The 56456-nt window shown below is 71.4% G+C and carries 54 protein-coding genes and 1 pseudogene (2 of these 55 cut by a window edge); 23 read left to right on the top strand and 32 right to left on the bottom strand.

Annotation, left to right across the window (positions count from 1 at the left end):
- From DV20_RS06075 to DV20_RS06065, 3 genes are all read right to left on the bottom strand, one after another.
- Positions 1-1435, bottom strand: partial view of an HEXXH motif domain-containing protein gene (locus DV20_RS06075; RefSeq protein ID WP_043777038.1) — the 5' portion only. 407 nt of this gene lie to the left of the window's left edge; the window shows 1435 of its 1842 coding nt (coding positions 1-1435); it begins with the start codon at positions 1433-1435; the stop codon falls past the left edge of the window.
- A gap of 12 nt (positions 1436-1447) precedes the next feature.
- Positions 1448-1636 carry a hypothetical protein gene (locus DV20_RS06070; protein WP_043777036.1) on the bottom strand — a complete coding sequence of 63 codons (189 nt, stop codon included), beginning with the start codon at positions 1634-1636 and terminating at the stop codon, positions 1448-1450.
- A gap of 160 nt (positions 1637-1796) precedes the next feature.
- The gene (locus tag DV20_RS06065) at positions 1797-2972 is read right to left on the bottom strand and encodes a TetR/AcrR family transcriptional regulator (RefSeq protein WP_043777242.1); all 1176 of its coding nucleotides are present in this window, start codon (positions 2970-2972) and stop codon (positions 1797-1799) included.
- Between the two features lie 148 nt (positions 2973-3120).
- Here DV20_RS06065 and DV20_RS06060 point away from each other — a divergent pair, with 148 nt between their 5' ends.
- Both DV20_RS06060 and DV20_RS06055 read left to right on the top strand, forming a co-directional pair.
- Positions 3121-4332, top strand: coding sequence for an acetyl-CoA C-acetyltransferase (locus DV20_RS06060; protein WP_043777035.1), 1212 nt, complete (start codon positions 3121-3123; stop codon positions 4330-4332).
- Between the two features lie 8 nt (positions 4333-4340).
- Positions 4341-6512 carry a 3-hydroxyacyl-CoA dehydrogenase NAD-binding domain-containing protein gene (locus DV20_RS06055; RefSeq protein WP_043777033.1) on the top strand — a complete coding sequence of 724 codons (2172 nt, stop codon included), beginning with the start codon at positions 4341-4343 and terminating at the stop codon, positions 6510-6512.
- 48 nt (positions 6513-6560) lie between these two features.
- Here DV20_RS06055 and DV20_RS06050 read toward each other — a convergent pair whose 3' ends face one another.
- Positions 6561-6866 carry an antibiotic biosynthesis monooxygenase family protein gene (locus tag DV20_RS06050; RefSeq protein ID WP_043777032.1) on the bottom strand — a complete coding sequence of 102 codons (306 nt, stop codon included), beginning with the start codon at positions 6864-6866 and terminating at the stop codon, positions 6561-6563.
- Positions 6867-6962: 96 nt separating this feature from the next.
- On the opposite strand from DV20_RS06050, the gene DV20_RS06045 reads away from it, so the two are divergent.
- Entirely contained in the window at positions 6963-9299 is a 2337-nt protein-coding gene (locus DV20_RS06045) for a GH92 family glycosyl hydrolase (protein WP_043777030.1), read from the top strand.
- On the opposite strand, the gene DV20_RS06040 is transcribed toward DV20_RS06045, so the two are convergent.
- From DV20_RS06040 to DV20_RS06030, 3 genes are all read right to left on the bottom strand, one after another.
- Positions 9296-11341: an MMPL family transporter gene (locus tag DV20_RS06040; protein WP_043777028.1), complete on the bottom strand. Its 2046-nt coding sequence runs from the start codon at positions 11339-11341 to the stop codon at positions 9296-9298. The genes DV20_RS06045 and DV20_RS06040 overlap by 4 nt on opposite strands.
- Before the next feature lie 114 nt (positions 11342-11455).
- Positions 11456-12121 carry a response regulator gene (locus DV20_RS06035; protein WP_043777026.1) on the bottom strand — a complete coding sequence of 222 codons (666 nt, stop codon included), beginning with the start codon at positions 12119-12121 and terminating at the stop codon, positions 11456-11458.
- Between the two features lie 7 nt (positions 12122-12128).
- The gene (locus DV20_RS06030; RefSeq protein ID WP_043777024.1) at positions 12129-13196 is read right to left on the bottom strand and encodes a sensor histidine kinase; all 1068 of its coding nucleotides are present in this window, start codon (positions 13194-13196) and stop codon (positions 12129-12131) included.
- A gap of 86 nt (positions 13197-13282) precedes the next feature.
- On the opposite strand from DV20_RS06030, the gene DV20_RS06025 reads away from it, so the two are divergent.
- Together DV20_RS06025 and DV20_RS06020 are read left to right on the top strand one after the other, a co-directional pair.
- A complete protein-coding gene (locus DV20_RS06025) occupies positions 13283-13738 on the top strand; it encodes a DUF3761 domain-containing protein (protein ID WP_043777023.1) in 456 nt (151 codons plus the stop codon).
- Positions 13739-13824: 86 nt separating this feature from the next.
- Positions 13825-15231, top strand: a complete 1407-nt coding sequence (locus DV20_RS06020; protein WP_043777021.1) for an MFS transporter — start codon at positions 13825-13827, stop codon at positions 15229-15231.
- A 3-nt stretch (positions 15232-15234) separates the two neighbouring features.
- Here DV20_RS06020 and DV20_RS06015 read toward each other — a convergent pair whose 3' ends face one another.
- The 5 genes and pseudogenes from DV20_RS06015 to DV20_RS05995 form a co-directional block, all read right to left on the bottom strand.
- Complete coding sequence (locus DV20_RS06015) at positions 15235-15462, bottom strand: hypothetical protein (RefSeq protein ID WP_043777019.1); 228 nt, start codon at positions 15460-15462, stop codon at positions 15235-15237.
- 127 nt (positions 15463-15589) lie between these two features.
- Complete coding sequence (locus DV20_RS06010) at positions 15590-16396, bottom strand: SAM-dependent methyltransferase (RefSeq protein WP_043777017.1); 807 nt, start codon at positions 16394-16396, stop codon at positions 15590-15592.
- Between the two features lie 110 nt (positions 16397-16506).
- Positions 16507-17310 (bottom strand): annotated as a pseudogene (locus DV20_RS06005) (SAM-dependent methyltransferase).
- Between the two features lie 35 nt (positions 17311-17345).
- Positions 17346-18899, bottom strand: a complete 1554-nt coding sequence (locus tag DV20_RS06000) for an acetolactate synthase large subunit (RefSeq protein ID WP_200876359.1) — start codon at positions 18897-18899, stop codon at positions 17346-17348.
- 5 nt (positions 18900-18904) lie between these two features.
- Positions 18905-20290 (bottom strand): FAD-binding oxidoreductase, encoded by a 1386-nt coding sequence (locus DV20_RS05995; RefSeq protein ID WP_043777014.1) that lies wholly within the window; start codon positions 20288-20290, stop codon positions 18905-18907.
- 389 nt (positions 20291-20679) lie between these two features.
- On the opposite strand from DV20_RS05995, the gene DV20_RS05990 reads away from it, so the two are divergent.
- Complete coding sequence (locus DV20_RS05990; RefSeq protein WP_043777241.1) at positions 20680-21501, top strand: aldo/keto reductase; 822 nt, start codon at positions 20680-20682, stop codon at positions 21499-21501.
- A 538-nt stretch (positions 21502-22039) separates the two neighbouring features.
- On the opposite strand, the gene DV20_RS05985 is transcribed toward DV20_RS05990, so the two are convergent.
- A complete protein-coding gene (locus DV20_RS05985; RefSeq protein ID WP_003079597.1) occupies positions 22040-22537 on the bottom strand; it encodes a DUF3830 family protein in 498 nt (165 codons plus the stop codon).
- A gap of 2 nt (positions 22538-22539) precedes the next feature.
- Positions 22540-23796 carry an aspartate aminotransferase family protein gene (locus tag DV20_RS05980; RefSeq protein WP_043777010.1) on the bottom strand — a complete coding sequence of 419 codons (1257 nt, stop codon included), beginning with the start codon at positions 23794-23796 and terminating at the stop codon, positions 22540-22542.
- A 91-nt stretch (positions 23797-23887) separates the two neighbouring features.
- On the opposite strand from DV20_RS05980, the gene DV20_RS05975 reads away from it, so the two are divergent.
- The 3 genes from DV20_RS05975 (at position 23888) to DV20_RS05965 (ending at position 26932) form a co-directional block, all read left to right on the top strand.
- A complete protein-coding gene (locus DV20_RS05975) occupies positions 23888-25351 on the top strand; it encodes an NAD-dependent succinate-semialdehyde dehydrogenase (protein WP_043777008.1) in 1464 nt (487 codons plus the stop codon).
- On the top strand, positions 25348-26406 hold the full coding sequence (locus DV20_RS05970; RefSeq protein WP_043777006.1) for a tartrate dehydrogenase: 1059 nt from the start codon (positions 25348-25350) through the stop codon (positions 26404-26406). The genes DV20_RS05975 and DV20_RS05970 overlap by 4 nt, the downstream gene beginning before the upstream one ends.
- Before the next feature lie 61 nt (positions 26407-26467).
- A complete protein-coding gene (locus DV20_RS05965) occupies positions 26468-26932 on the top strand; it encodes a DUF4262 domain-containing protein (protein WP_043777005.1) in 465 nt (154 codons plus the stop codon).
- A gap of 283 nt (positions 26933-27215) precedes the next feature.
- On the opposite strand, the gene DV20_RS05960 is transcribed toward DV20_RS05965, so the two are convergent.
- The 3 genes from DV20_RS05960 to DV20_RS05950 form a co-directional block, all read right to left on the bottom strand.
- Entirely contained in the window at positions 27216-27935 is a 720-nt protein-coding gene (locus DV20_RS05960; protein WP_043777004.1) for a GntR family transcriptional regulator, read from the bottom strand.
- Between the two features lies 1 nt (position 27936).
- Positions 27937-28683: a maleate cis-trans isomerase family protein gene (locus tag DV20_RS05955; RefSeq protein WP_043777002.1), complete on the bottom strand. Its 747-nt coding sequence runs from the start codon at positions 28681-28683 to the stop codon at positions 27937-27939.
- 61 nt (positions 28684-28744) lie between these two features.
- Entirely contained in the window at positions 28745-29485 is a 741-nt protein-coding gene (locus tag DV20_RS05950; RefSeq protein ID WP_043777001.1) for a maleate cis-trans isomerase family protein, read from the bottom strand.
- Between the two features lie 100 nt (positions 29486-29585).
- Between DV20_RS05950 and DV20_RS05945 the strand changes: the two genes are divergently transcribed.
- Together DV20_RS05945 and DV20_RS05940 are read left to right on the top strand one after the other, a co-directional pair.
- Entirely contained in the window at positions 29586-30584 is a 999-nt protein-coding gene (locus DV20_RS05945) for a D-2-hydroxyacid dehydrogenase (RefSeq protein ID WP_043776999.1), read from the top strand.
- Positions 30581-31963 (top strand): amidase, encoded by a 1383-nt coding sequence (locus DV20_RS05940; RefSeq protein WP_043776997.1) that lies wholly within the window; start codon positions 30581-30583, stop codon positions 31961-31963. Before DV20_RS05945 ends, DV20_RS05940 begins: the two co-directional genes overlap by 4 nt.
- 10 nt (positions 31964-31973) lie before the next feature.
- Here the strand turns inward: DV20_RS05940 and DV20_RS05935 are convergent, their stop codons facing one another.
- The 7 genes from DV20_RS05935 to DV20_RS05905 all read right to left on the bottom strand — a co-directional run bounded on the left by DV20_RS05935 (position 31974) and on the right by DV20_RS05905 (position 37724).
- On the bottom strand, positions 31974-33197 hold the full coding sequence (locus tag DV20_RS05935; protein WP_043776994.1) for an MFS transporter: 1224 nt from the start codon (positions 33195-33197) through the stop codon (positions 31974-31976).
- A 115-nt stretch (positions 33198-33312) separates the two neighbouring features.
- The gene (gene pqqB / locus DV20_RS05930; protein WP_043776993.1) at positions 33313-34140 is read right to left on the bottom strand and encodes a pyrroloquinoline quinone biosynthesis protein PqqB; all 828 of its coding nucleotides are present in this window, start codon (positions 34138-34140) and stop codon (positions 33313-33315) included.
- Entirely contained in the window at positions 34137-35201 is a 1065-nt protein-coding gene (gene pqqE / locus DV20_RS05925; RefSeq protein ID WP_043776991.1) for a pyrroloquinoline quinone biosynthesis protein PqqE, read from the bottom strand. Before pqqE ends, pqqB begins: the two co-directional genes overlap by 4 nt.
- Positions 35192-35458 carry a pyrroloquinoline quinone biosynthesis peptide chaperone PqqD gene (pqqD, locus tag DV20_RS05920; RefSeq protein WP_043776990.1) on the bottom strand — a complete coding sequence of 89 codons (267 nt, stop codon included), beginning with the start codon at positions 35456-35458 and terminating at the stop codon, positions 35192-35194. The genes pqqE and pqqD overlap by 10 nt, the downstream gene beginning before the upstream one ends.
- Entirely contained in the window at positions 35455-36144 is a 690-nt protein-coding gene (gene pqqC / locus DV20_RS05915; protein ID WP_043776989.1) for a pyrroloquinoline-quinone synthase PqqC, read from the bottom strand. Before pqqC ends, pqqD begins: the two co-directional genes overlap by 4 nt.
- A 3-nt stretch (positions 36145-36147) precedes the next feature.
- Positions 36148-36300, bottom strand: coding sequence for a pyrroloquinoline quinone precursor peptide PqqA (gene pqqA, locus DV20_RS47270; RefSeq protein WP_084093336.1), 153 nt, complete (start codon positions 36298-36300; stop codon positions 36148-36150).
- A 59-nt stretch (positions 36301-36359) separates the two neighbouring features.
- The gene (locus DV20_RS05905) at positions 36360-37724 is read right to left on the bottom strand and encodes a WS/DGAT/MGAT family O-acyltransferase (RefSeq protein ID WP_043776985.1); all 1365 of its coding nucleotides are present in this window, start codon (positions 37722-37724) and stop codon (positions 36360-36362) included.
- An 80-nt stretch (positions 37725-37804) separates the two neighbouring features.
- Between DV20_RS05905 and DV20_RS05900 the strand changes: the two genes are divergently transcribed.
- Genes DV20_RS05900 through DV20_RS05875 form a run of 6 tightly spaced genes read left to right on the top strand, consistent with a single transcriptional unit; the run spans position 37805 to position 45871 of the window.
- The gene (locus tag DV20_RS05900; RefSeq protein WP_051735804.1) at positions 37805-38983 is read left to right on the top strand and encodes an NAD(P)/FAD-dependent oxidoreductase; all 1179 of its coding nucleotides are present in this window, start codon (positions 37805-37807) and stop codon (positions 38981-38983) included.
- Positions 38984-39027: 44 nt separating this feature from the next.
- Complete coding sequence (locus tag DV20_RS05895; protein WP_268747399.1) at positions 39028-40650, top strand: thiamine pyrophosphate-binding protein; 1623 nt, start codon at positions 39028-39030, stop codon at positions 40648-40650.
- Positions 40647-42665 carry a hydantoinase/oxoprolinase family protein gene (locus DV20_RS05890; RefSeq protein ID WP_043776981.1) on the top strand — a complete coding sequence of 673 codons (2019 nt, stop codon included), beginning with the start codon at positions 40647-40649 and terminating at the stop codon, positions 42663-42665. Before DV20_RS05895 ends, DV20_RS05890 begins: the two co-directional genes overlap by 4 nt.
- Complete coding sequence (locus tag DV20_RS05885; RefSeq protein WP_043776980.1) at positions 42662-44365, top strand: hydantoinase B/oxoprolinase family protein; 1704 nt, start codon at positions 42662-42664, stop codon at positions 44363-44365. Before DV20_RS05890 ends, DV20_RS05885 begins: the two co-directional genes overlap by 4 nt.
- 2 nt (positions 44366-44367) lie before the next feature.
- On the top strand, positions 44368-45153 hold the full coding sequence (locus DV20_RS05880; protein WP_043776978.1) for an SDR family NAD(P)-dependent oxidoreductase: 786 nt from the start codon (positions 44368-44370) through the stop codon (positions 45151-45153).
- Positions 45154-45157: 4 nt separating this feature from the next.
- Positions 45158-45871: a GntR family transcriptional regulator gene (locus tag DV20_RS05875; protein ID WP_043776977.1), complete on the top strand. Its 714-nt coding sequence runs from the start codon at positions 45158-45160 to the stop codon at positions 45869-45871.
- On the opposite strand, the gene DV20_RS05870 is transcribed toward DV20_RS05875, so the two are convergent.
- Positions 45825-46040, bottom strand: coding sequence for a hypothetical protein (locus DV20_RS05870; RefSeq protein ID WP_043776975.1), 216 nt, complete (start codon positions 46038-46040; stop codon positions 45825-45827). The genes DV20_RS05875 and DV20_RS05870 overlap by 47 nt on opposite strands.
- 118 nt (positions 46041-46158) lie before the next feature.
- Here DV20_RS05870 and DV20_RS05865 point away from each other — a divergent pair, with 118 nt between their 5' ends.
- The 3 genes from DV20_RS05865 to DV20_RS05855 are packed head-to-tail and all read left to right on the top strand — an operon-like array spanning position 46159 to position 49651.
- Positions 46159-47136 carry a helix-turn-helix domain-containing protein gene (locus tag DV20_RS05865; RefSeq protein ID WP_043776974.1) on the top strand — a complete coding sequence of 326 codons (978 nt, stop codon included), beginning with the start codon at positions 46159-46161 and terminating at the stop codon, positions 47134-47136.
- Between the two features lie 32 nt (positions 47137-47168).
- Positions 47169-48350 (top strand): CaiB/BaiF CoA transferase family protein, encoded by a 1182-nt coding sequence (locus tag DV20_RS05860; protein ID WP_043776973.1) that lies wholly within the window; start codon positions 47169-47171, stop codon positions 48348-48350.
- A 32-nt stretch (positions 48351-48382) separates the two neighbouring features.
- Positions 48383-49651, top strand: coding sequence for an aminotransferase family protein (locus tag DV20_RS05855; protein ID WP_043776972.1), 1269 nt, complete (start codon positions 48383-48385; stop codon positions 49649-49651).
- A 57-nt stretch (positions 49652-49708) separates the two neighbouring features.
- Here DV20_RS05855 and DV20_RS05850 read toward each other — a convergent pair whose 3' ends face one another.
- From DV20_RS05850 to DV20_RS05825, 6 genes are all read right to left on the bottom strand, one after another.
- Entirely contained in the window at positions 49709-50125 is a 417-nt protein-coding gene (locus DV20_RS05850; RefSeq protein WP_043776970.1) for a VOC family protein, read from the bottom strand.
- Complete coding sequence (locus tag DV20_RS05845) at positions 50125-50322, bottom strand: hypothetical protein (protein ID WP_004561810.1); 198 nt, start codon at positions 50320-50322, stop codon at positions 50125-50127. Before DV20_RS05845 ends, DV20_RS05850 begins: the two co-directional genes overlap by 1 nt.
- Before the next feature lie 133 nt (positions 50323-50455).
- Positions 50456-50959, bottom strand: coding sequence for a GNAT family N-acetyltransferase (locus DV20_RS05840; RefSeq protein ID WP_043776968.1), 504 nt, complete (start codon positions 50957-50959; stop codon positions 50456-50458).
- 31 nt (positions 50960-50990) lie between these two features.
- Positions 50991-51776 carry an IclR family transcriptional regulator gene (locus DV20_RS05835; protein WP_043776966.1) on the bottom strand — a complete coding sequence of 262 codons (786 nt, stop codon included), beginning with the start codon at positions 51774-51776 and terminating at the stop codon, positions 50991-50993.
- Between the two features lie 301 nt (positions 51777-52077).
- On the bottom strand, positions 52078-53538 hold the full coding sequence (locus DV20_RS05830; protein ID WP_235190720.1) for a PH domain-containing protein: 1461 nt from the start codon (positions 53536-53538) through the stop codon (positions 52078-52080).
- 71 nt (positions 53539-53609) lie between these two features.
- Positions 53610-54119: a PH domain-containing protein gene (locus DV20_RS05825; RefSeq protein ID WP_043776964.1), complete on the bottom strand. Its 510-nt coding sequence runs from the start codon at positions 54117-54119 to the stop codon at positions 53610-53612.
- A gap of 173 nt (positions 54120-54292) precedes the next feature.
- On the opposite strand from DV20_RS05825, the gene DV20_RS05820 reads away from it, so the two are divergent.
- Both DV20_RS05820 and DV20_RS05815 read left to right on the top strand, forming a co-directional pair.
- Complete coding sequence (locus tag DV20_RS05820; protein ID WP_043776962.1) at positions 54293-55210, top strand: proteasome assembly chaperone family protein; 918 nt, start codon at positions 54293-54295, stop codon at positions 55208-55210.
- On the top strand, positions 55210-55941 hold the full coding sequence (locus DV20_RS05815) for a class I SAM-dependent methyltransferase (protein ID WP_043776961.1): 732 nt from the start codon (positions 55210-55212) through the stop codon (positions 55939-55941). The genes DV20_RS05820 and DV20_RS05815 overlap by 1 nt, the downstream gene beginning before the upstream one ends.
- Positions 55942-55945: 4 nt before the next feature.
- Here DV20_RS05815 and DV20_RS05810 read toward each other — a convergent pair whose 3' ends face one another.
- A complete protein-coding gene (locus DV20_RS05810; RefSeq protein ID WP_043776960.1) occupies positions 55946-56368 on the bottom strand; it encodes a MarR family winged helix-turn-helix transcriptional regulator in 423 nt (140 codons plus the stop codon).
- A gap of 64 nt (positions 56369-56432) precedes the next feature.
- On the opposite strand from DV20_RS05810, the gene DV20_RS05805 reads away from it, so the two are divergent.
- Positions 56433-56456, top strand: the start of a protein-coding gene (locus DV20_RS05805) for a PaaI family thioesterase (RefSeq protein ID WP_043776959.1). 384 nt of this gene lie beyond the right edge of the window; only the first 24 of its 408 coding nucleotides appear in the window; it begins with the start codon at positions 56433-56435; its stop codon lies off the right edge, out of view.

Raw genomic sequence — 56456 nt, 5'->3', positions numbered from 1 at the left:
GACCGAGCGGCGGCCGGGTCTTTCCCGAGCACCAGGCGTCCGCGAGCGCGACGACCGCCGCAGGGTCCGGGCGCAGATGGCGTAGCCGCCAGCCGGCGTAGTGGTCGGTGGCGGCGGCCGCGGCAGCCGCCGCGACGACCGCGGACACCTCTTCCTGCTGCCAAGACCCGACCAGGTCGGCGACGCCGCCGAGGAAGAGCCGCCCATCGTCGGTCAGCTCAGGATCGTTCTGAAGGACGCGAAGGACGCGCCAGGTCGCCGCGCGCCAGTAGGCGAATTCGAACTCCGCGAGCAGACGGAGCTGGTAGCCGTCATCTCTCGTGAGCGCTCGCCAAAAGGCGGCCACCCCGAAAAATGCGTAGACGCCTTGGAATACCCCGCCGAGTGGCCGCGGGTCGTCGCGCCACGGGGTGTAGAACCGTTCGGCGGGATCGTCGGTGTGCAGACAGACGAGGTGCAACAGCCCGCTCAGCCGGTTGTGGTGAAACTCGTGGATCAGCATCGCGGCCAGCGTGGCGGGATCGGTGGGTCTCGCGACGATCGCGCTTCCGAACGCCTCGCCACTCGAGGCACTGGACGTCCGGAACGGCATCAGCGCCCGCGGAACGACGGAGTCGAAACCCGCTTGCAGTGCTTCGGCTTCCTGGGGCAGGCAGCGAGTGATCAACTGCCATGCTTCGTCGAGCAGCACGGCCCACTCCCGCACCTCGGCGGCGGGGAGCCGCTGCGGGAGAATCGGATCGTACGAACCGCGGTAAGGGTCGACGTCGTCGAGGCGAAGCGTCAACGTCTTCGCGGCGGCCCGCAGGGTCACCTGCCGGACGCCCCACCAACCGGGTGCATCACTCGACAGGTCGGTGGGGAGTTCGACGGCCGACGTTTCGCCACGGATTTCCCGTCGGCTGCGGTCGCACCGCACCTTCGCAACCGAGTGGAGCTCATCGCCGCCGAGCTTGGCGACGCCCAGACCGGGAAGCGCGGCATTCCCGGACCAGACCGGGATCTCGGTGCTGAAAGACAGTTTCGCCCGAATCGCGGCGGCCGCCGCGATCGCGTGGATGTGGCCGACGTGCACCCACAGCGGGCATACGCCGGCGATCTGCCGGTGGAGCAGCCGGGACGTGTAGCCCAGCCAGCTGCCGGTGTAAGGATGAGCGAGGACGAGGTCGAGAGCGTCCGGCGCTACGCCCTGCACACGGGACAGCAACTCCCAGGCTTGCTCGGGATCGGGCAGCGGCCCCGGCAAGTCGCTCTTCTTGGCGGCGATGTCGGTCACGGCGCGGAGGAGCAGCAGCCGGCGACTGCGCTCGGTTTTCCGCAGCCGGTGCACCACTGGCGCGCCGCCGGTGCCGTGGGCCAATTCGGTGAAGTCCACCATGCTGAGCCGGTGAACCGTGAATTCTTCGGGACCTGTTCCGGGTTCGTACGGTGTCACGGTGCTAGGGCGTCAGCGGGACCAGCCGTTTTCCAGCTTTTGGTCGCAGACTCGGACATATCCCGCGTCCTCGACTACGTGCCGGACCGCGCGGTGCAGCACGGGAGTGTCCAATGTGCGAAGCATCGCCAGCGGGACGTTCCCCAGGTCCATGACCTCGGATTCGAGGTTGGGAGCCAAGCTTTCGAGCAGCGCGGTCATTCTGCGTCCCTCCCGATCGGCGAATGGGCCGACCGACGGCCACGGTGCCCCATGATGCCAGCTTCCGGGGTCACCGTGCACGTGCAATTTCGAGTGAATGCGTCCGTCCGGACGCTACTGGGACAATAGTGACATCGATGGCAGGCCGAGCGGTGAACGATTACCCGGCGACGCCCAGGACCATATGGAGTAACGTCGTCAGCTCTGCCTCGAAGTGCGGCCTCGAAGCCACCCGGCGGGTCCGGGCCAGGTCGTTCGCGATGGTCAGCGCCGCATGGACCGTGATCTTCGCTTCCCTCGCCGGCAGCGAAGGGCGGACGGTGGACAGCAGCGTCACCCACTGGGCCACGTAGTCCCGCTGCACCCGCAGCAGGTCTGCCTTGTCCCGGTCCGGCATCGTCACCCGGTCCGCCGAGAACGACACCAGCAACTCCGGCGTGTGCAAGATCGTGTGCACGTACGACGCCGCCAGGCGACGCAGGGCCGAGCGCTCGTCCGACGTCTGTAGGGCTCGCTCGGCCGCCACGGCCAGGCGGTCGGCTGCTCGGTGGCCGATGGCCACCATCAGCGCTGCCTTGCTGGGGAAGTGGCGGTAGACGCTGGGCCCGGCTATGCCCGCCGCCGATCCGATGTCCTCCATGCTCACGGCGTGGTAGCCCCTCTGGGCGAACAATGCCGTTGCCTCCGCCAGGACCTGCTCGCGGCGGGAGGGTGTGCCCAAGCTTGCGATGGACACCGAAGGCGGTGTGGCAGGCGAAGGCAGTGTGGCGTTCAGCACATTCAGGGCCAGTTCGATCAGCAACTGAGCGAAGCGCCGACGGGCCACCGACGTGTGGTGGACCGACACGCTGCCGAACACCGACAGCGCCGCCCAGCAGAGGAGCTCCGCGTCCTCGGCGGGCAGCTCCGGGCGGCGGGCCTGCAGCGCCTTCGACCACGCTGCCAGTACCAATGCCGACCTGCGGGCGATCTCGCGCTGGTCCTCCTTCGGCAGATGCCGGCCCTCCCAGCGCCACAGCGCCGCGATCTCACGGCGCTCCACGGCCTGGGTGGCGAGCCGGCTCAGGAGGGATTCCAGCTGGTCAGCGGGCGGCACCGAGTCCGAAAGCGCCGAAGCCGTCGCCGCCTCCATCTCCTCGAAGCCGGTCAGGACCACGTACGCCAGGATTGCCTGCTTGTCCGCGAAGTGCCTGTACAACGCCGGGCCTGTTACGCCCGCCGCGTCCGCTATGTCCTTGATTCCCACTCCGGGGAAGCCGCGGGCTCGGAACAGCTCCGCCGCCACCGCGGCCAGCTGGGCCCTGCGGTCTCGGGGACGGGAGCTGTGTTCGGTCATGGTGAGTGAACGATAGCGGCTCATGGCACACCCGCAACCCATTGACACCATGGGGTTATCCGGCGATATGTTAATGGCCATTAGCCCTACTGGCCGGTATCATCGGCCACGGCACGACGACGTCCGACAGCTCGCGAGGAGTAGTTCAGTGAGTAGCGAGGCCTACATCTACGAGGCGATCCGCACGCCTCGCGGCAAGAACAAGGGCGGTGCCCTGCACGGCACCAAGCCGGTCGACCTGGTGGTCGGCCTGATCAACGAACTGAAGGTCCGCCACCCGAACCTCGACCCCGCCGCGATCGACGACATCGTGCTCGGCGTCGTCTCGCCCGTCGGGGAGCAGGGGGCCGTCATCGCGCGCACCGCCGCGCTGAACGCCGGGCTGCCCGAGACCGTCGCCGGTGTGCAGCTCAACCGGTTCTGCGCCTCCGGCCTGGAGGCCACCAACACCGCCGCGCAGAAGGTCCGCTCCGGCTGGGACAACCTGATCATCGCCGGTGGCGTCGAGTCGATGTCGCGGGTGCCGATGGGCTCCGACGGCGGCGCGCTGTTCATGGACCCGGCCACCGCCTACGACAACTACATCGTCCCGCAGGGCACCGGCGCCGACCTGATCGCGACCATCGAGGGCTTCTCCCGCGAGGACGTCGACCGCTGGGCCGTCCGCTCGCAGGACCGCGCCGAGGCGGCCTGGTCCGGCGGCTACTTCGCCAAGTCCGTCGTCCCGGTCAAGGACATCAACGGCGTCACGGTCCTGGACCACGACGAGCACCGCCGTCCCGGCTCCACCGTCGAGAGCCTCGGCAAGCTGAAGCCCGCCTTCGCCGGCATCGGCGAGCTGGGCGGCTTCGACGCCGTCGCGCTGCAGAAGTACCACTCGGTCGAGAAGATCAACCACGTCCACACCGGCGGCAACTCCTCCGGCATCGTCGACGGCGCCGCGCTGGTCCTCGTCGGCTCCGAGCAGGTCGGCAAGACCTTCGGGCTGACCCCGCGGGCGCGGATCGTGGCCACCGCGTCGATCGGCTCCGAGCCGACGATCATGCTCACCGGCCCCACGCCGGCCACCGAGAAGGTCCTCAAGGCCGCGGGCCTCACGCCCGAGGACATCGACCTGTGGGAGCTCAACGAGGCGTTCGCCTCCGTCGTGCTCAAGTGGATCAAGGACCTGCACCTCGACGAGGAGAAGGTCAACGTCAACGGCGGCGCGATCGCCATGGGCCACCCGCTCGGCGCCACCGGCGCGATGCTGGTCGGCACCGTGGTCGACGAGCTGGAACGCCGCCAGGCGCGCCGCGCCCTGGTGACCCTGTGCATCGGCGGCGGCATGGGCGTCGCGACCATCATCGAGCGGGTGTGAGGACTGAAATGCCGGAAAGCAAGACCATCCGCTGGGACCAGGACGAAGACGGCATCGTCACCCTGACCCTCGACGACCCGAACCAGTCGGCGAACACGATGAACGCCGACTTCCGCGAGTCGCTCGGTGTCACGGTCGACCGCCTGGAGGCCGAGAAGGACTCCATCACCGGCGTCGTCATCACGTCCGCCAAGAAGACGTTCTTCGCCGGCGGCGACCTGAACGACCTCATCCAGGCCAAGCCCGAGCACGCGGTCGAGCTGACCGAGGGCAGCACCCTGATGAAGGGGCAGATGCGCCGCATCGAGCAGCTCGGCAAGCCGGTCGTCGCGGCGATCAACGGCGCCGCGCTCGGCGGTGGCCTGGAGATCGCGCTGGCGACGCACCACCGCATCGCCGCCGACGTCAAGGGCAGCCAGATCGGCCTGCCCGAGGTGACGCTGGGCCTGCTGCCCGGCGGCGGTGGCGTGGTCCGCACCGTGCGCCTGCTGGGCATCCAGAGCGCGCTGCTGAACGTCCTGCTGCAGGGCCAGCGGCACCGCCCGGCCAAGGCGCTGGAGCTCGGCCTGGTGCACGAGCTCGTCGGCTCGGTCGAGGAGCTCGTCCCCGCCGCGAAGGCGTGGATCAAGGCGAACCCCGACGGCGGCGTGCAGCCGTGGGACGTCAAGGGCTACAAGATCCCCGGCGGCACCCCGTCGAACCCGAGCTTCGCGGCCAACCTGCCGGCGTTCCCGGCGAACCTGCGCAAGCAGATCAAGGGTGCGAACATGCCGGCGCCGCGGGCGATCCTGGCCGCCGCGATCGAGGGCGCGCAGGTCGACTTCGACACCGCGCAGCTGATCGAGACGCGCTACTTCATCCACCTCGCCACCGGCCAGGTCTCGAAGAACATGACGAAGGCGTTCTTCTTCGACCTGCAGACCATCAACTCCGGCGGTTCGCGGCCGGACGGCTTCGAGAAGTACACGGCCAAGAAGGTCGGCGTGCTCGGCGCCGGGATGATGGGCGCGGCGATCGCGTACGTCTCGGCGAAGGCGGGCATCGACGTCGTGCTCAAGGACGTCTCGCTCGAGGCGGCCGAGAAGGGCAAGGGCTACGCCGAGAAGATCGAGCAGAAGGCCCTTTCGCGCGGCAAGACCACGCAGGAGAAGTCGGACGCGCTGCTGGCCAAGATCAAGCCGACCGCCGACCCGGCCGACTTCGCGGGCGTCGACTTCGTCATCGAGGCCGTCTTCGAGAGCGTCGAGCTGAAGCACAAGGTGTTCGGCGAGATCGAAGGCATCGTCAACGCCGACGCCGTGCTGGGCTCCAACACCTCGACCCTGCCGATCACCACGCTCGCCGAGGGCGTGCAGCGGCAGGAGGACTTCATCGGGATCCACTTCTTCTCGCCGGTGGACAAGATGCCGCTGGTCGAGATCATCTGCGGTGAGAAGACGTCGCCGGCCACGCTGGCCAAGGTCTTCGACTACACGCTGCAGATCAAGAAGACCCCGATCGTCGTCAACGACAGCCGCGGCTTCTTCACCTCGCGCGTGATCGGCACGTTCATCAACGAGGCAGTCGCCGCGCTGGGCGAGGGCGTCGAGCCGGCGTCGATCGAGCAGGCCGGCGCGCAGGCCGGCTACCCGGCGCCGCCGCTGCAGCTGATGGACGAGCTGACGCTGACCCTGCCGCGCAAGATCCGCCAGGAGTCCAAGGAAGCCGTCGAGGCCGCGGGTGGCACCTGGAAGTCGCACGCGTCGGAGGCCGTCATCGACCGGATGGTCGAGGAGTTCGACCGCAAGGGCCGCTCGACGGGCGCGGGCTTCTACGAGTACGACTCCGAAGGCAAGCGCGCCGGCCTGTGGCCGGGCCTGCGCGACGCGTTCAAGTCCGGCTCGGCGCAGGTGCCGTTCGAGGACCTCAAAGAGCGGATGCTCTTCGCCGAGGCCCTCGAGACGGTCAAGTGCTTCGACGAGGGCGTGCTGACGTCGGTGGCCGACGCCAACATCGGCTCGATCTTCGGCATCGGCTTCCCGGCGTGGACCGGTGGTGTCATCCAGTACATCAACCAGTACGAGGGTGGCCTGCAGGGCTTCGTCGACCGGGCGCGTGAGCTGGCCGCCCGCTACGGCGACCACTTCGAGCCCCCGGCTTCGCTGGTGGAGAAGGCCGCCAAGGGCGAGATCTACGAATAAGCCGCGTTGATCGAACGGGCCGTTCCCTTCCCGGGAACGGCCCGTTCGTCACAACGCGACGGCGACCTCGGCGTGGCTCACGCGGTCGTCCCAGCGGCTCAGCGCCCGCCGCGCGCCCTCCTCGAGAACGGCCTCTTCGTAGCTCTCGCCCGCGAAGCCACGTACGGCGTCGAGATCGGTGAAGAACGTGATCGAGGTGAACTCGACCTCGTCGCCGACCCGGCGCCGCAGCAATCGGGCGCCCTGGAAGCCGGGCACGTCGCGCAGGTGCTCCGCCACGTCGGTTTCGTAGTGCCGTTGGTAGTCGTCGGCCGTCGCGGCGGGCGCCCAGCCGCGCCAGGTGCGTGCGATCATCCTCGGTTCCCCAATCCGTCGTGCGGGCGGAATAGTCCGGCAGTTTGTCCGCTTCTGTTTGCCCGCAGGCCACCGGGGGCGGGTTAGTCTCCGCCCATGCGCCGTTCCCTCACGGTGGCTCTCGCCGCCACCTTGCTCTCCTCGACGCTGACAACGATGTCAACCGCCGCCGGGCTGAGCCCCGCCGACTTCGTCGATCCGCTCATCGGCTCGGCGGGGGACGGCAACACCTACCCCGGGGCCACCGCGCCCTTCGGCATGCTGGCCTGGAGCCCGACCAGCACCCGTGGCGACCAGACGAGCACCGGCGCCGCCAACGGCTACCAGTACGACACCACCCGGATCCGCGGCTTCAGCCTCACCCACGTCAACGGCGCCGGCTGCAACCCCGGCGCCGCCGGTGACGTGCCGATCATGCCCTTCGCCGGCGACGTCACCTCGTCGCCGACCGCGGACACCACCGACGCCGTCTACGCGAGCAACTTCAGCCACGCCGACGAAGCCGCGACGCCCGGCCGCTACCGGCTCGGCCTCGCCAACGGCGTCACGACGGACGCGGCCGCGACCGAACGCACCGCGATCGCCTCGCTGCGGTACCCGGCGGACAAGCCCGCGAGCCTGCTCTTCCGCACGTCGAACTCGCTCAACGGCAGCGAAGACGCCGAGACCCACCTCGACCCGGCGAACCGCACGGTCACCGGGTCCGTGCTCACCGGCGCCTTCTGCGGCCGCCGCGCGAACGGCGGGGTCAACAACCGCAAGTCCTACTACCGCCTGTACTTCACCGCCCGGTTCGACCAGCCCTTCACCGGCACCGGGACGTGGCAGGACGCCACGCTCCAGCCCGGCGGCCTCGACCAGACCGGCGGCGAAGGCTACGCCACCGGCAAGGACCGCGCCGGACGCGGCTCCGGCGGCTACGTCACCTTCGCGCCCGGCAGCACGGTGACGATGCGGATCGCGATCTCCTACGTCTCCCTCGAAGGCGCCGAACGCAACCTGCGGGCCGAGCAGCCGCCGAGGTCCACAGTGGACAGCATCGCCGAGAAGACGAAGCGGGCCTGGAACACCGAACTGAGCCGCGTGGACGTCGGCGGCGGCACGGCCGGCCAGCGGATCGTCTTCACCACCGCGCTCTACCACAGCTTCCAGCAGCCCAACCTGGTCAGCGACGTCGACGGCCGGTACCTGGGCATGGACCGGAAACCCCACCGCGTCGAACCCGGGCAGGACGCGCAGTACTCGAACTTCTCCGGCTGGGACCAGTACCGCGCCCACGTGCAGCTGCTGGCCCTGCTGCAACCGCGCGTGGCCGGCGACTTCGCCCAGTCGCTCTACAACTACGCGCGGCAGAACGACGGCGTCTGGGACCGCTGGGTGCACGTCAACGGCGCCACCCACGTCATGACCGGCGACCCGTCGGCGGCGACGCTCGCGACCTTCTACGCCATGGGGGTCCGCAACTTCGACTACCGCGGCGCCTTCGATTCGCTGTACCGGCAGGCGACCATCCCGCGGCCGGAGGGCCTGCAGGACGGCGGCTGCCCCGGCCAGTGCGTCGGCCAGCGGCCGAACCTCGCGCAGTACCTGACGTCCCACTACGCGCCCCAAGACGTCTGCCACTGCTGGGGCGGTGCCGCCGAAACGCTCGAAGACTCCGTCGCGGACTTCGCGCTCGGGCAGTGGGCCCGCCGGCTCGGCCGCACGAAGGAAGCCGCGGAACTCGACGCCCGCGGTGGCTACTGGCGCAACGTCTTCAACCCCGCCACCGGGTACGCGCAGGCGCGCAACGCCGACGGCAGCTGGGTGACGCCGTTCGACCCGGCGAGCGACCGCGGTTTCGCGCAGGGCAGCGCGGCGGCCTACACCTGGATGGTCCCGCAGGAGGTCACCGGCCTCGCCGACGCCATGGGCGGCAAGGCCACCGCGATCAGCCGCCTCGACGGCTTCTTCCACGACGCGAGCGGGAACTGGCAGCTCAAGGGCGGCGGCCCGCTGAAGTACGACCCGACGAACGAGCCGGACATCCACGCGCCGTGGCTGTACAACGAGCTGGGTCAGCCGTGGAAGACGCAGGAAACCGTGCGGCAGCTGGTGAACTCCGTCTACACGACCGGGCCGTCGGGCCTGCCCGGCAACGACGACCTCGGCACGATGTCCGCTTGGTACGTCTTCTCGGCGCTCGGCCTCTACCCGCGGACGCCGGGCTCGGCGGAACTGCTGCTGTCGAGCCCGCTGCACCCGAGCGCCGTGCTCCGGCCGGCGGGCGGCGCGCCGATCCGGATCACGACGTCGGGGAGCGGGAAGTACGTCCAGGACGTCCGCCGGAACGGCCGTCCCCAGCGGGACTGGAAGCTCGACGCGGGCTTCCTCCGCACCGGCGGCAGCCTGGACTTCCGGCTGTCGGAGACGCCGTCGAGCTGGGGGAGTTAGGGCTCGAGCGCGAAGTGCGGCAGCCGGCGGTCCAGCCACCGCGGCAGCCACCAGGCCCGGGCCCCGAGCAGCCGCATGATCGCCGGGACGAGAAGGCAGCGGATCACCAGGGCGTCCAGCAGCACCGCGACCGCCAGGCCGAGGCCGAACTGGGCGAGCATCCGCGAGGGGTCGAGCAGGAACGCGCCGAACACGAGCACCATGATCGCGCCCGCCGCGGTGATCACGGCGCCCGTCGAGGCGAGCCCTTCGCGCACCGCCAGCCGGGCGTCGCCGGTCCGCCGCCACTCCTCGTGCATCCGGGACACCAGGAACACCTCGTAGTCCATCGACAGCCCGAAGACGATCGCGAAGATCATCACCGGCACGAACGCCTCGATCGGGCCGGGCTGCGCGCCGAACCAGCCGTCGCCGAACACCAGCGTCATCACGCCGAGGGAGGCGCCGATGCTCAGCAGGTTCAGCAACGCCGCCTTGAGCGGGATCAGGATCGACCGGAACACGACCATCAGCAGCAACGCCGACAGCCCGACCACCACCAGCACGAACAGCGGCAGCCGGTCCGCGACGGCGCCGGCGAAGTCGGTCGCGGCCGCGACGGAACCGCCGACGAGGTAGTGGCCCGGCAGCGCCGGCAGCACCTCGGTGCGCAGCCGCGTCACCAGCTCGGCGGTCGCCTCATCCTGCGGTGACGTCGTCGGGAAGGCCAGGACGGTCCGGCCCATCGGCGGCAGGACACGGGCGATCCCCGGGGTGACTGCGAGCTGTTGCCGCAACGCGACCGTGTCGCCGTCTTCGGTGACGATCGCGAGCGGGCCGGTGAAGCCCGGGCCGAAGCCCTCGGCCAGCAGGTCGTAGGCCTCCCGTGTGGTGGAGCCGGCCGGGTCGGTGCTCGCGTCGGCGAACCCGAGCCGCAGGCCCGCGGCCGGAAGGGACAGTCCGATGAGGACGATCAGGCCGATGGCGAGCGGAGCCAGCGGACGCCGTTGGACGCCGTCGGCGAGCCGTCGCCAGGCCTTGCCGTGCTCCCGTCGAGCGGCGTGCCGCCGGATGCCGCGTTCGAGCCGCTTGCCGAACAGCGACAGCAGCGCGGGCAGGAGCGTGACGGACGCGAGCATCGTCATCAGGACGGTGAGCGCGACGGACAGCGCGACCCCGCGCAGCCCGCCGAGCCCGAGCGCGAGGAGGCCGAGCAGCGCGATGATGACGGTCGTCCCGGCGAACAGCACCGAGCGGCCGGCCGTGTCGAGCGCCCGGCGGGCGGCGGCGTCACGGTCGTGGCCCGCGAGGAGTTCGGTGCGGTAGCGGGAAAAGATCAGCAGCGCGTAGTCGACGCCGACGCCGAACCCGACCAGCATCATCAGCGGCGAGGTGTAGCTGGCGATGTCGACGACGTGCGAGACGACGGTGATCACGCCCAGCGTGCTGCCGACCGCGAACACCGCGGTGATGACCGGCAGCCCGGCCGCGAGCAGCGAGCGGAACAGGAACACGAGGATGACCAGCGCGGCGAGCAGGCCGACGCCCTCCGCGGGGCCGCCGCTCCCGGAGATCCGCTCGATCGGGTCGCCGGCCAGCGCGACTTCGACCGGCCCGGCCCGCTTCGCGGTGTCGGCGAACTTCACGATGTCGTCGTAGGGGAGGTCGGTCGAGGCCGCGTCGAAGGTGACGGTGGCGTAGCCGATCCGCCCGTCGGCCGAGAACGTCGTTTCGGACACCGACCGCACGTGCGGCAGGGCGCGGACTTCGCCGAGCATGGTGTCGATCGGCGCGCGGTTCGCGGCGAGCCCGCCGTCGGCCTTCAGCACGATCTGCGCGCTCGCGCCGGACTGCGGGGAGCTCTTGAGCAGGTCGACGACCTGCTGGGATTCGGTGCCGGGCAACGAGTTGTCGTCGTGGAACGCGCTGCCGGCCAGCTGCGAGGTGACCGTGACGCCGATGAGGACCAGCGCCCAGAGCGCGACGGCGAGCCACCGGTGGTGCTGCGCCCAGCCGGCCAGCCGCGCCAGGCCGCCCCCGGAGGTACGAGTGATGGTGTCCATGGTGGACAAGGATTCGCGAGGAGGGCCCTACCGCGCGTCGCGCAGCGGAGGACACCTCGCGTGCTCCCAGCGGTGTCCCCTAAGGCCGTTCCCGTACTCCTGGCGGAGTACGGGTCAGGGCGTCAGCCACCGGGGCGTCACCGCGCCGGACTCGTAGGCGAGGACGACGAGCTGGGCCCGGTCGCGCGTGCCGGTCTTGGTCATGATGCGGCTGACGTGCGTTTTCGCCGTCGCCGGGCTGAGGGTGAGCTCGCGCGCGATCTCGTCGTTCGACAGCCCGGCCGCGACCAGGGACAGCACTTCGCGTTCGCGGTCGGTGAGGCGGTCGAGTGCCGGGGACGGCGCCGGCCGGGTGCCGCGCGCGGCGAACTCCGCGATGAGGCGCCGGGTGATCGACGGGGCCAGCAGCGCGTCGCCGCGGGCGACCACGCGCACGGCGTGGATCAGCTCCTCGGGCTCGGTGTCCTTGACCAGGAACCCGCTCGCGCCCGCCCGCAGCGCGCCGTAGACGTCCTCGTCGAGGTCGAACGTCGTGAGGATGACGACCCTGGTGTGCACGCCCGGGTCGGCCAGGAGGTGCCGGGTGGCGGCGAGGCCGTCGAGCACCGGCATCCGGATGTCCATCAGCACGACGTCGGGGTGGTGGTCGTGCGCGGCCTGCAGCGCCTCGCGCCCGTCCGCGGCCTCGGCCACCACGGAAATGTCGTCCTCGCCGTCCAAAATGGACCGGAAGCCGGCGCGGACGAGCCGCTGGTCGTCGACGAGCAGGACCCGGATCATCGGCCCATCATCGCACCGGGAGCCGGGCCCGCACCCGGTAGCCGCCGCCTTCGCGCGGCGCCGCGGTCAGCTCGCCGCCGAGGGCCCGCGCGCGTTCGGCCATCCCGCGGATGCCGTTGCCCGCCGGGGCCGCGCCACCGCGACCGTCGTCGTCGACCGCCACGGTCAGCTCGTCGGCGCCGTAGCCGAGCCGGACGACGACGGTCTTCGCGCCGGCGTGCCGGGCGACGTTGGTCAGCGCCTCCTGGACCACCCGGAACGCGGCGTGCTCGACGTCCGGCGGCAGGTCACGGGCGACGCCGTCGATCTCGGTCCGCACGGTCAGCCCGGAGGCGCCGACCGATTCGGCCAGCTCCGCGACCCGCTGGAGGCCCGGCCCGCCGGTTTGCCGGAGCATGCCGAGCGTCGCGCGCAACTCCTGGAGCGCGGTCTTGCTGGCGTCCTTGATCGCCCCGAGCGCCTCCTCGGCCTGGCCAGGGTCACGGCGGTGCAGCGCGGCGCCGGCCTGGACGTTGATCAGCGCGAGGTGGTGGCCGAGGACGTCGTGCAGCTCGCGGGCGATGCGCAGGCGTTCGTCGGTGGCCCGCGCCCGGGCCTCGGCTTCCTTCGTGCGCTCGGCCTCGGCGCGGTAGTGCGCGACGGCGCCGCCGGCGACCAGGGCGACGAACCAGCCGGTCATCAGGAAGAACGCGAAGTTGTCGACGTGCCGCCCGGTCCGCGAGCTGATTTCGCCGGCCGTGACGCCGGCCATCGCGGCGACGACGAGCAGCGCGGCACCACGGATCCGCCCGGCCGCGGCGGCGTTGTAGAGCGCGTAGGCGAAGGCGAGCAGGACGAGGCCGTCGGGGTCGGTCAGGGGGTAGTAGAGCGCGCAGCAGACGAGCGCGAACCCGGCGACGCTCAGCGGGTACCGGCGCCGGAGGAAGAGGGCGGCGCAGCAGAGGAGGGTGAGCCCCCAGCCGATCGCGGCGTGGCGGGCGGGCTCGGCACCGTCGTTGAGGACGGCGAAGAGCGAGCCGGCGACCACGGTCAAGGTGACCGTGAGCTCGGCCGCGTACCGCCGTAGCCAGGACATACGCCGAGTCTAGGCGGCGGCGGTTGTAACAAGAGCCTCCGATGCGCCGACTACGCGGCATTGCTTCGTGGCGCTAAGGAGTCTCGGTGAACAAGAAACTCGGGTGGATCCTCGCCGCGGGCCTGCTGGTCGCGGGCTGTGGCGCCGGCGCGGTGCCGCCGAAGAACACCGGGAACGTCGGTGTCCTCGACACCCCGGCCGCGACGTATTCGACGCCCGCGTATTCCGTTCCGGTCACGACCGAAGCGCCGCCCACGACGTCCGAAGCGCCCGTCGTCACCTCCGCGCCGCCCACCCCGCAGGCGGCCGTCCCGAAGGTGACCACGCCGAAGCCCAAGGCGCCGGGCACCACCGCGCAGGCCGCGCCCAAGCCGGCCGAGTGCGGTGCCGACTACTACCGGAACTCGGACGGCAACTGCGTCCACCGGCCCAGCGACAACCCCGCCGGCGCCACCGCCCTCTGCAAGGACGGCAGTTACAGCTACAGCCAGCACCGGTCCGGCACCTGTTCCGGCCACGGAGGCGTCCGCACCTGGCTGTGACCAAAACACCACTCGTACGGAAACCCGTCACCCCGTGGGTACAGTGCATGAAGTTGCATGATGCGTACTAAGTACACACTGGGGGTGTGGTGGTATCCCGTTCCGGCCGCGCGGTCGTCGTCGTGCTCGCTTCGTGCGGGCTCGTCGCGTCGTTCATGCAGACGCTGGTCGTGCCCCTGATCCCGGTCTTCCCGCGGCTGCTGAACGTCCCGGCGGCCGACGCGTCGTGGGTGGTCACCGTGACGCTGCTGGCCGCGTCCGTCATCACGCCGGTCAGCGGGCGTCTGGGCGACCTCTACGGCAAACGGCGGATGATCCTCGTCAGCCTCGGGCTGCTCATCGCCGGTTCGGTCGTGTCCGCGACGACCAGCGCGCTCCCGTGGCAGATCCTCGGCCGCGGGCTGCAGGGCTGCGCGATGGGCGTGATCCCGCTCGGCATCAGCATCATGCGCGACGAACTGCCGCCCGAACGCGTCGGCGGCGCGATCTCGCTGATGAGCGCGACGCTCGGGGTCGGCGGCGCCATCGGGCTGCCGGTCGCGGCCGTGGTGGCCGAGAACGCCGACTGGCACGTGCTCTTCTGGACCGCCGCCGGGCTCGGCCTGGCCTGCGCGCTGCTGATCCTCACCGTGGTGCCCGAGTCGCCGCTGCGCACGCCCGCGCCGTTCGACTACTTCGGCGCGTTCGGGCTGGCCGCCGGGCTGCTCTGCCTGCTGCTGCCGGTGGTCAAGGGCGGCACCTGGGGCTGGACCAGCCCGCCGACGCTCGGGCTGGCCGCGGCCGCCGTCGTCGTCCTGCTCGCCTGGGGCGCCTACCAGCTGCGCCGCCGCGATCCGCTGGTCGACCTGCGGGTGTCCGCGCGCCGGCCGGTGCTGTTCACGAACCTCGCGTCGATCATGGTCGGCTTCGCGCTGTACGCCATGGCGCTGTCGTTCCCGCAGCTGCTGCAGGCCCCGGCGTCGACCGGCTACGGGCTGGGTCAGACGATGGTCGAGTCCGGCCTCACCCTGGCCCCGAACGGCCTGGTGATGATGCTGCTTTCGCCGGTTTCCGCGCGGCTCATCACCCGGTTCGGCCCGCGGCCGACGCTGATCAGCGGCGCGCTGGTGATCGCCGCCGGGTACGCGTTCGCGATCGTGCTGATGGACAACGCGGCCGAGCTGATCACGGCGTCGGTGATCATCGGCGCCGGCGTCGGCATCGCGTACGCGGCGATGCCCGCGCTGATCATGGGGTCGGTGCCGGTCACCGAGACGGCGTCGGCGAACGGGCTCAATTCCCTGATGCGCTCGGTCGGCACGGCGATCTCCAGCGCGGTGATGGCGGCGATGCTGGCCCAGCTGACGATCACCGTCGGCGGGCTGCCGGTGCCGTCCCTGTCCGGCTTCCGCGCGACGTTCGCGGTGGCCGCGTTCGCCGCGCTGGCGGGTGCCCTGCTGGCGTCGCTGGTCCCGAGGAAGCAGGCGGCGCCGACCCTGGTCGGCGCCGCCTAGCAGTCACGGCCGCTGGACCCACAGCTCCCAGAGGTCCCCGAACGGCTGGCAGCTGTAGCCCAGTGCGCCGTTCTGGTTGACTTCGGCCTTACCGCGGTCCTGACACCAGGACAGCCGTGAGAACCAGTCGACGTACACCCATTCGGACATGACTTTCGCGCCGGCGGAAGAAGCGGCTTCCGCCGCCCCGGCACTGGGCCCGCCGATGAGCATGGCGGCTCCTGCGACCATTCCGCCGATCAGAACCCTCGCGCCAAGCTTCTTCATCACCCTCTACCCCCGGTTTCTCGTTGGGCCTCTGCCCGGTGAAAGCCTAACGTGCCGGAGGCCACCTTAGGTGAAGACGTGTCACGGCGGGCTAGTTCTTGCGCGCCACCAGAGCCAGGCCGCCGCACTCCGCCGGGTCGGGCGGCATTTCCGCGGGGTCGTCCGGCCGCCACTCGGGGATGAACACGATGCCCGGGTCGACGATCTCGAAGCCGTCGACCAGGGCCCGGAGCTCGTCGGCCGAGCGCGGTGTCACCGGGTTCGCGCTCTTCTGGTACATCGCGACGGCGCGGGCCGTGCCGTCGCTCTGCTGCTCGTAGGTGGCGGACGACAGGGCGAGGTAGCTGCCGGGCGCGAGCGCGTCGCGGTAGGCGGCGATCAGCCGGGCGGGGTCGCGCTCGTCCGGGATGAAGTGCACGAATAGCGCCATCACCACCATCACCGGCTGGTCCAGGTCCAGCATCATCTCGGTGGTGTCGTGCTCGAGGACGTCGTCGGGGAACTCGGCGTCGGCGTGCACCATCGCCGCGTTGTCGTTGTCTTCGAGGACGATCTCGCTGTGCGCGACGGCGATCGGCTCGTTGTCGACGTAGACGACCCGGGCGGCCGGGTCGATCGCGTGCGCCACCTCGTGCACGTGCCCGACGGTCGGCATGCCGGAGCCGATGTCGAGGAACTGCCGGATGCCCTGATCCATTCCGAACCGGATGGCCCGCCGCAGCCACTGCCGGTTGAGCCGCGCCCGCTCGCGCGCGTTCGGCTGCGCGGCCAGCACCTGCTCGGCGAACATCCGGTCGACGGCGTAGTTGAGCTGGCCCCCGAGGATGTAGTCGTACACGCGCGCGGCGTTGGGCTTGTCGAGGTCGATGCCCCGCCGCGCGTACTCGTCTTCGCTCATCCGCCGCTCCTGGAGTCAGGTGTGCCGCGAGAATAGTGGAAGCCGGCGCACCGGTTCCTGCGGACCACCAGTTCACCACGGGACCGCGCGGGCCGCGTGTTGGCCGGTCATCACCGTTGTTTGCGGGCCACCAAGGCGAGCCCGCCCGACTGTTCCGGCGGGTCTTCGAGCGGGTCGTCCGGGCGCCACTCCGGCGTGAACACGATCCCGGGCGGCAGGATCTCGAACCCGTGCACCAGCGCCCGCAGTTCGTCGGCGGAGCGCAGCGTCAACGGCGTCCCGCTCTTCTCGTAGAGCGCGACCGACCGCTTCGTCTCCTCGCCCTGCCCCTCCCACGTCCCCGACGACAGCGCGAGCAGGCTGCCGGGCGTCAGCACCTCGCGGTAGCGCGCGATCAGGCCCGCCGGATCCCGGGAGTCGGGGACGAAGTGCACGAACGCCGCCATGATGACCATCACCGGCCGGCTGAAGTCCAGCAGCGCGGTCGTGGTCGGGTGCTCCAGCACCTCGCCGGGGTACTCGGCGTCGGCCTGGATCATCGCCGCGTTGTCGTTGTCTTCGAGGACGATCTCGCTGTGCGCGACGGCGATCGGCTCGTTGTCGACGTAGACGACCCGGGCGGCCGGGTCGATCGCGTGCGCCACCTCGTGCACGTGCCCGACGGTCGGCATGCCGGAGCCGATGTCGAGGAACTGCCGGATGCCCTGCTCCGCGCCGAACCGGACCGCGCGGCGCAGTCACGCCCGGTTGACCAGCGCCATGTGCCGGGCGTTCGGCAGCACCCCGAGGATCTGGTCGGCGAACATCCGGTCGACGGCGTAGTTGAGCCTGCCGCCGATCATGTAGTCGTACACGCGGGCGGCGTTCGGCCGGTCGAGGTCGATGCCCCGCTTCGCGTGTTCGTCTTCGCTCATCCGACGCTCTCGGGCTCGGGGGTGGTCGTCCGTTTCTACAGCAGCGGGGGCACCGCCGCGTCGATGAGGTGCGGGCCGGGCTCGGCGAAGGCCCGCTGGAGCTGCTCGGCGAGTTCTTCGGCGGTGGTCGCGCGCGTGGCGGGCACGCCCATGCCCTCGGCGATCTTCACGAAGTCCATGTCCGGCCGCGAAAGGTCGAGCAGTTCGTTCGCCTTCGGGCCGCCCGAAACCGCGCCGACGCGCTGCAGCTCCATCCGGAGGATCGCGTACGCGCGGTTGTTGAGCAGCACGGTCGTGACGTTCAGGTTCTCCCGCGCCTGCGTCCACAGCGCCGAGATCGTGTACAGCGCACTGCCGTCGGACTGCAGGTTCAGCACCGGCCGGTCCGGTGCCGCGACGGCCGCCCCGGTGGCCACCGGCATGCCGTAGCCGATCGCGCCGCCGGTCAGCGTCAGGACGTCGTGGCGCGGCGCGCCGGCCGTCGCCATCGGCAGCAGCAGGCCGGACGTGTTGGCCTCGTCGGCGATGATCGCGTTGTCCGGCAGCAGCGCCCCGATCACCTCGACCCAGTTCTGCGGGGTCAGCGGCCCGCTGGGCAGCGCGGGCCGCGCCTCGGGAGCCAGCACGGGCTCGGTGTCCGCGGCGACCAGATCGGCGACCTCGGTCAGCGCGCGCGTGACGTCCTGTCCGACCGCCGCAAGCGTGTGCACTTGGGCGCCTTCGGGCACCAGATCGCTCGCCTTGCCGGGGTAGGCGAAGAACGACACGGGCGCCTTCGTGCCCGCGACGACGACGTGCTTGATCCCGTCGAGCTGGTAGGCGACCTGCTCGGCGAGGTAGCCGAGCCGCTCGATCGACGGCAGCCCGGCGCCGCGCTCCAGCCGCGCCGGGAACGTCTCGACGAACGCCTTCGCGCCGGTCGCGGCCGCGATCCGGCTCGCGGCCCGCAGGCCGTCCTCGCGGCACGCGCTGCCGCCGATGAGCAGCGCGACCGGCTCGCCGGTGCCGAACACCGCGGCGATGTCCTTGACGGTGGTGGCGTCGACGGCCTGCGGCACGCGCGGCGGGATCGGCGCGCAGGTCTCGCCGCCCTCGCCCCAGGAAGCGTCCGCGGGCAGGATCAGCGTGGCGACGCGGCCCGGCGCGTCCTGGGCGGCGGCGACCGCGGCGGCGGCGTCCGCCCCGACGTCCTTCGTGTGCTCCGAGCGGCGCACCCAGCCTTCCAGCGAGCCCGCGACGGCCTCGATGTCCGACTCCAGCGGCGCGTCGTACTGCTTGTGGTAGGTCGCGTGGTCGCCGACGACGTTGACGATCGGCGTGTGCGCGCGCCGTGCGTTGTGCAGGTTCGCCAGGCCGTTGCCCAGGCCGGGACCGAGGTGCAGCAGCGTCGCGGCGGGCTTGTCCGCGATCCGCGCGTACCCGTCGGCCGCCCCGGTGACGACGCCTTCGAAGAGGGCGAGCACGCCCCGCATCTCCGGGACCGTGTCGAGCGCGGCGACGAAGTGCATCTCCGAGGTGCCGGGGTTGGCGAAGCACACCTCGACGCCGGCGTCGACCAGCGTGCGGATCAGGGACTGGGCGCCGTTCATTTCACTCATGCGGTTCCTTCGGGAAAGAGAACGCCGGGGTTCAGGATCCCGGCGGGGTCGAAGCTCTGCTTGATCCGGCGCATCAGCTCGATCTTCGCCGGGTCTTCCAGTTCGGAGTGGTAGTGCGCCTTGGTGCGGCCGAGGCCGTGCTCGCCGGAGATCGCGCCGCCGAGTTCCATGGCGTAGGCGAAGATGTCGGTGAGCAGCTGCTTCCGCTTGGCGTCGTCCTTGCAGAAGATGCCGAGGTGGACGTTGCCGTCGCCGGCGTGCCCGCAGCCGAGCGCGCCGCCGCCGGCGGCCATCGCGAGCTCCCGCGCCTTGGCGATGAACTGCGGCATCGCGGTCCGCGGCACGACGACGTCGATCACGTCGTCGGCGCCGGCCGCCTTCGCCGTCCAGAAAGCCTTTTCGCGGGCCTCGATGAGCTTGCGGGCGGCGTTGCCTTCCAGGACGTAGACGTCGGTGGCGCCCAGTTCGCCGAGCAGCTCGCCGACGGTCTCGACGTCCTCCTCGAGCCGGCCGGTCTCGCGGTTTTCCAGTGCCACCACGAGGTAGGCCTCGCTGGTCTCGCGGATCTTGTCCGGGACACCCAGCTCGAGCTTCTCGTTGTAGACGATCGCCGCCATCGTGAGGTTGTCGATGTACTCGAGGATGTGCGGCGCGAGCCCGCTGGAGAGGATGGCGGGCACGGCGGCCATCACCTGGCCGAAGTCGCCGAAGGGCGCGAGCACCGTGGCGCCGTGGGCCAGCCGCGGGTGCAGCTTGACGGTGATTTCGGTGGCCAGCGCGAGGGTGCCTTCGGAGCCGATGATCAGCTGCGTGAGGTCGTAGCCGGTGGAGATCTTCGACGTCTTGCCGCCGGTCCGGATGATCTCGCCGGTCGGCAGCACAGCCTGCAGGCCGAGCACGTTGTTGCGGGTGACGCCGTACTTGACCGCGCGCATCCCGCCGGCGTTGGTCCCGACGTTCCCGCCGACGCTCGCGCTCAGCTCGCCGGGGTAGACGGTGTAACCGAGCCCGGCTTCGGCGGTCTTGGCGTCGAGCTCGGCGAGGGTGACGCCGGGCTGCACGACGGCGACGTGGTTGCCGGTATCGACTTCGAGGACGGCGTTCATCCGCTCGAAGGAGATCAGCAGCCCGTCCGCCTGCGGCCGGGCCGCCCCGGACAGCCCGCTGCCGGAGCCGCGGGCGGTCACGGGCACGTTGTACTCCGAAGCGGCCTTCAGCAGCTCCGCGACTTCTTCGGCCGTTGCCGGCTTCGCGACGTACGCCGGCTTCTGCGGCTCCGCCGTCAGCGCTTCGTCGTGCGCGTAGTCCTCCGAGATCGCCTCGCCGGTCAGCAGGTTCCCGCCCCCGACGATCTCGGTCAGGCGTGCTGCCACGTCGCTCATCGGCAGTTCTCTCCTCCGCGCCGTCGCTGTGGTTACCGCAGCGTAGTACGTACCGGCGGTACGCCGCCATGAAGGTTTTTCATGTTCTAGGGCGGAGGTGCTCGCAAGGTCGGTTTCCGCGTTCGGCGCGTCCTGGCACCCGGCAGGATCGGGTCCTGGACGGCGAAGACGCGGCGTGCCCGAGGGAGCTCTAGAAAATCGCTTCCTTGGCTTCGTCGACGCCGGCCTACCCGACGAACCTCGTGGCGAGCCCGACGGCGGCCCAGCCGGTAGCCGTCGCGTGGTTTGCCGAGTCTGTTCGCGCTACCGGGGCGCGGAGGCGGGCGCCGATGGATTTAGCTCAGACTAAATCTCTGGTGGGTGACAGCGACGGCGGCGAAGCTTCCGCCATGACCACGACGTACACCTTCGAAGACGGTCTTTCCGTGCACCGCCTGGGTTTTGGGGCCATGCGGCTCACCGAATGGGAGCACGTGAAGGACGGCGCCCACGCCGTCGCCCGCCGTGCCGCCGAACTCGGCGTGACGTTCTTCGACACCGCCGACGCCTACGACCTGGGCCTGAACGAAGAGCTGCTCGCCGACGCGCTCAACCCGTACCCCGGGCTGCTCATCGCGACGAAGTGCGGGCACGCGCGCCCCAGCCGCGGCGAGTGGGTCCCGCTCGGCCGGCCTGAATACCTGCGGCAGCAGGCGGAACTTTCGTTGCGGCGCCTGCGCGTCGAGCGGCTTGACCTGCTGCAGTTGCACCGGGTCGACCCGCAGGTGCCGCTCGCCGACCAGGTCGGCGCCCTCGCCCGGCTGCGGGACGAGGGCAAGGTCGCCCGGATCGGGTTGTCCGAAGTCACCGTCGCCCAATTGGCCGAGGCGCGGGCGATCGCGCCGATCGCGAGTGTCCAGAACCGCTACAACCTGACCGACCGCGCGTCCGACGACGTGCTCGCCTACTGCGAGCGCGAGGGAGTGGCGTTCGTCCCGTGGCTCCCGATCGCCTCCGGTCGCCACGCGACCGCGGGCGGTGTCCTCGGCAAGGTCGCGGCCGACGTCGGGGCGACGCCCGCTCAGGTGTCCCTCGCCTGGCTGGTGCACCGTTCGCCGGTGGTGATCCCGATCCCGGGGATGTCGTCGATCGCGCACCTGGAAGAGAATTGCGCTGCCGCGGAAATCGAGCTTTCCGACGCCGATTTCGAGCGGTTGAGCGCACTGGGATGAAAAGCGGCCCGGCCGCGGGTTTTCCGCGGCCGGGCCCGGCAGTTCCGGCTCAGACGAGCCAGCCGAGGACGTGGGCGAGGTGCGCCAGCGCGCCGGTCAGGATGTCGTGGGCGTGGTGGGCGTGCTGCGCGAACATCTGCATGGAATGGCTCCTGTTCGAATGAAAAGTGATTCCCTGGAGTGCACCTCGCGAGGTACGGAATCAGGTTTTCACCGTGCTGGCACCCTGTCAAAAAGTCATTCCCGGCCGAACTCGAGGCCGCGGAATCTTCCCATGCTAAACACGTAATCCCTTCGTGTTTTCGCCCGGGGTGCCCTGATCGGTCGTCCACCACTTTGGGTAGCAGGCCGGGGAATTATCACTGTCGGTGATGCGAGCCTTGATCCGCCACCCTGGGCAAGGGCGTAACTCGATCCGGTGATCACCAGCCACAAAAGGTGAAGTTGTCGATGATCACCCTTTCGGGTGGCGGCAACGGGCCGGCCGGGACGCCGGGTGCGGCAGCCGCACCCGGCGGGGCGTTGGGAGGTAAGGGAATCAGGCGCGCGCGAACGAGAGCGTCTCGCCCTCGACGCCCCGCAGCCAAAGGTCCTGCGCGGCCGCCGCCATCTCGGCCAGGCCCTCCTCGATCGTGGCGAACACGTTGCCGGGCACCCAGCCCGCGTCGCCGTTGATCAGCAGGTTGTTGCGCCCGTAGAAGATCGCCAGGTCGGTCGCGCCCTGGTCGCTGTGCGCCTCGCTGCCTTCGTCGTAGCCGTAGGCCGGGTTGCCGATTTCCCAGGCCTCGAAGCCGAAGTAGACGACGTCGCCGGGAATCGGCGTGATCGTCGGGTTCTCCCGGCCCGGCTTGGGTTCGGCGAAGGGCGGCACGAGCGTGTAGACCTCGTTGCGCGCGTATTTCGCGTGATAGGCGGAACCGCTCTGCGGCAACGCGTCCCAGACCGCCTTGCAGGTCCGCGGGGCCTCGTCGTCGAGCAGCCGCGCGCGGCAGGAGACCCCGCGCTTGTCGAGGGTGATCGTGATGTACCGGGCCATGATCAGCTCCCCGTGACCGAATCGACGACGTCTCCCCAGATCCGCAGCGCGTCGTCGACCTGCTCGGCGGTGACGACCAACGGCGGCACCATGCGGACGACGTTCATGTACGGCCCGCAGGTGAGCAGCAGCAGCCCGTTCTTCGACGCCGCCTGCTGCGCGGCCTGCGCGGTGGCCGTGTCCGGTTCGCCGTCGGGGGTGGTGAACTCCGAGCCGACCAGCAGGCCGAGCCCGCGCACCTCGCCGATCGACGGCGTCTTGTCGGCGATCACCCGCGCGCCCTCCAGGAGCTGGCGGCCGCGCTCGGCGGCGTTCTCGACCAGGTTCTCCTGCTGGATGACCTCGAGGGTCGCGATCGCCGCCGCGCACGAAACGGCGTTGCCGCCGTACGTCCCGCCCTGCGACCCCGGGAACGCCTTCGCCATCAGCTCCTGCGAAGCGGCGATGCCGGACAGCGGGAAGCCGCTCGCCAGGCCCTTCGCGATGAGCACGACGTCGGGGGAGACGTCGAAGTGGTCGTGGCCCCAGAACTTCCCGGTGCGGCCGAACCCGGTTTGGATCTCGTCGACGACCAGCAGGATGCCGTGCCGGTCCGCGCGCTCGCGCAGCCCGGCCAGGAACTCGGTGTTGGCCGGGACGTAGCCGCCTTCGCCGAGCACCGGCTCGACGAAGAACGCGGCGGTCTCGTTCGGCGCGCAGACGGTCTGGAACAGGTAGTCCAGCTCGCGCAGGGCGAACTTCGTCGCCGTCCGCTCGTCCCAGCCGTAGTGGTAGGCGTACGGGAACGGGGCCACGTGCACGCCCGCCATCAGCGGGCCGATGCCGGCGCTGAACCGCGTCCCGGACGTCGTCATGCTCGCCGCCGCCACGGTCCGGCCGTGGAAGCCGCCCTGGAAGACGATGACGTTCGGGCGTTTCGTCGCCTGCCGCGAAAGCCGCAGCGCCGCTTCGACGGCTTCGCTGCCCGAGTTCGCGTAGAAGAGGGAGTCGAGCCCGCTCGGCAGGACGCCGCCGAGGCGCTCGGTCAGTTCGAGGAGCGGCTTGTGCATGACCGTCGTGTACTGGCCGTGGACGAGCTTGCCGATCTGCTCCCGCGCGGCCCGCACGACGTGGGGGTGGCAGTGCCCGGTGCTCGTGACGCCGATGCCGGCGGTGAAGTCGAGGTGGCGTTTGCCCTCGACGTCGTAGAGGTAAACCCCTTCACCGTGGTCGACCACGACGGGCGTTGCCTGCTTGAGCAGCGGAGAGAGCTGAGCCACAGCGTGCTCCTCGGTCGGTCCGATCAGGTTGTCGATTGTTGACAATATCCATAGCATGGCCGTGGGGACAACACGTGAGGAGCAAGTCGGGATGAGCGCGAGCACCGAGTCCGGCGTCGTCGAGGCGGTCGGCAAGGAACTGTTCATCGGCGGCAAGTGGGTCGCCGCCCAGGACGGGAAGACCTTCCCGGTGGTCGATCCGGCCACCGGCAAGGAACTCTGCCACGTCGCCGACGCCTCGCCGTCGGACGGCGTCGCGGCGCTGGACGCCGCCGTCGCGGCCCAGGCGGACTTCGCGAAGATGGCCCCCCGCGAGCGCGGCGAGATCCTCCGCCGCGCCTACGAACTGCTGATGCAGCGCCAGGAAGAGCTGGCACTGCTGATGACCCTCGAGATGGGCAAGCCGCTCGCCGAGTCCAAGGGCGAAATCGCCTACGCCGCGGAGTTCTTCCGCTGGTTCGCCGAAGAGGCCGTCCGCATCGGCGGCGGCTACGCGACCGCCCCGAACGGCGCGGGCCGGTTCCTGATCACCAAGCAGCCGGTCGGGCCGACGCTGCTGATCACGCCGTGGAACTTCCCGATGGCGATGGGCACGCGCAAGATCGGCCCGGCGATCGCCGCGGGCTGCACGTCGGTGATCAAGCCCGCCGCGCAGACGCCGCTGTCGATGCTCGCGCTGGCCGGCATCCTGGCCGAGGCGGGCCTGCCCGAAGGCGTGCTCAACGTCGTCACGACCAGCGACTCCGGCGGCGTGATGGAGCCGCTGATCCGGGACGGCCGCGCCCGCAAGCTGTCCTTCACCGGCTCCACCGGGGTCGGCCGCAAGCTGCTCGAGCAGTGCGCCGACAAGGTCCTGCGCACGTCGATGGAACTGGGTGGCAACGCGCCGTTCCTGGTCTTCGACGACGCCGACATGGACGCGGCCATCGAGGGCGCGATGCAGGCGAAGATGCGCAACATCGGCGAGGCGTGCACCGCGGCGAACCGGTTCTACGTGCAGCGCGGCGTCGTCGAGGAGTTCGCCCGGCGGCTGACCGAGCGCATGCAGGCCCTGCCGGTGGGCCGCGGCACCGAGAAGGACGTCGTGGTCGGCCCGCTGATCGACCAGAACGCCGTCGACAAGGTGACCGAGCTGGTCAAGGACGCCACCGACCGCGGCGCCAAGGTGCTCACCGGCGGCTCGGAGGTCGACGGGCCGGGCCACTTCTACCCGGCCACCGTGCTCACCGACGTCCCGCAGGAGGCGCGGCTGACGCACGAGGAGATCTTCGGGCCGGTCGCCCCGATCACGCCGTTCGACACCGAGGAAGAGGCCGTGGCGAAGGCCAACGACACCGAGTTCGGGCTCGTTTCCTACGTCTTCACCAGCGATCTCAAGCGCGCGCTGCGGGTCTCGGAGGCTCTGGAGGCCGGGATGATCGGGCTCAACCAGGGCATCGTGTCGAACCCGGCGGCGCCGTTCGGCGGGATCAAGCAGTCCGGGCTCGGCCGCGAGGGTGGCTCGGTCGGCATCGACGAGTTCCTGGAGACCAAGTACATCGCGGTGGCCCTGTGACGAGCTACCGCGTCGCGAGCATCCCCGGCGACGGGATCGGCGTGGACGTCACGGTCGAGGCCCGCAAGGTCCTCGACCGGGCGTCCGCGCTGTTCGGGTTCTCCCTGGAGTGGACGGAATTCGACTGGAGCTGCGAGCGGTACGCCCGGGTCGGCGCGATGATGCCGGACGACGGGGTCGCGCAGCTCTCGGCCTTCGACGGGATCCTGCTCGGCGCGGTCGGCTTCCCCGGCGTCCCGGACCACGTTTCCCTGTGGGGCCTGCTGATCCCGCTGCGGCGGGCGTTCCAGCAGTACGTCAACCTGCGGCCGGTGCGGCTGCTGCCGGGGACGACGTCCGTGCTGGCCGGGCGGAAGGCCGAGGAGCTGGAGCTGGTCATCGTCCGCGAGAACTCCGAAGGGGAGTACTCGGCGATCGGCGGACGGCACAACGCCGGCCGTCCGGACGAGTTCGTGCTGCAGGAGTCGGTGTTCACGCGGGTCGGCGTCACCCGGATCATCCGGTACGCGTTCGAACTGGCCCGGACGCGGTCCTCGTGGGTCTGTTCGGCGACGAAGTCCAACGGGCTGATCCACTCGATGCCGTTCTGGGACGAGATCTTCGCCGAGGTCGCGGCGGAGTTTCCGGATGTCCACAGTGAACAGATGCACGTGGATGCCCTGGCGGCGCGGATGGTCCAAGCACCGGACCGGCTTGACGTCGTGGTGGCGTCGAACCTCTTCGGCGACATCCTGAGCGACCTCGCGGCCGCGATCACCGGCGGGCTCGGCATGGCACCGTCCGGCAACATCAACCCATCGGGTGAATTCCCGTCGATGTTCGAGGCGGTCCACGGGAGCGCTCCGGACATCGCGGGGCAGGGGATCGCCAACCCCGTGGCGCAGATCCTGGCCGCCGCGATGCTGGTCGAACACCTGGGCGAAACCGTTGCGGCGCAGGCGATCCGCGCCGCAGTGGACCGGGTGCTCGACGAGGGCCGGGTCCGCACGCCCGACCTCGGCGGCACGGATACCACAGAACGGCTCGGCACGGCGGTGGCCGAAGCGCTGGGCTGAGTTTTTGTCGGTGCCCTCCGGCACGGTGGACCACGAGCCCACCGAGGGGGAGGAGACACCGATGTGCTTCGAGTGTGAGAACCGGGACAGATCCGGTTTCCTGGACCGGCTTCGCGGCGGCGTGGCCGCCCGGGGCTGGCTGGTGCAGGGAGTGGAGAGAACCGGGCCGTACCCGTCCTGGGCCTACACGATCGGCCTGAGCGGGTACGGCTTGCCGGAGCTGGTCGTGACCGGCCTGCCGATCCTCGCGGCCGGCACCCTGCTGAACGCCATGGCCGCCCACGTCCTGCACGATTCACCACCAGGGCCGGGCGACCGCATCCCGCTGGACGACGGCCGCCTGCTGGAAGTCGTGGAGCTCGCGGAGCCGTCGGCCCACCTGGTGTTCGCGGCCGCGCTGTACGGCCCGGAAATCCGTGCGCTGCAAGTGGTCCACGCGGACGCCAAGGGCCGCTTCCCCTGGTCCCCCGACTACCGCGACGGCCGAGCCGGCCAGCCCGTCCTGGGACCCCGCCATGCCCACTGACCCCACCCACCCCCACGAGAAGCCCACCCAGTCACGCGAGATGCCCCTCCAGTCACGCGAGATGCCCGCCCAGTCACGCGAGATGCCCGCCCAGTCACGCAAGTCCCAGCCCCGGCCGGGCGTGTCGTCCGCCCGGGTACGCGTGTCGTCCCTCCGGGTACGCGTGTCGTCCGCCTGGGTACGCGTGTCGTCCGGCGGGGTGCGCGTGTCGACCCTTGAATCACGCGAGTCGGCTGCCCAATCACGCGAGTCGGCCCCGCAAGCACGTGTGCCGACCCTCCGGTCACACGGTTCCCGGCACCGGTGGTGCTTCCCCGTCCTTCAGGCTCGTGCCCGGCGCGAGCCGCTGCACGGCGTCCTCCATGTGGGCCTCCAGCAGGGTCAGCGCCGTCTCCTCGTCGCCCTCGCGCAGGGCCTGGATCAGCTTCGTGTGCTCCTCTACGCGCTCCTCGACCCGCTGGTACGTGCTCTGCAACGCCGTCAGGCACATCCGCGTCTCGATGAGCAGCGTCCGGGCCATCCGCACCAGGCGCTTGCTCCCTGAGGCGTTGATCAGCGCCTCGTGGAACTTCAGGTCGGCCGTGGAGAGCGCGCTCGGGTCGTCTTCGCTCGCCGCGGTCGCCATCTCGGCGACGGTCTGCTCGAGCACGTGCGCGATCCGCTCGCGGTCGCCGCCGCGCAGGGCGCGCAGCATGGCGGCGCGCTCGATCGCGGACCGGGCCGCGTAGATGTCGTAGACGTCGCCCGGCTCGAGGTCGATGACGAACAGCCCGCGGTGTCTTTCACTCCGCAGCAGCCCTTCGGACACCAGGTGCTGCATGGCTTCCCGGAGCGGCCCCCGTGACACCTGGAACCGCGCGGCCAGCTCGGTCTCGCCGAGCTGGGTCCCGGGCGGGAGGGCGCCCGTCATGATCGCGTCACGCAGCTGGCGCGCGATCACGGCGGCCGTCGACTCGCGGCTCACCGGTTCGATCTCGGGCAGCATGCCCGGCGGCAGCGCCATCTCAAGCGCTCCCGCCCGGCAGGTGCCGGAAGAGTGCGCCGAGCGAGCGGACGAGCCGGTGCTGCCCGGTCAGGCGCAGGCCCTCCCAGACCGTGACCTGGTTGGCCGTCAGCACGGGCTTGCCGAGCGCGGCCTCCACGGCGTTGATCTCGCCGAGGGTGCGCATGGCGGTGTCCGGCACGAGCACCGCCTCGGCGCCCGGGTGGTCGTGGCCGACGGCGAGCTCGACGACGGCCTCCGGGCTCATCGCGCCCACCTCGGCCGCCGTGACGATGTCGGCGCTGGCCATCGAGACCACCTCGATGCCGCCGGCTCCGAGGAAGTCCACGAACAGCCGGGCGATGTCGTCGGGGTAGCTGGCCGCGACGGCGACCCGCTTGACGCCCAGCGCCCGCGCGGCGTGCACGAACGCGAAGGAGGTGCTGGAAGCCGGGACCCCGGCGACGGCGGCGAGGCGGTCGGCCTGGTCGCGGGCGCCCTCCCAGCCGTAGACGAAGCTGCCGCTGGTGCACGCCCAGATGACCGCGGCGGGCTCGTGCTTGGCGAGGAGGGCGGCGCCGTCGGCGAGGCGGGCTTCGCTGCCGAGGTCCAGCAGCTCGGCCACCGCGTGCTTGTCGGTGCCGTAGATGTGCTCGACCGCCAGCCGGATGTCGCCCTCGTCGACGGCCGTGCCGCCGAGCAGCTGCTCGGCCAGCGGGTAGTCGTCTTCGGCCGCGTGGTCGGGGTAGATGAAACCGATGGTGGTCACGGAACCTCCGGAGGGGACGCAAATTGTCGACAATCCTAGAGGGCAGGTCAAGGGAACACCGTCACGACACGGCACGGAGCCACCTTCCGGGTCCGACGATGGGGAGGTTCATCCGGCGCAGGCACGCCCACATCGTCAGCTGGTTGGCGGTGAGCACCGGTTTGCCGAGCGCGGTTTCGAGGGGTTCGATCAGGTCGTAGGTGGGGAGGTTGGTGCAGCTGACGAAGATCGCTTCGGCGTCGCCGTGGTCGGCGGCGAGGATGCGCTCGGCGATGGTCCGGTAGCTGACCTTCCAGATGCCGCCGCCCAGGCCGAGGTGGTCGCTGGCCACGGTGGCCACGTCCAGCTCGGCGAGGAAGTCGTGCAGGGCGCGGGTCAGGTCGGCGTCGTACGGCGTGAGCACCGAGACGCGGTGGAGGTCGAGCTGGTGGAGCACTTCGGCCAGCGCGCCCGAGGTGGTGACGGCGTCCGGTGCGCCGGCGTCGCAGATCGCCTTGGTCAGCGAGCGCTCGTAGTCGACGCCGTTGACGAAGCTGCCCGACGTGCAGAGGTAGGCGACGACCTCGGGCTCGACGTGCAGCACGTCGCGGGTGGCGCCGGCCAGGTGGTGGCTGTCGCTGACGAGGCGGGCCATCTCCATGCTGACCGGCACGGGCTCGTACGGCGTGCGGGCGAGGTGGAGGGACACCTCCATCGGCACCCAGCGCCAGAGCTCGCGCTCGAGCGCGAGGTCGAAGGGGGCGATGACGCCGATGCCGCGTTGCGCCAGCGGGCCCTCGAACGCGAGGAAGTCGAAATCCAAGGCTCAGCCTCCGGAGTACGTCTGTGTCCGACAGTCCGGTGCTCCGGGGGTCGTTCCTCGGATTGTTGACAATCATACGAGTGACTTTTACCGTGTCAACGTGATCGCCTCGGAACCCCGGGAAGCTCCCGTCCTGGCCGTGCTCTGCGGCGAGTCCCGCCCACCGGACATGCGTGCTGTCGAATCCAGGGCGGTCGTGCGTTACACGGACGCGGCGGGCCTGTCCGAAGCGTTGTCCGGAGCGGACGCCCTCTTCGTCTACGACTTCCTCTCCACGGCGGTGCCCGGCGCGTGGCACGCGGCCGACCGGCTGCGCTGGCTGCACATCGCCAGCGCGGGGGTCGACCCCGTGCTGTTCCCCGGTCTGCGCGAGAGCGACGTGGTCCTGACCAACTCGCGAGGCGTCTTCGACGACGCCATCGCGGAGTACGTGCTGGGCGTCGTCCTCGCCTTCGCGAAGGACTTCGCGCGCTCGCACGACCTGCAACGCGAAGGCCGCTGGCTGCACCGCGAAAGCGAGCGGATCGCCGGGCGCGAGGTGCTGGTCGTCGGCACCGGGCCGATCGGCCGGGCCATCGCGCGGCTGCTGCGCGCGGCCGGGATGCGGGTGAGCGGCGCCGGCCGCCGGGAGCGCACCGGCGATCCGGACTTCGGCGTGGTGCACGAGTCCGCGCGGCTCACCGAGGTCCTGCCGCACGCCGACTACGTCGTCGCGGTCGCGCCCTTGACCGAGCACACGAAGGGCATGTTCGACGCGCGTGCGTTCGCCGCGATGAAGCCGTCGGCGCGGTTCGTCAACGTGGGCCGGGGCGAGCTGGTGGTCACCTCGGACTTGGTGGAAGCGCTGACCACGAAGACCATCGCCGGGGCCGCGCTCGACGTCTTCGACACCGAGCCGCTGCCCGCCGAAAGCCCGCTGTGGACGCTGCCGGACGTGCTGATCTCGCCGCACATGTCCGGGGACTTCGTCGGCTGGCGGCACACGCTGGTCGAGGTGTTCACCGAAAACTTCCGCCGCTGGCGCGCTGGGGAGCCGCTGCGCAATGTCGTCGACAAGACGCTCGGCTACGTGCCGTCGGGGAACCAGGGAGCCGGATGAACGACAGGATGCTGACCGCCAGCGAGCTCGTCGCCGCCTACGCGACCGGCGAGGTTTCGCCGGTCGAGGCGACGCAGAGCGCGTTGCAGGCCATCGAAGCCCGGGACGGCGAGTGCAACGCCTTCTGCCTCGTCGACGCCGACCGCGCGCTGGAGCAGGCCAAGGCGTCCGAGGCCCGCTGGCGGGACGGCAACCCGATCGGGTGGCTCGACGGCGTGCCGTCGTCGATCAAGGACATGTTCCTCACCCAGGGCTGGCCGACCGTCCGGGGCTCGAAGAGCATCGACCCGGACCAGCCGTGGGACGTCGACAGCCCGGTCGCCGCGCGGATGCGCGAGGCCGGGCTGGTGCTGCTGGGCAAGACGACCACGCCGGAGATCGGCTGGAAGGGCGTCACCGACAGCCCGCTGTGCGGCATCACGCGCAACCCGGCCGACCCGTCGAAGACGGCCGGCGGGTCCAGCGGTGGCAGCGCCGCCGCCGTCGCGGCCGGGATGGGCGAACTCTCGGTCGGCACGGACGGCGGTGGCTCGGTGCGGATCCCGGCGTCGTTCTGCGGCATCGTCGGGCTGAAGCCGACCCACGGCCGGATCCCGCTGTACCCGGCGAGCCCGTTCGGCCCGCTCTCGCACGCCGGCCCGATGGCGCGGTCGGTGGACGACACCGCGCTGCTGCTGGACGTGCTGTCGCTGCCCGACCACCGCGACCCGGCCGCGCTGGCGCCGCCGGTGGGGTCGTTCCGCGAGGCAGTCAGGCGGGACGTGCGCGGGCTGATCGCCGCGTTCTCGCCGACGCTCGGCTACGTCGACGTCGATCCGGAGGTGGCCGCGATCGTCGCGGAGGCCGTCCGCGCGCTGGGCGACGCCGGCCTGCACGTCGAGGAGACCGATCCCGGGTTCGCCGACCCGAAGCCGGCGTTCGACGTCCTCTGGTCGTCGGGCGCGGCGAAGCTGCTGGACTCGTTCCCGCCCGGATCCGAGAGCCGCACCGACCCCGGCCTGCGCCGCGTCTGGGAACTCGGCCGGAAGTGGACGGCGAGCGACTACCTCGACGCGACCGCCGAGCGTGCCGCGCTGGGCATCCTCATGGGCGAGTTCCACACGCGCTACGACGTGCTGATCACGCCGACCATCCCGATCGCGGCGTTCGAGGCCCGGCACGACGTGCCGCCGGGCAGCGGGCTGAGCGAGTGGCCGGAGTGGACGCCGTTCACGTATCCGTTCAACATGACCCAGCAGCCGGCGATCAGCGTGCCGGCCGGGCGCACGTCGGCGGGGCTGCCGGTCGGCCTGCAGATCGTCGGGCCGCGGCACTCCGACGACCTCGTGCTGGCGGTGGCGAAGCTGCTGGAGGAAGTGCGGCCCTGGGCGCCCTCCTGACGGCCCGGCGTCAGCCCGGGCCGACCGGCGCCCGCCGGACGAGCCCGCGCACTTGCGCGCTGCACAGCACCAGCGCGGTCGCCCCGACGATCAGGGCCGCGCCACCCAGCAGCGTCGCGGTGCGGCCGGCGTGTTCGGCCAGCGGGCCCGCGCTGATCTGGCCGAGCGGCATGGCGACGAACGAGCCGAGCATGTCGTAGGAGTAGACGCGGGCGAGCTTGTCCGGCGGGATGTTCTCCTGCAGCGACACGTCCCACGCGACGGCGAACTGCTCGATCGCGACGCCCGAGAGGAACATCGCGGCCAGCAGCGGCAGCAGGTACGGCGTCTGGCCGAGGGCCAGCATCGGGAGCGCGTCGACCATGATCAGCGCGACGCCGAACAGCAGCATCCGCCGCGGTTGCCAGTGGGCGGCGAGGACGCCGCCGAGCAGTGCGCCGGCGGTCTGCACGGCCAGGGCGAGCCCCCAGCCGGTGCGGCCGAAGGTGTCGTCGGCGACGAGCGGGCCGATCACTCGCAGCGCGCCCGCGTTGACGGCGTTGACGATCATGAACTGCAGCACCACGAGCCACACCCACGACCGCGAACGGAACTCCCGCCAGCCCTCGGCGAGCTCGGCGAGCGGACGGCGGCCGGGCACGCGTTCGCCGCCGGGCAACCGGATCCGCCGGTAGGCCAGCGCGGCGGCGAGGAACAGCAGCGAGTTCGCGGCGAGCGCCCACCCGGACCCGGCGAAGGCGACGAGCACCCCGGCCAGCCCGGCCCCGGCGATCCGGCCGGTGTTGGAGAGCAGCCGGACCAGGGCGTTCGCCTGGGCGAGCAGGGCGGGGGGAACGGTCGACGGCGTGAGCGAGGCGGCGGCGGGCAGCGAGATGGCGGAGACGGCGCCGTTGACGAGCCCGAGCCCGGCCAGCAGCGGAACGGACGCGAATCCACAGAGGACACTCACGGCCACGGCGGCCTGCGTGAGCGCGGCGGCGGTCTCGGTGCCCTGCAGGATGACAGACCGCGGCAGCCGATCGGCCAGCATCCCGCCGAACAGCAGCAGAAGCACGTTGGCGATCGACCGGGCCCCCACGACGATCCCGAGATCGACGGCGGAGCCGGTGAGATCGACCACGGCGAAGGCGAGGGCGAAGGGAGCGACGGCGTTCCCGAAGTCGGCCAGCGTGCGGCCGGTGACCAGGGCGCGGAACCGGGCTTCCCGCAAGGGGGCGAGGAGCGGAGCGGTCACGGGAGGTCCTCCAACCTTGCCCACGGCTCCAGGTTACCCACGGCTCCGCGTCCGTCAACGACGCCGCGTGCGAGGACACCGTCCTCGGCGGGTCGATCCGGGGTTCATCGCCCCTTCACAGCGAGAAGCGGGCGCCGTCCGCCGGCAGGGACGCTCCGGCGGCCAGCACCGCCGCGTGCTCGGGCGACGCCGGGTCGAGGACCGGGTTCGTGTTGTTCAGGTGCGTGAACGCCCAGCGCCGCCCGGCGATCCGGGGCAAGGTCGCCGTGATCGGCAGGTGGCCCATCGCGAGCTGGTCCGGGCCGCCCACCCCGGCCATCTCGTCCGGCGCGTAAAACGTCCCGTCCAGCAACACGAGAGAGGCGTCCGCCACGAACTCGTCGAACCCGGGAGGCCAGCTCCGCAGGCACGGCGCGTACACCAGCACCCCGCCCGTCGCCGGGTCCGAGATCCGGTACGCGACGACCCACGGTCCGGCGGAATCAGAAAAGGCGTACTTCGGCCGCTTGTCGCTCACCGGCAGCACGTCGACCCGCAACCCCGGGATGGCCACGGAAGACGACCACGTCCAGTCGCCGTAACCGTCCACAATGGCCCGCAACGGCGCGAGCGCGGACAGCGCCGCCGGGGGCGCCCACACCGGGAGCCCGCCCGACTCGCGCACCATCAGCAGGCCCAGAACGTGGTCGAGCTCGGCGTCGGTCAGCAGCACGCCGCGCAGCGGGGTCTCCCGCGGCCCTGGCCCGGCTCGCAGCTCCGGCGTCCCGAGAAGCTGCGCCCGGATGTCCGGCGAACAGTTCAGCAGGTACCAGCCGGCGCCGTCCGCGCTGATCGCGACGCAGTCCTGCGTGCGCGGCGGCCGCCCGGACGTGCAGAGCCGACACGCGCAGTTCCACTGTGGACACCCGCCACCCGCCGCGGTGCCGAGCAGGATCACCTTCACCGGCGCATGACCAGGTCGGAAGCCGGCGGGCGCGAGAGGACCAGATCGACCACGCCACGCGCAGGCGACCGCGAGCACACCGGGTCCGTCGCCGCGGCGTCGCCGGTGAGCAGGAACGCCTGGCAGCGGCAGCCGCCGAAGTCGAGGCCGCGGCGGTCGCACGTGCGGCACGGCTCGGTCATCCACTCCTCGCCGCGGTAGGCGTTGAACGACGACGAGCGGTACCAGATGTCGGCCAGCGGCGTGTCCCGGACCGACGACAGCGAAAGCGTCGAGATCGCCGACGCCGCCGGGCACGGCAGCACCGTCCCGTCCGGCGCCACGGTCAGCTGCCGGGCACCCCAGCCGTACATGCACGGCTTCGGGTACGGCTCGTGGTAGTCGGCGACGACGTAGACGATCTCCATCGTCCCCCGCAACCGGGCCACCGCCGCGCGCACCACCGGCTCCGCGGCCGCGAGCTGCGCGGCGGTCGGCATCAGCGCGTCCCGGTTGCGCAGCGCCCACCCGTAGTACTGCGTGTTCGCCAGCTCCAGCCGGTCCGCGCCCATCCGCTCGGCCAGCTCGATGATCCCGGCCAGCTGGTCGTGGTTGCGGCGGTGCAGCACCACGTTCAGCGACAGCGGCAGCCCGGACGCCTTCACCAGCGCGGCCGCGGCCAGCTTCCGGTCGTGCGCCTTCGCCCCGGCCAGCAGATCGGCCCGCTCCCGGGTCGCCCCCTGCGCCGACAGCTGGATATGGGCCAGTCCGCGCGAAACGAGGTCGTCCAGCCGCGAAGACGTCAGGCCGAGCCCCGAAGTGACCAGGTTGACGTAGCAGCCGAGCCCGCTCGCGTGCTCGACCAGTGCGGGCAGGTCCGGCCGGAGCAACGGCTCGCCGCCGGACATGTGCACCTGCAGCACGCCCAGTTCGCGGGCCTGGGACAGGACCGACAGCCAGCCCTCCGTGGACATCTCGGCGGAACGAGAAGCCAGTTCCACCGGGTTCGAGCAATAAGGACAGTGCAGCGGACAGCGGTGGGTCAGCTCGGCCAGCAGGCCCACCGGCGGGCTCACGTCCATGCGACGACCCGCCGTTCGCCCAGCCGGGACAGCACGGAAAGCACGTCCTGCGCGACCACGCCGGAGTAGCGCTGCGAAAGCGCCGCCGTGATTTCGGAAACGGACCGGACGCCGTCGCAGAGCTCCAGCACCGCGGCGGCGGTCGTGTTCGGCACCAACACGCCCTCGGGGAACAGCAGCACGTGCGTCTCCCGGACGTGGTCGAAGGACAGCCGCACGCCGCGACCCAGCTGCGGGACGGACTCGGCGGTGATCACGCGGCCGCCCGCTCGATCGCGTCGAGCATCGACCACAGGACGTCGCACTTGAACGACAGCGCCGCGATCGCGCGGTCCTGCTGTTCGCGCGTGACGCAGTGGCGGACCACGATGTCGAGGGTGTCCTTGCCTTCGCCGGACACCTTGTCGATGCGGTTGGTGAAGTAGGCGAGGTCTTCGGGCGCGATCCAGGAGTAGTGCGCGAGCATGTCCGCCACGCGCTGCTGCATCAGGTGCCCGGCGAACATCTCGGTCAGGCCCGACGCGACGGCCTCCCACCACGGTCTCGTCCGCGCGAAGGTCACGTAGGCGTCGACGGCGAACCGGACGCCGGGCGCGACGTGCCGTTCGTCGAGGACTTCGTCCCGGTCCAGGCCGACCGCCGTGCACAGCCGCAGCCAGCGTTCGATGCCGCCGGTCCCGGCGCTCACGCCGTCGTGGTAGACGATCCGGTCGAGCCACTGGCGGCGGATCTCCGGCAGCGGGCAGTTGCTGATGATCGCCGCGTCCTTCTGCGGCAGCACGCACTGGTAGTACCAGCGGTTCGCCGCCCAGATCCGCAGCGCGCGCTCGTCGAGCTCGCCCGCGTGCAGCCGGCGGTGGAACGGGTGCGTGCCCCAGTACCGGCCGGAAAGACCGCGCAGCGCGTCGATGAATGCGCTTTCCGAGAGTGGCTCGACCGGCATCCGTCAGTCCGCCATGCGGGCCGCGTAGGCGGTGACCTCCATCGGGGTTTCGTACTCGACGAAGTCCGGGGTCGTCCACTCCTCGGTCATTTCCTGCTCCTCTCTCCGGGGTGATCGTCGCCACCCTAGGAGCGGGAAGAGCCGCCTGACCAGCATTTTCGCCCGCTTTCGGAAAGTTTCCTTCCGATGGGGGAGCAAGCGTTCGGTTGAGCGGGCTACCTTACCGCAGCTTCGAGCTCCACCAAGGCCGTGTCGAGGTGTGTCAGGATCCTTTGCAGGTGCGGAACGCTGCGGCGGCAGCCGGTGATGCCGAAGTCGAGGTGGTCGCCGTTGCTGGTGAGCGTGATGTTCACGGCTTGGCCGTCGAGCAGCACCGAGGCGGGGTAGATGCCGTCGAGCTGGGCGCCGTTCCAGTACATCTGCTTGCGCGGGCCGGGCACGTTCGAGATCACCAGGTTGAACGGCGGCCGCGTGTTCTTGACGACGCCCGGGATCGGCGAGACGCCCAGCTGCGCGACGTTCACCGCCGAGAGCAGCAGCGTCTGCACCGGCGTCAGCTCCGAGAACAGCCGCTTGCCGTTGCGCATCGACTGGTGGATCGTGACGAGCCGCTTGCCCGCGTCCGGCAGGTCGGTGGCCAGGTTGCACAGCAGCGCGCCGATGTTGTTGCCCGCCGCCTCGCCGGGGTCGTTCTGGCGGCGCAGCGACACCGGCACCATCGCGATGAGCGGCGCGTCCGGCAGCGCGCGTTGTTCGATGAGGTAGTCCCGCAGCGCGCCCGCGCACATCGCGAGCACGACGTCGTTGCGCGACACCCCGGCCGCGGTGGCCACCTGGCGGACGCGGTCCAGCGGCCACTTCTGCGCGGCGAACCGCCGCGCGCCGCCGATCGGCACGTTGAGCATCGTCTTCGGCGCCTGCCCCGGCAGGGTCAGGGTGTGTTCGCCGAACGCCTCCCGCGCGACCTTCATCGCCGCGGGCGCCAGGCTCGCGAGCTGGCGGGCGCTCTTGCGCGCCGTCCCGAGCAGCGACCGCGGGCGCTTCTCGCGTTCTTCGCCGGGCTTGCGCCGGCTGCCCCACCACGGCGGGCAGTCCAGGTCGGCCGGGTCGTCCGAAAGCGAGCCCTGCAGCTGGCGCAACGCCGAGACGCCGTCCATCAGCGCGTGGTGGACCTTCGTGTAGACGGCGAACCGGCCGTCGTCGAGCCCCTCGATGAGGTGGGTCTCCCAGAGCGGCCGGTGCCGGTCCAGCAGGGTGCTGTGCCAGCGGCCGGTCAGTTCCAGCAGTTCGCGGATGCGGCCCGGCTGCGGCAGCGCCGAGTGCCGGAAGTGGTAGTCGAGTTCGAGGTCGGCGTCGTTCGCCCAGGCGACGTGCCCCATGGTGTTGACCGGCCGGGCCGGGCGGCGCCGGAACACCGAGCGCATGTTGTCCGATTCGAGCAGGTTCTTCCGCACATCGCGGAGGTACTCGTCGCCGGCGCCGTCGGGTTTCTTGAACAGCTGCAGACCGCCCACGTGCATCGGATGCTCGCGCGTTTCGACGAGGAGGAACATCGAATCGGTCACGGGCATCATCGCCATGGGACATCACCTCTCGAGCTCGGCACGCCGACTCTACGCGCTCGGCGGCCGCGGGTGGATCACGTTCTACTCTGACTCGGATGACCGCCCGCCGCGCCGGAGAAACGTCCTTGCCTCCGATGGCCGAATGCGTGGTGATCGGCGGGGGCGTGATCGGCGTCGGCTGCGCGTTCCGCCTCGCCGAAGCCGGTGTGGACGTCCTGCTGGTCGAGCGCGGCGAGCTGGGCGGCGGCTCGACGGCGAAGGCGGCGGGCGGCATCCGGTCGTCGTTCACCAGCCGCGTCAACGTCGAGCTCGGCCTGCGCGGGCTGGCCGGGTACAGCGCTTTCTCCCGCGACTTCGGCATCGAGATCGACTTCCGCCGCGACGGCTACCTCTACCTCGTCACCGACCCCGCCGACGTGCCCGCGTTCGAACGCTGCGCCGGACTGCAGCGCGAGTACGGCGTCCGCAGCCACCTCCTCGACCCGGCCGAAGCGAAGAGGCTGCTCCCGCTGGTGGAGACCGACGACGTGGTGGCCGCTCTCTGGTCGCCGGACGACGCCAAGGCGACGCCGGACGCCGTCGTGCGGGGCTACGCGAAGGCGGCCCGCGCACACGGCGCGAAGCTGCGGACCGGCGTCGAGGTGACCGGGATCGAGCGCGACGGCGACACGCTGACCGGCGTCGTCACCACGGCGGGCTTCGTCCGGACCGGCGCGGTGGTGTGCGCGGCCGGTGCGTGGTCGGGCCGGATCGGCGAGCTGGCCGGTCTGGACCTGCCGGTGCGCCCGTACCGGCGGCAGGTCGTGTTCACCGGGCCGGTGGCCGGGCTGCCGGAATCGGTTCCGCTGACCATCGAGATGCCGTCGGCCTTCTACTTCCACCGCGAGGGGCCGGGTCTGGCGATGTCGTTCTCCGAGGACGACGGCGTCCCGGGCTTCGACACGCGCTACGAAGCCGGCGAGTGGCTGCCGCGCCTGGCCGGGCTGGCGGGCCGCCGGATCCCCGCCGTGCTCGACGCCGGCATCCGCACGGCCTGGGCCGGGTTGTACGAAACGACGCCGGACCGCAACCAGATCATCGGGGAAAGCGTCCTGCTGTCGCGGTTCTTCTACGCGACCGGCTTCTCGGGCCACGGCTTCCAGATGGGCCCGGCCACCGGCGAGCTGATCCGGGACCTCTACCTGGGACGGCAGCCCGCGGTGGACATCGCCGAGCTCGACGTCCGGCGGTTCGGAACCGTCGATACCGCACCGGCGGAGCACAACATCGTCTAGGGGTCGATTGCCAGATCGTTCAACGATCTGGCAGTATCCGGGCCGTGGCTGTAAGTGGTGCTCGGGAGCTGGTGGACGCGCTGGAAGCGCTCGGAACGGAGATCGTCTTCGGCCTTCCGGGGGTGCACAACCTGCCACTGTGGGAGGCCCTCGGTGAAACCCGCATCAAGCTCGTCGGCGTTCGCCACGAACAGACCGCCGGGTACGCCGCCGACGGCTACGCCCGCGCCACCGGCAAGCTCGGCGTCGCGCTGGTCACCACCGGCCCGGGCGCGGCGAACACCCTCGGCGCGGTCGGCGAGGCCATGGCGTCCGCGGCCCCGGTGCTCGTCATCGCCACCGACATCCCCTCGACGCTGCGGCGGCCGGGCGTCGTCCGCGGCGTGCTGCACGAGACCTCCGACCAGCAGGCGATGTTCGCGCCGGTGACCAAGGGCGGCTTCACCGTGCGGGCGCCCGACCAGATCGGCACCACCGTCCACCGCGCCGCCCGGCTCGCGCAGCTGCCGCAGAGCGGCCCGGTCTACCTCGGCGTGCCCACCGACTACCTGCGCGAGCAGGTGCCGCACCGCCGTCCGCCCGCCCCGCACCGCAAGCCCGACGTCGACGTGCCCGACCTCGCGCGGGCCGAGGCGATGCTGTCCGACGCGCGGCACCCGCTGATCTGGGCCGGCGGCGGCGCGCTGCGCTCGGGCGCGGGTGAGGCGATCGGTGCCCTCGCCGAGAAGCTCGCCGCGCCGGTGATCACCACGTTCGCCGCCCGCGGGCTGCTCCCGCTCGACCACCCGTGCCTGGCGCCGAACCCGGTGCACACGCCGGAGGTGGGCGAGCTGTGGGACGAAGCCGACGTCGTGCTGGCCATCGGCACCGACTTCGACGGCCTGATGACGCAGAACTGGCGGATGCCCCAGCCGCCCCAGCTCATCGCCGTCAACGTCGACGCCGACGACGCCGCCAAGAACTACCCGCCCGACCTGACCCTCGTCGGGGACGCGCGCTCGATCGTCGAGCGGCTGCTGCCGAAGCAGCGGGACGGGCTCGACGACATCACGCTGCGGCTGGCCGGGATCGGCCGCCGGGTGCGCCAGCGCATCCGCGACGAGGAACCGCAGGCCTACGACTTCCTGTCCACTTTGGACGAGGTGCTGCCGACGGACGCGGTGCTGGTCTCGGACATGTGCGTCGCCGGGTACTGGGTCGGCGGCTTCCACCGGGTGCGGGCGCCGCGCAAGCTCGCCTACCCGATGGGCTGGGGCACCCTCGGCTACGGCTTCCCGGCGTCGCTCGGCGCGGCCGCGGCCGGCACCGGGCGCGCCGTCTGCATCACCGGCGACGGCGGTTTCCTCTACGGCTGCGGCGACCTGGCGACGCTGGCGCAGGAGCAGCTGCCGGTCACGGTCGTCCTGGTCGACGACGGTGGCTACGGCATGCTCCGCTACGACCAGGACCGCGAGGGCCTGCCGCACCGGGGGGTCGACTGGGACAGCCCGGACTTCGTCGGCCTGGCCCGGTCGTTCGGGGTGCACGCCGACCGCGTCTCCGGCTTCGGGCGGGCGTTCCGGCGGCTGCTCGGCGAGTTCGTCGAGTCCGACGAGCCGAACGTGCTGGTCGTGAAGGCGAAGCTGAAGCCGCCGCTCAACACCTCACCGCGGTGGTACCGGACATGAGGATCGGCGTCGACATCGGCGGCACGTTCACCGACCTCTGCGCGGTGGACGAGACCGGGATCGTCGCCGTCGGCAAGGTCCTGACCACGCACGACGAGCCGGCCCGGGCGGTCGAGGAGGGCCTGGCCGCGCTGCTGCCGGACCTCGGCGCCGTCGAGCAGGTGGTGCACGGGACGACGCTGGTCACGAACGCCCTGATCGAACGCAAGGGCGCGCGGACCGCGCTGCTCGCCACGGCGGGCTTCCGCGACGTCCTGGAGATGCGCCGCGAGCACCGGTACGAGCTCTACGACCTGCGCCTCGAACTGCCTTCGCCGCTGGTGCCCCGGCACCTGCGCTTCGACGTCCCCGAGCGGATCCTCGCCGACGGGTCCGTCCACATCGGACTAGACGAGGAGTACGTCGCGCGGCTCGGCCGTGAACTGGCCGCGCGCGGGATCGAGGCCGTCGCGGTCTGCTTCCTGCACGCGTTCACCAACCCCGCGCACGAGCGCCGCGCGGGCGAGATCCTCGCCGAGGTCGCGCCATCGCTGCGGGTCGCGCTGTCGTCGGACGTCGTCCCCGAGATCCGCGAGTTCGAACGGGCGTCGACCACCGTCGCGAACGTCTACGTCCAGGACCTCACCGAGCGCTACCTGCGCGATCTCGAACAGCGGCTGCACCGGCTCGGGATCACCCGCGCGCCGCACATCATGCTGTCCAACGGCGGGCTGGCCACCGTGGACACCGCCGCCCGGCACCCGATCCGCATCCTCGAATCCGGTCCCGCGGGCGGGGCGCTGGCGGCCGCGGCGGTCGGGCCGGACGACCTGCTGGCCTTCGACATGGGCGGCACCACGGCGAAACTCTGCCTGATCGCCGGCGGCGCACCGCTGGTGACGCACGAGTTCGAAGTCGACCGCAAGTACCGGCTCCGGCCCGGCTCCGGGCTGCCGGTGCGGGTGCCGGTCACCGACCTGATCGAGATCGGCGTCGGCGGCGGCTCGATCGCCCGCATCGACGCGCTGGGCCTGCTCACCGTCGGACCCGATTCGGCAGGCTCCGAGCCCGGCCCGGTCTGCTACGGCCGCGGCGGCACCGAGCCCACGGTCACCGACGCCGACCTGGTGCTCGGCTACCTCGACCCGGGCTACTTCCTCGGCGGCGGTATGCGCTTGGCCGCCGAGGCTGCGAGAGCAGCGCTCCGCGAAAAGATCGCCGATCCGCTCGGGGTGGGTGTCGAAGAGGCCGCCTGGGGTATCCACACGAGCGTCAACGAGGACATGGCCAACGCGGCCCGGGTGCACGCCGTCGAGCGCGGGCAGGACCCGGCGAAGCTGCCGATGTACACCTTCGGCGGCGCCGGTCCGGTGCACGGCGCCGGGGTCGCGCGGGCGCTCGGAGCGCCGTCGGTCGTCGCGCCGCCGGCCGCCGGGGTGCTCAGCGCGGCCGGGTTCCTCACCGCGCCGCTGGCGTTCGACTTCGTGCGCTCGGCCCGCGCGGCCGTCCACGACCTGACCCGGGGGCAGGTCGAGGCCCTCTTCGCCGAGATGGAAGCCGAGGGAACGGCGCTGCTCGCGAAGTCCGGCGTCGACGAGGTGACGCACCGCCGGATCGCCGAGATGCGGTATGCCGGTCAGGGCTACGAAATCCGCGTCCCGGTGCCCGACGGCCCCTGGCCGGGAACGCTGATCGACGAGTTCACCCGCACCTACCGCGCGCTCTACCGGCGCACCGGACCCGAGGTCGGCGTCGAGGTGCTGAACTGGCGGGTCGTGTCGAGCGGCCCGAAACCCGAGGTCGCGCTGCGGCTTCCCGCACAGCCCACGGGCAACGCGCGGAAGGGCACGCGGCAGGCCTGGTTCCCGGCGACCGGGGGATTTGTCGACACGACCGTGTTCGACCGGTACCGGCTGGCGCCGGGGACCCGCGTCGACGGACCGGCCATCGTGGAGGAGCGCGAGTCCACGGTGGTCGTCCCACCCGGCGCGCACTGCGTCGTCCGGGATGACGGCGCGCTGGCGGTGACGGTGTGAGCCCCACCGACCCGATTCTGGCCGGGCTGTTCGGCAACCGCCTGCACTCGATCCTCGCCGAGCAGCAGAACGCGCTGGTCAACACGGCCTTCTCCGCGGTCGTCCGCGAGTCGCTGGACCTCGCCTGCGCGGTGTTCGACTCGCGCGGGGAGATGATCGGCCAGTCCGTCGGCGGCACCCCCGGCCACATCAACGCCATGGCGACCGGCATGCACCACTTCGTCGCGCAGTACCCGCCGGAAACCCTCGAACCCGGCGATGTGCTGCTCACCAACGACCCCTGGCAGACCGCGGGCCAGATCAACGACATCACGGTGGCGACGCCGGTGTTCCGGAACGGACGGCTGGTCGCGTGGTTCGCGTCCTGCTGCCACGCACCCGACATCGGCGGGCGGCTGGTGTCCGCCGAAGCCCACGAGGTCTTCGAAGAGGGCCTGCGCCTGCCGATCATGAAGTTGCTCCGCGCGGGCGAGGTCGACCCCGACCTCGAACGGCTGATCCGGGCGAACGTCCGGACCCCGGAAGAAACCATCGGCGACCTGTACGCGCAGGTCACCGGCAACGAGGTGGGCGCGGCGAGCCTGCTGCGGCTGCTGGACGAACTCGGCCTGGAAAGCCTCGACGAAGTCGCCGCCGAGATCATGGACCGCTCGGAGCGGGCGTTGCGCGACGCGCTGCGGGCCGTGCCGGACGGCACCTACACCAACGAGATCGTCACCGACGGCTTCGACGACGAAGAGATCGTCCTGCGCGTGACGGCCACTGTGGACGGTGACGGGATCCACCTCGACTTCGCGGGCTCCTCGCCGCAGAGCCGTCGCGGGATCAACGTCGTCCTCAACTACACGCGGGCGTACGCGTCGTTCGCGGTCAAGGCGGCGATCTCGCCGGAGGTGCCGCACAACGCCGGGTCGTTCCGGCCGGTGCACGTCACCGCGCCCGAAGGCTCGGTGCTGAACTGCCTGCCGCCGGCCCCGGTCGCCTCCCGCCACCTGATCGGGCACTTCCTGCCGTCGCTGCTGATCGGTGCGCTGCCCGGCCCGGCGATCGCGCCGAGCGCGGACGCGCTGTGGATGACCATCTGGCGCGGGCCCGGGTTCACCCTGAACGTGTTCCAGACCGGCGGGATGGGCGCGCGAGCCGGCCAGGACGGCCTGTCGGCCACGGGGTTCCCGAGCGGCCTGCGGTCGACGCCGACCGAGGTGATCGAAACCACGGCGCCGCTGGTCCAGCACGCCCGCGAACTGCGCGTGGACTCCGGCGGCGCGGGCCGGTTCCGCGGCGGACTCGGACAGGTGACCACGATGGGCGCACTCGACGTGCCTTCCTGGAGCGTCAACGGCAATGTCGACCGGGTGCGGGCCGCCGCGTCCGGCGTGGCGGGTGGCCGTCCGGGCGCTCCGGGCCGGTTCGGCCTGCGCGGCGGAGCGGACCTCCCCGCGAAGAGCCGGGTGCCACTGGCCGCGGAGTCCGTCGTCGACGTCACGCTGCCCGGTGGCGGCGGGTACGGGCCGCCGCTCGAACGGCCGGTGGCGGCGGTGCTCGCCGACGTCGTCGAGGGTTACGTCTCGGCGGCGGCGGCGCGCGAGGTGTACGGCGTCGAAGTGCGGTACCTCGGGGAGCCGGACGCGCTGGTCCGGCTGCCCGAGGACTACGTGGTCGACGAAGAGCAGACAGCACGACTGAGAGCGGGGCAGTGAGCATGGGTCGGTTGGCCGGCAAGGTCGCGGTGGTCTTCGGCGGCGCGCGGGGTATCGGCCTCGCCACCGTGAAGGAGTTCGTCGCCGAAGGCGCGACGGTCTTCGCTTCCGACATCCGCGAGCCCGCGGAAGCCCTCGAAGGCTACCGTCACTCCATAGTGGACGCCACCGACGAGGCCGCCGTGACCGCGTTCGTCGACGGCGTGCTCGCCGAGGCCGGCCGCATCGACGTGCTGTTCAACAACGTCGGCATCCACCTCGGGAAGTCCCTCGTGGACACCACGCTGGCCGAGTTCGACCACATCTTCGCGCTCAACGTCCGGGCCGCCTTCCTCGGCACCCGCGCCGTGCTGCCGCACATGATCGCGCGGAAGGCGGGCAGCATCATCACGACGTCGTCGAACGGCGGCGTGATGGGCCGCCCCGGCGACCCGGTGTACAACGCCACCAAGCACGCGCTGGTCGGGCTGACCAAGTCGATCGCCGTCGCCCACGCGCACCAGGGCATCCGGGCCAACACGGTGAACCCTGGCGCGATCGACACCGACATGCTGCGCAGTACGCTCAACTCGCCGGAGGAGTTCGAGACCAAGCAGCACCAGCTGGTCGCGAGCACGCCCGCGGCCCGCGTCGGCGAGGCGTGGGAGGTCGCGAAGGCCGTGGTGTTCCTGGCGAGCGACGAGTCCCGGTTCGTCAACGGCGTCGTGCTGCCGATCGACGGCGCGAAGGCCGCGGGGGCGATGCCGGGGAACCGGTACAGCCTCGACTTCGAACTCGGCGTCAGGTAGTGCCGTGACCGTCGATGCTTCGGCGCTGGAGAGCGCGCGCCACCTGCTCGAACGCAGCGGCACGGCCGAGCGCGTCGCCGCGATCCTGCGCCAGTACATCACCGACGGCGTCTTCGCCCCCGGTGAACGGCTCTCCGAGCCGGTGATCAGCTCGGCGCTCGGCGTCTCGCGCAACACGCTGCGCGAGTCGTTCCAGCTGCTCGCCCACGAGCGGCTGGCCGTGCACGAGCTGAACCGCGGCGTGTTCGTGCGCGAGCTGACGACAGAAGACATCGAGGACCTCTACGTCGTGCGCCGCGCCACCGAATGCGGTGCCCTCCGGCGCGCGGCCGAGCTGTCCACGGTGGATCTTTCCGTGGTGGAACAGGCGTTGCGCGACGGCCGGGCGGCCGCGGAGGCCGAGGACTGGCCGTCGGTCGGCACCGCCAGCATCCACTTCCACCAGGCCCTCGCCGACCTGGCCGGCAGCGAGCGCCTGTCCGCGACGATGCGCCAGGTGCTCGCCGAAACGCGGCTGTTCTTCGTGCTCAACGAGAACACGCGCGAGTTCTACGAGCCGTTCCTGGACTGCCACGAGAAGATCCTGCGGGACCTGCGCCGCGGCCGGTTCGCCGCCGCGGAGGCCGCGCTGGACCGCTACCTGCGCGACGCCGAAGCCCGGTTGCTCGAGCTCAGTCCACCGGCGCCGCGAACCGGGCCACCGGGAACACCACGCTGACCACCTGCGGCTTGCGGAACGTCACGAGGTGGTACCGCCCGTCACCGCCGGGCGCCCAGCCGTACCGGACGATCGTGCGGAGGACGGAACACTCGCGGTAGCCGGCGGTGGGCGGATCGGCGGCGCGGGCCGTGGCGGCCGGTGCCGAGGCGAGCAGCACGGCGGTCACGGCGGCGACTGTCCTCGCACGTCGGAAGCACACCACTGCACTCAACCCCGCGGGAACCGCCGACCGGAAAGGATTCGAGCCGGTTCAAATCCGCCGTTCCGGCTGCTACCGTCGGTCAGTGTTCAAGCTGCGGGTCGACGCCGAGACGGTGGCCAGGACACGGTTTTCCCCGTCGCTGGCGGCGGAGTCCCTCGCGTGGCTGAAACTCGCCGCCGATGCGGGCAGGCACCCGGTGTTCGGCGATCCCGGCCCGCTCGCCCGCGCGGCGCTCTCGCACCCCGACGTCGCCCTGCTCCTGGACCTGCTGCCGCGCACCGGCGAGGTCTACACGCCGGACCTGCTCACCCCGCAGCCGGGCACGGCCGGCCGGCCGCGCGACCTGCTCGACGAGCAGATCGCGCGGATCGAGGCGACCACGCAGGACGAGGTCGAAGCCCAGGTGCTCGCGTACACGCAGGTCCACTGGAGCAGGCCGGTGCCGGTGACGGCCCGGCGGAGCGTCGAGGCGGGGTCGATGCCCCGGCGCCTGGCCAACGGCCTCGCCCGGTTCTGGCGGGACGCGCTGGCCGAGGACTGGGCCGGCCTGCAGGCGGTGCTCGACCGGGACATCACCCGCCGCGCGCAGGCCATCGCCCGCCACGGCGTCGGCGGCGTGCTCGGCGGCCTGCACCCGGCCATCGGCTGGGCCGGCGACGCGATCACGGTCGTGAAGCCGTTCGACGGCGAGGCCGACGTCTCCGGCCGGGAGCTGGTGCTCGCCCCGGGCGTGCTCAGCTGGCCCGTGATCAGCATCCAGATCGACGTCCCCGGCCAGGTCGTCCTCGGCTACCCGGCCCAGGGCGTCGGCACGGGCGCCGATCACCGGCCGGCCCGGATCGCACCGGTCGTCGGCGCGGCCCGTGCGGCGCTGCTGGCCGACCTCGAACCCCCGCGGTCGACCGCGGAACTGGCCACCCGGACGGGGTACAGCCCGGGCACCGTCTCCTACCACCTGAGCGCGTTGCACCGGGCGGGCCTGGTCAGCAAGGTCCGGGACGGCCGGTACGTGCTGTACCGGCGGACCGCCCAAGCCGTCGCGCTCCTGGAGTCCGGGTAGAAAGGGACCGAACGCCTGACGAGGAGCCGCCGATGCCGCCTGCTGTCCGCCCGCTCGACGGGATCAAGGTCGTCGACCTTTCGCGCATCCTGGCCGGGCCGTACTGCACCCAGTACCTGGGCGAGATGGGCGCGGACGTCGTCAAGGTCGAGCCGCCGGGCCACGGCGACGACACCCGCGGCTGGGGGCCGCCGTTCGTCGGCGACGAGGCCGTCTACTACCTGGCGGCGAACCGGAACAAGCGCGGGATCGTGCTCGACCTCAAGAGCGACCGCGGCCGCGAAGCCCTGCGGCGGCTGGTCGCGGGCGCCGACGTGCTCGTCGAGAACTTCCGCCCGGGCACGCTCGAGAAGTGGGGCATCGGCTACGCCGAGCTGTCCGCGCTGAACCCCCGGCTGATCCACGTGTCGATCACCGGGTTCGGGCAGACCGGCCCGTACCGCGACCGCGCGGGGTACGACCTGGTGGCGCAGGCCCTGGGCGGCGTGATGTCCCTGACGGGCGAGCCGGACGGCGCGCCGGCGAAGGCCGGGCTGCCGGTGGCGGACCTGAACGCGGGGACGTGGGCGATCATCGGCGTGCTGATGGCGCTGCAGGCCCGGCACACGACCGGCCGCGGCCAGTACCTCGACGTGTCGCTTTTGGACAGTCAGCTGGCCTGGCACGTGTATGCGGCGGGCGCGGTGTTCTACGACGCGCCACGGCCGCGCCGGATGGGCTCGGCGCACCCGAGCATCGTTCCGTACCAGGGCTACCACGTCGCCGACGGCTGGCTGGTCATCGCGGTCGGCAGCGAGAAGCTGTGGCACGCGTTCTGCGGGGCGCTCGGCCTGGACATCGCGGCCGACCCGCGGTTTTCGTCGAACGCCCTTCGCGCCGCGCACCGCGACGAGCTGAACGCGCTGCTGGAGCCGGTGCTGCTGACCCGCACGGCGGCGGAGTGGATGAAGGCGTTCGACGCGGCGGGCATCCCGGCGGCCCCGGTCAACGAGATCGACGACGTCTACGCGGACCCGTGGGCGGCCGCGCGCGAGCAGGTGGTCCGGCTGCCGCACCCGACGGTGGGGACGTACGTGGGCACGGGCTTCCCGGTGAAGGCGTCGGACACCCCGGCCCGGCCGACGTCCGCGCCGCCGACCCTGGGGCAGCACACCGAGGAGGTGCTCGCCGAGCTGGGGTATTCACCGGCGGAGATCGCGGAGTTCCCGGACTGATGGTAGGGATGGGGCAGGAGCGAGGAGGACCGATGTCAGCACAGCACGCCCTGTGGCACCCGTTCGCCGACATGGGCGCGGTCGACGGCGACCGGATGGTCATCACCCGAGGCGAGGGCTCGTACGTCTGGGACGACGCGGGCCGCAGGTACTTCGACGCGACGGCGTCGCTCTGGTACGCGAACTTCGGTCACGGACGTCCGGAGATCACCGAAGCGGTCTCCCGCCAGCTGCGGGAGCTCGACTCGTGGAACCTGTTCGGCTACAACGCGAACCGGCCCGCGATCGAACTGGCGGACCGCGTCGCGGCTCTGGCGCCGGAACCGGGGTCGAAGGTGTTCTTCGGTTCGGGCGGCGGCGACGCGATCGACACGGCGGTGAAGCTGGCGCGCGCGTACTTCGCGCAGACGGGCCGGCCGGAGAAGGTGCACGTGATCGGCCGGGCCCAGGGCTACCACGGAACGCACGGTTTCGGCACGGCGGTGGGCGGAATCCCGGCCAACGCGGCGGCCGTCGGCCCGCAGCCACCGGAGTTCTCGCACGTCCCGTTCGACGACGCGGCGGCGCTGGAGGCGGAGATTTCCCGGGTGGGCGCGTCTCGGGTGGCGGCGTTCTTCTGCGAACCGGTGATCGGCGCGGGCGGCGTGCTGCTGCCACCGGAGGGTTACCTCGAGGAGGTGGCGGCGATCTGCCGCCGTCATGAGGTCCTGTTCGTGGCGGACTGCGTGATCGCGGCCTGGGGCAGGCTCGGCACGTGGTTCGGCATCGACCGCTGGCCCCTGCGGCCGGACATGATCACGACGGCGAAGGGCATCACGGGCGGCACGATCCCGCTCGGGGCGCTGGTGGTGGCGCCCCGGGTGGCGGAGCCGTTCTTCACGGGCCGCCCGGGAGCCCCGATCTTCCGCCACGGACCGACGTACGCGGGCCACCCGGTGGCCTGCGCGGCGGGCTTGGCGACGTTGGACATCTACGAGCGTGACGGCTTGATCCCGCGCGGCCGCGAGCTGGAGAAGCCGTTGGCGGACGCGGTATCGGGCGTGGCCGGGCACGCGCTGGTGGCGGAGGTGCGGGCGGGGCTGGGCTTCTTGGCGGCGGTGGAGCTGACGGCGGAGGTCATGGAGGCCGACCCGGGAGCGCCGGTGAAGCTGCAGCGAGCATGCCGGGACGAGGGCGTGATCGTGCGGAACCTGGGCCGCGGGGTGGCGGTCTCGCCGCCGCTGGTGGCGGGGGACGAGGAGCTGGACCTCCTGGCATCGGCGTTGCCGAAGGCCCTGGACCGCTTGGCGGCGCAGGTGTGAGGTCCTGAAGAAACCCCGCCCCCCGGCCCCAAGTCTCAGGCCGGCGGCCCGCTCGGCTCAGGAGAGGCAGAACTCGTTGCCCTCCGGATCGGCCATCGTCACCCAGCTGTGCGGCCCCTGCCGCCCGCGGTGCAGGAACTTCGCGCCGCGGGCGGTCAGCTTCTCGATCGCCGCCTCGACGTTGGCCTCGCCGACCCATACGTCCAGGTGCATCCGGTTCTTCACCGTCTTCGCCTCCGGGACCTCCTGGAACAGGATCCGGCGCGGCGGCCCCTCCGGAGGCGAGTCCGGGTGCCGGATCCCCGCCCCGGCTCTCCAGACCAGGGCTCCGCGATAGACCCTGGTCTCCGCCTCCGTGGCGTACCCCTTCGCGATCATCTCGCGGACGAAGTCCTCGTCCGTCGGCTCCACGGCCCAGCCGAGCGTCTCGGCCCACCAGTCGGCGAGCGCGTGCGGGTCGGCCGAATCCACCACTACCTGGAAGTCATGCGCCATACCGGCACGTTAACGACCGAGTCCGACATTTTCCGGAGCATCGGGTCCTCGGGCACCACCGTGAAACGCCACTTGTCCACGCCGCCGCCCATGATTTCGGCGTACCGGCGGGCACCGTCGGCGTTGGCGAACCGGACCTGCTGGCCGTTCGTCAGGTGGGTGATCTTGACCGCCACAACAACCTCCCGAAGTCTGTGGGCCGGCCCGCGGAGCTTCCCCCTCCGGGACCGGCAGGCACAGTAGAACACATGTTCGACCGACTGCGCCACTCTCTCCCCCGACTAGGGGAGAACCGACCAAAACCCCAGCTCAGAGCGGTCGGATCATCGCGACACGCGGCCAGGCGTCCAGGCCGCGGGCGGCCTCGGTGCGGCGGATGGAACGCAGGCCGTCGCCGATTTCCGCGTCCGGGATGATCCGGAACCGCAGCCGTTCGTAGTACGGCGCGTTCCACGGCACGGTTTCGAACGTCGTCAGCGTCAGGGCCGTCAATCCGCGCGCGCGGGCCCACTCGGCGAGCGTCTCGATCAGCGCGCTGCCGATTCCCCGCCGCGCGTGCGACGGCCGGACCGAGACCTGCTCGATGTGCGCGTGCCCGTCGACGACCTCGGCGACGAGGTAGGCCACCGGCCGGTCGGCGGCGTCGACGCTCACCCACGCGCGGCCGGCGGACTGGTACACCGCCAGCTCCGCCACCGAGCCCGGGTCGTCGTCGGCGATCGCCGCCATGCCGACGTCGCGGAAGAGCGCACCCGCCTCGCGCTCGACGTCGATGAGCGCGGGCAGGTCCTCGGGACGGGCGAGCCGGATCACCCGGGCAGTTCTACGCGCCCGGGCGGGATTCTCACAGCGAATAAGACGAGATCGACCGCTGGATGCGGATCGCGTACTCCTGCAGGGCCGTGATCGCCGTGTGCCGCGTCTCCTCGGTGATCCGGGCGGCCGGGCCGGCCATGCTCAGCACCGTGGGCCGCCTGCCGATCGTCTGCACCGGCACCGAACAGGCCCAGACGCCTTCGTCGATCTCGCCGCTGCTGACCGCGTACCGGTTTTCCAGTGCCCGCTTCAGTTCGTCGCGCACGGTGGTGCCGCGCTGTTCGACGATCGACGCCAGCCGGCGTTCGCGTTCGATCTCCGGCAGCAGCGCGAGCAGCATCTTGCCGGACGCGCCGACGCCGAGCGGCAGCGAATGCCCCGGCTCGAACGTGAACCGCATGGCGCGGTCGCACTCGACGCGGTCCGCGCACACCGCGGAGTCGCCGAACTGCTGGAACAACATGACCGTTTCGCCCAGCTCCCGCGCGGCTTCCTCCATGGCCGGCCGTGCCAGCCGCACCATGTCGTTCGCCAGCTGGGCGGCCCGCGCCAGCGGCATCACCTGGCTGGTCAGGTGGTAGTGCCCGGCTCGGCCCTCCTCGAGCAGCTGCAGCTCCTTGAGCAGGGCCACGTACCGGTAGGTCGTCGCCACCGGGGTGCCGATGATCGCGGCCAGCTCGGCGACGCTCGCCTCCCACCGGCGCTCCGAAAAGGCCAGCAGCAGCTGAAGGACCTTGCGGGAACTGCTGGCACCCGGGGTGCGCCGGGGGGAAGTGGTGGCGGAACCGTCGACGGTACTGACGGCAGGCGTCATCGTGACCTCTCGGTGAGACAAAAACGACCTTCGCTATCACACGGGGTGAATAAATTAGCACGTAGTGTGAAAGAAAGGCCAGTATTCCCGGTGGCGGCTTCCGAAAGCGGTCACGCCGGTGCTGCCACAGCGCATTGAATATCCACCGAAACGTGCCGACCTGCTTTTTGTTGTAGTACGACCAGCCGCGCGGTGCCCGATTTTCGACGACGTGCACGCACCGCGATCCGTGCCGTCGAACATCGAGACGGAGTTCGGGTCGCCGTAAGGTTTCCGTGACACCAGCCGCGCCGGCGCAGTGTCAGCCGCGGTCCCGGTCGCCGGTGAGGAACGGCGTCAGCAGGCCGGGCAGGGCCCGGTCGGCGAGCGCCAGCCCGTCGGCCTCGCCGACGTCGAGCACGTGGTACCGGCCCTTGCCCGCGGCGACCGGCGCGATCAGCGTGACCAGCCCGGCCCGGCGCTGGAAGTACGAGCGCTCGACGACGATCCCGGTCAGCCCGTCGCAGCGGACCGCGGCCGTGCCGCGGTCCAGCGAGCCCGACCGGGTCACCAGGTAGCGGCCGGTGAGCGCGTGGCCGAGGCCGCGGTAGCGGTCCCAGCCGACCAGCGCGGCGAACGGCACCAGCACCAGCGCGACCTGCCACGGCCAGTCGGGCAGCGCGCCGAGCCACGCCAGTCCGGAGAGCGCCGCGGCGAGCAGCAGCACGCCGAGGACCGCGCGGGAGAGCCGCCGGTACAGCGCTCGGCGCGGGTGCCGCACGAGCGGCGTCGCGGCCGGATCCTCGCCCAGCACCTCGGCGACGACTTCGTGCGCGCGCGCCAGCGGTGCCGGCGGCAGCAGCAGGCTGCCGCCCTTGTCCGCGCTCTTGCCTTCCCGCAACCCGGCGGCGATGGCGACGCAGCGGGCCCCACCGGCCAGCCGCAGCGGCAGCGGTTCGCGGATTTCGGCGCCGCGCAGGCGGTCCTCCTCGATCGACACCGACCGCGTCGTGATCAGGCCGCGCCGGATGTGCAGCGTGCCGGCGGGCTCGCGGGTGAGCCGGAAGTTCCAGAACGACAGCACGTACCCGCCGATCGACAGCAGCGAGACGAGCACCAGCAGCCCCACGGCGGCCAGCACCAGGCTCAGCCACACCGGGGTGTCGGCGAAGTGCCCGACGACCGTCTGGACCAGCGAAAACTCGATCGGGTCGAAGTGCAGTTCGTGCGCGAAGTGGTAGACGGTGCCGACAGCCGCGCCGACGACCGCCAGCCCGGACAGCGTGAAGGGCGCGTACCGCAGCCACCGCTTGTCGACCGCGGCGATCAGCTGCTCCGGCGGGGCGGCGGCTTCATCCGGCGCCGCCTCGGCCTTGCGGTGCAGCAGCAGGGTCCGCAGCCGTTGCGCTTCGGCGATGGTGACGGCGTCGAGGACGAGCTCGTCCTTGCCCGGCCCCTTGCCGTGCGAGTGCCGCCCGGTGCCGATCCGCGCGGCGGCCAACGAGAACAGCCGGTGCTTCGGCTCGGAGGTGACGTCGACCGTGCGGATCCGGTCGCGCGGGATGGCCCGCTGCTTGCGCAGCAGCAGCCCGGTGTGCCACTCGACCTGGGCTCCGGTGATCCGGTAGCGCGAGGTCAGCACGTGCGAGACGCCGGTGAACACGGCGATCGCGGTGAACACGAGACCGACCCACTGCCACGGCTCGCCGTGCCCGAACAGCAGCGCGCCCAGCAGCACCGGCAGCGACTTCACCAGGTCCAGCACCGGCCGGATGAGCAGCATGCGCCGGTCGAGGTGGTGCCACGGCGCGTCCTGCGTGCCCTCGGCCGGCGGCGTCACGACCGCCCCGGTGGTCACGTCGCGTCTCCCCGGACCGCCTGCGTCGTCTTCGTCAGCTCGTCGGCCAGCGCGAGCGCGCGGTCGCGGGCCAGGCCGGCGATGCGCAGCGGGCCCGCCGCGGACGCCGTCGTCACGGTGATCTTCGCCAGCCCGAACAGCTGCTCGAACGGGTCGCGCTCGATGTCGACGGTCTGGATCCGCGACACCGGCGCGATCCGCCACTCCTGCTTCAGCCAGCCGGCCTGGGTGTAGACCGCCTCGCCGGTGACCTCCCAGCGGTGCACCCGGTAACGCCACTGCGGCATCACGATCAGGTGCAGTGGGCCGAGCACGCCGGAGACCACCAGCGTCACGGTCAGGAACGCCGGCGCGTCGTCGCTGGTCACCACGATGAGCGTCTGGACGCCGATCAGGATGATCCACAGGATCGAGGCGGTCACCGTCCAGTAGCCGATGGCCCGGCGGCTGACCCGGTTCGCCGGCGGCCGCAGGCGCAACGCCGTGTTCGTGGTGTGTTCGCTCACGGCTCAAGCGTGCCCGATCGGTGCCTTGCGTGCCCAGGACCATGGTCACGATGACGATCCGAACGGGCTTCGAACGCGTGGCGTTACGATCGGCGACACCGCTGGAGGAATGGAATCCCTCTCGGGGTGTGTTGTGCTTGAGGGACAGCCATGTGGGAGAGCAGGAGGATCCGGTGGGACTCGATCCCGACGACCTGTACGAGGTGGACTCGGACGTCCCCGACCTGACCGGGGCAGTGCTGCTGCACCACTTCGAGGGGTTCATGGACGCCGGCTCGGCGGGCCGTCTGCTGGCCGAGCACCTGCTGGGCGGCGAGCACCGGGTGATCGCCCGCTTCGACGTCGACCGGCTCATCGACTACCGCTCGCGGCGGCCGACGATGACCTACGCGGTCGACCACTGGGAGGACTACGACGCGCCGGAGCTGGTGGTGCACCTGCTGCACGACACCGACGGCACGCCGTTTCTCCTGCTGTCCGGCCCGGAGCCGGACCACGACTGGGAGCGGTTCTGCGCGGCGGTCCGGAACCTGGTCGAGCGCTGGGGCGTCCGGCTGACCGCCGGCTTCCACGGCATTCCGATGGGCGCCCCGCACACCCGCCCCCTCGGCGTGACCGCGCACGCGACCCGCAAGGACCTGGTCGGCGACAACCAGCCGCTGCCGAACCGGCTGCAGGTGCCGGGCAGTCTCGCGGCGCTGCTGGAGTACCGCCTCGGCGAGTGGGGCCACGACGCGATGGGCTTCGCCGCGCACGTGCCGCACTACCTGGCGCAGTCGACGTACCCGGCGGCGTCCCTGATCGTGCTCGACGCGCTGAGCCGCGCGACCGGGCTGACCCTGCCCGAGGGCGAGCTGCGCGCGGCCGCCGAGCTCGCCGACGCGGAGATCAACCGGCAGGTCGCGGAGTCCGACGAGATCGCCGACGTCGTCCGCGCGCTGGAGCGCCAGTACGACACGTTCATCGAGGCGTCCGACCGCGGCAGCCTGCTCGCGGAGTCGGTCGAGCACATGCCGACGGCGGAGGAGCTCGGCTCCCAGTTCGAGCGGTTCCTGGCCGAGCAGAACGGTGGCGACGGGCCGGAGCGCTGATGGCGCGCTACGACGAGATCGGCGTCGGCTACACCCTGGGCAGGCGGACCGACTCGCGCTGGCTCGCGCCGGTGCTGGCCGCGCTGGGTTCCGCGGCTTCGGTGCTGGACGTCGGCTCGGGGACGGGGTCCTACGAGCCGCCTTCGCGCCGGGTGGTCGCGGTCGAGCCGTCGGCGGAGATGATCCGGCAGCGCGCCCCCGAGGCCGCGCCGGTGGTGCGGGCGGTCGCGGAGGCGCTGCCGTTCGCCTCAGGCACGTTCGACGCGGCGCTGGCGGTGCTGACGGTGCACCACTGGGGTGACTGGCGCGGAGGGCTCACCGAACTGCGCCGGGTCTCGGGCCGCCAGGTCGTCCTGGCGTACGACACGGCGCTGCACAACGACTTCTGGCTGGTGCGGGAGTACGTGCCGGAGGTGGCCGTGCTGGAGTCGTCGCGTCCTTCGGCCCCGGAGATCGCGGACTTCCTGGGCGCGGCTTCGGTGGTTCCGCTGCCCGTGCCGTGGGACTTCACCGACGGTGTGTTCCCGGCGTACTGGCGGCGGCCGGAGGCCTACCTCGACCCGGCGGTCCGCCGGTCGTGCTCCGCGCTGGCCCAGACGGCACCGGCGGCGGTTTCGCGCGGGATGGCCCGGCTGGCGGCGGACCTGGAGTCCGGGCGCTGGCACGAGGAGCACCGGGAACTCCTGGAACTGCCGGAGTGGGACGCGGGTTTCCGGCTGATCGTGGCCTAGGGCCTCACCACTCGCCGCGCGCGAGCTTGCCGACGCCTTCCACGGTGTCCCGGAACCCCGCCTCGCCCAGGACGGCCACCAGCCGCGCGTTGAACTCCTCGATCGCCGGGCGGGCGCGGGTCAGCGCTTCCTCGCCCGCCGCGGTCAGCCGCAAGACCACCGCCCGGTGTTCGCGCGGGTGCGGTCGCCGGTCGACCAGGCCCGCCTCGGCGAGCCGGGCGACCATCGCGGTCACCGCGGATTCGCGCTGGCCGAGGCGCTCGGCGAGCTCTCGCTGGGTCAACCCGCCTTCGCGGACGGCGAAGAGCGCCCCGAGCTGGGCCGTCGTGATCCCGGCCGCGGCGAGGCAGCGGCGGTCGGCGGCCACGCGCAGCCGGTGGGCGGCTTGCTGGAGCAGGAAGAACAGGCGCTGATCGGGTTCGGCCACGCGCCGATCTTGACAGCCGGAGCCACGCCGCGCCATGCTGACTTCACTAGTGAAGTGAGGGGTCATGCTCGACATCGCAGCAGCGCGC

Origin of the sequence: Amycolatopsis rifamycinica, assembly GCF_000695625.1 — a bacterium.
Classification (GTDB): domain Bacteria; phylum Actinomycetota; class Actinomycetes; order Mycobacteriales; family Pseudonocardiaceae; genus Amycolatopsis; species Amycolatopsis rifamycinica.
Note: the sequence above shows the minus strand (reverse complement) of the source record. Positions and strands in the feature narration are given on the sequence as shown.

Coding starts and splice junctions, on each gene's coding strand:
- DV20_RS06000 (WP_200876359.1), bottom strand. CDS start 18,899: ATGAACGGCGCCCAGTCCCTGATCCGCACGCTGGTCGACGCCGGCGTC.
- DV20_RS06065 (WP_043777242.1), bottom strand. CDS start 2,972: ATGACCGAACACAGCTCCCGTCCCCGAGACCGCAGGGCCCAGCTGGCC.
- DV20_RS05940 (WP_043776997.1), top strand. CDS start 30,581: ATGAACGACAGGATGCTGACCGCCAGCGAGCTCGTCGCCGCCTACGCG.
- DV20_RS05900 (WP_051735804.1), top strand. CDS start 37,805: ATGACCGCCCGCCGCGCCGGAGAAACGTCCTTGCCTCCGATGGCCGAA.
- DV20_RS06055 (WP_043777033.1), top strand. CDS start 4,341: ATGCCGGAAAGCAAGACCATCCGCTGGGACCAGGACGAAGACGGCATC.
- pqqA (WP_084093336.1), bottom strand. CDS start 36,300: ATGCTGGTCAGGCGGCTCTTCCCGCTCCTAGGGTGGCGACGATCACCC.
- DV20_RS05815 (WP_043776961.1), top strand. CDS start 55,210: ATGGCGCGCTACGACGAGATCGGCGTCGGCTACACCCTGGGCAGGCGG.
- DV20_RS05830 (WP_235190720.1), bottom strand. CDS start 53,538: ATGCTGCTCATCCGGCCGGTGCTGGACCTGGTGAAGTCGCTGCCGGTG.
- pqqC (WP_043776989.1), bottom strand. CDS start 36,144: ATGCCGGTCGAGCCACTCTCGGAAAGCGCATTCATCGACGCGCTGCGC.
- DV20_RS05990 (WP_043777241.1), top strand. CDS start 20,680: ATGACCACGACGTACACCTTCGAAGACGGTCTTTCCGTGCACCGCCTG.
- DV20_RS06030 (WP_043777024.1), bottom strand. CDS start 13,196: ATGTCCTGGCTACGGCGGTACGCGGCCGAGCTCACGGTCACCTTGACC.
- DV20_RS06015 (WP_043777019.1), bottom strand. CDS start 15,462: ATGGTCGCAGGAGCCGCCATGCTCATCGGCGGGCCCAGTGCCGGGGCG.
- DV20_RS06040 (WP_043777028.1), bottom strand. CDS start 11,341: ATGGACACCATCACTCGTACCTCCGGGGGCGGCCTGGCGCGGCTGGCC.
- DV20_RS06010 (WP_043777017.1), bottom strand. CDS start 16,396: ATGAGCGAAGACGAGTACGCGCGGCGGGGCATCGACCTCGACAAGCCC.
- DV20_RS06035 (WP_043777026.1), bottom strand. CDS start 12,121: ATGATCCGGGTCCTGCTCGTCGACGACCAGCGGCTCGTCCGCGCCGGC.
- DV20_RS05960 (WP_043777004.1), bottom strand. CDS start 27,935: ATGGCGCTGCCGCCGGGCATGCTGCCCGAGATCGAACCGGTGAGCCGC.
- DV20_RS05975 (WP_043777008.1), top strand. CDS start 23,888: ATGAGCGCGAGCACCGAGTCCGGCGTCGTCGAGGCGGTCGGCAAGGAA.
- DV20_RS05995 (WP_043777014.1), bottom strand. CDS start 20,290: ATGAGCGACGTGGCAGCACGCCTGACCGAGATCGTCGGGGGCGGGAAC.
- DV20_RS05835 (WP_043776966.1), bottom strand. CDS start 51,776: ATGACGCCTGCCGTCAGTACCGTCGACGGTTCCGCCACCACTTCCCCC.
- DV20_RS05880 (WP_043776978.1), top strand. CDS start 44,368: ATGGGTCGGTTGGCCGGCAAGGTCGCGGTGGTCTTCGGCGGCGCGCGG.
- DV20_RS06045 (WP_043777030.1), top strand. CDS start 6,963: ATGCGCCGTTCCCTCACGGTGGCTCTCGCCGCCACCTTGCTCTCCTCG.
- pqqE (WP_043776991.1), bottom strand. CDS start 35,201: ATGGACGTGAGCCCGCCGGTGGGCCTGCTGGCCGAGCTGACCCACCGC.
- DV20_RS06050 (WP_043777032.1), bottom strand. CDS start 6,866: ATGATCGCACGCACCTGGCGCGGCTGGGCGCCCGCCGCGACGGCCGAC.
- DV20_RS05985 (WP_003079597.1), bottom strand. CDS start 22,537: ATGGCCCGGTACATCACGATCACCCTCGACAAGCGCGGGGTCTCCTGC.
- DV20_RS05855 (WP_043776972.1), top strand. CDS start 48,383: ATGTCAGCACAGCACGCCCTGTGGCACCCGTTCGCCGACATGGGCGCG.
- DV20_RS06070 (WP_043777036.1), bottom strand. CDS start 1,636: ATGACCGCGCTGCTCGAAAGCTTGGCTCCCAACCTCGAATCCGAGGTC.
- DV20_RS05965 (WP_043777005.1), top strand. CDS start 26,468: ATGTGCTTCGAGTGTGAGAACCGGGACAGATCCGGTTTCCTGGACCGG.
- DV20_RS05890 (WP_043776981.1), top strand. CDS start 40,647: ATGAGGATCGGCGTCGACATCGGCGGCACGTTCACCGACCTCTGCGCG.
- DV20_RS05860 (WP_043776973.1), top strand. CDS start 47,169: ATGCCGCCTGCTGTCCGCCCGCTCGACGGGATCAAGGTCGTCGACCTT.
- DV20_RS05905 (WP_043776985.1), bottom strand. CDS start 37,724: ATGGCGATGATGCCCGTGACCGATTCGATGTTCCTCCTCGTCGAAACG.